This is a genomic window from Kitasatospora sp. NPDC056273 (genome assembly GCF_042268845.1).
Classification (GTDB): domain Bacteria; phylum Actinomycetota; class Actinomycetes; order Streptomycetales; family Streptomycetaceae; genus Kitasatospora.
In genome coordinates, this window is record NZ_JBHJSJ010000028.1 from 1 (window position 1) to 55,739 (window position 55,739).

Genomic DNA, 55,739 nt, shown 5'->3' on the forward strand with positions numbered 1-55,739 from the left:
GCAGGGGGGACCCTGTGGGAGAGTAGGACGCCGCCGAACAATTCTTCAGAAGAACCCCCATCCGGGTCCCGGATGGGGGTTCTTCGCGTTTTCAGGGACTCTTCGCGTTTCCGGGCCGGCTGCGGGGCGGAGCGACGGTCAACGCGCGCGGTAGGCCAGAGCTCCCGGCTGGTTGACTCTCCCATCGTGGGAGAGCCGAGGGTGGGGCACATGCACGTCGACGACAGGGTGCTGTGGAGCATCGGAGAAGTCGCGGGGAAGACCGGGCTGTCGGTGAAGCTCATCCGGCACTGGTCCGATCTGGGCCTCGTGCCACCGGCCCGACGCACGGCCGCCGGGTACCGGGTCTACGACGCGGAGTCCGTGGCCCGCCTGGAGCTGGCACGGACGCTGCGGGACCTCGGGCTCGGCCTGCCGGCTATCCGCGAAGTCCTCGACCGGGAGCACACCTTGGCGGAGGTGGCCGCGGTCCACGTCGACGTGCTGGAGACGAGGATCCGCCTGCTGCGCGCGCAACAGGCGGTCCTGCGCTCCGCCGCCCGTCGCGAAACCACTGCCGAAGGACTCGCCTTCATGAACCGCACCGCCCGACTGTCCGCTGCCGAACGCCGGAAGACCATCCACGAGTTCGTGACCGGGACGCTCGCCGGCCTGGACGTACCGACCTACCGCAGCGGCCTGCTGGCCGCCACCCCGGAGCTGCCCGACGACCCCACGGACGCGCAGGTCGACGCCTGGATCGAACTGGGCGAGCTGGTGGCCGATCCCGAACTGCGGGCCGCGATGCGGCGCATGGCGCAGTACGCGGCCGAACACGCCCCCGGCGAGCACGATGACGCCACACTCCAGGAGGCACGGCGGGTCACCGACTACTGGACTGGGCGGGTGGACGAGGCCGTCCGGGACGGGATCGCGCCGGACTCGCCCGCGGCGGAACCCGTTGTCGCGGCCGTCGTCGAGAAGTGGCTCCCCACCCAGGCGCGGACCGTCGACGGGGTCCGCACCGACGGCGCGCCGGCCCGGAGCCTGCTGCTCGAACAACTCGGCATCGTCTCCGTCCCGTGCGTCGAGCGGTACTGGCAGCTGCTCTGCCTCATCAACGGCCAACCGGCGCGGCCGAGTCTGGAGACGGCGGGCAACTGGCTGAAGACCGCCCTGCGTGCCAACCCCGAACCCGGACGCCGCGCCGCCGATCTCGACGCGCTGTACGACTCCGGAGCCGAGGCCTGGGAGCCGGTGGGTCTGATCGCCGCCTGCGAGCGAGTCCTCCAGGCCGTGGGTGACCTCGTCAGCGCCGTCGACCCGAGCCGCCTCGACGGGCCGACACCGTGCGCCGACTGGGACGTCCGCGCCTTGCTGGACCACCTGGTCTGGGAGAACCTGATGTGGGCCGGCCTGGCGGACGGGAGGCCCCGGTCCGATGCCGCCGCGGATCACCTGGGCGGTGATCATGTCGCGGCGTTCCGGACCGCCGCCCAGCGGACGCTCACGGCCTTTCGCCGGCCCGGCATGCTCGACCGGCGGTACGGGCCGGCGCCGGGTCGACGTCTCGTCGAGCAGCTGGTCATCGAAATGCTGGTCCACGGTTGGGACTTGGCCGAAGCCATCGGACACCCGCGCGACCTGGTCCCGGACATTGCGACGGTGGCCATGCCCGTGGTGCGGGAGATCTACGCGGGCCTGCCGCGGACGGAAGGCGGCTCCTTCGCCCCGCCCCGGCCCGCGCCCCGCGACGCGACCGCCCTGGACCGCCTGGCCGCCCACCTCGGTCGCGCCGTCGCCTGAGCGGCGGCGGGAAGCGGACACGGCCCTGCCCGCTCGTTGGGGGCCAACGAGCGGGCGGGGATCAGCGGCAGGGCTCGTGCTTGCTGGTGGGCTCCGCGAACAGCGCTGCGGGTGCTGCGAGTTCGGTCAGTGCCAGCCGGTCCGGTGCGCGATCCATGTCCGGCCGATGGCGGCCATGGAGGCCTGGTAGCCGCGCAGGTACGGCACCCCCGGCGGGGCCGGGAGCCTGGAGTTCAGCTCCCAGTAGCCGGCCTGGGCCACCGCGAAGGAGGTGATCGCGTCCGGCGGGGCGGCGGCCCACGAGGCCACGGGTGCGAGCAGGGCTTCGGCCTGGGCCGGGGTGTGGCCGGCGCGGATCAGCTGGGTGACGAGGAAGGCCGGGTCGATCCAGGCGGCGCCCTGGTGGAGGTAGGCCCAGTCGATGGCGAGGGCGTCGTCACCGCGCATGAGCATGTTGTCGGCGCGCAGGTCCGCGTGGAGGAGGCAGACCCCGGCGGATGCGGCGTGCCAGTCGTGCTCGACGGCCGCGAGCTGCTCGATGTGCCGGGTGGACCACGGGTCGAGCTCGGCCTGCTGGTCGGCGAGAGCCCGCCAGCTGCGGGAGCCGCCCCCGAGGACGGAGACGATGGACGGGGCGTCGGGGATCGGCGACGGGCTGACCGCCCTGGGGAGTCGGTCGAGCAGCCGGACGACGGCGGGGAGGTCGGCCGACCCGGGGCCGAGGTCGGGGTGGCCGCCGTCGATGTCCTCGAAGGCCATCAGCAGCCATCCGCCGGCCTCCCAGGAGACGAGCATCCTCGGCACGGGGACCTGCCGGGTCAGGCTTCGGTTGATGGCTGCCTCGGCGGCGTACCTCCCGTGGACGGGGTGGTCGGTGGCGGCGCCCTTGAGGAACACGGCCCGGCCGTCGGCGAGGGTCGCGCGGACCGCGAGGCCAGGGCTGAACCCGCCGGCCTGGGTCCGGGCGCCGGTGACCGGTGCGCCGAGGTGGGTCTCGACGGACTCCTGTGCCAGGAGGGGGAGTTCATCCCAGGACGGCCTCACGGAGGTCGGGGAGTAGGGATCGTTCGGGGTCACGGTGACTTCCTGCGGCAGAGACAGGGGGCGGGATGGCGGTATCGCCGTCCCGCCCCCGTCGCGTGGTTCAGATGAGGTGGTCGAACTCGCCGGCCTTGGCGCTGAGAAGGAAAAGCCGGAGCTTGGTGGTCGAGGTGGTGATGATGGTGGAAGGGTCGTCCGACTCCCGGAGGTAACGGAGTTCGTCGGCTCCGACTGCGAGTTGAACGCAGTTGCCGCCCTCGTTCGATCCACTGAACGATGACTTTTGCCAACGGAGTTCGGACATTGGGCGCCTTTCAAGCTTGCAACAAGTAGAGAAGATGTCGAATGAGTCCCCACGAGTCGCGTGAGGAGGGCGTCGTCAGGGACTGGTCGACAGGCGGCAAGGCCAGCTCGCTCAGCTGGTTGAAGGTCCTACGGTAGATCTCGATCGAATGCTGGTCGCCAAGATACTCGGTGTGGCTTGGGTGATCCACGACGACCGTGGAGAGCGCCTGGGCTCCGGGATCGAATAGCACGAACGGGCCGGTGGAGGGCGGCTTCTGCGCGGCGGTGAACGGCAAGACTTGAATGCTGATGTTCGGCAGCTCAGAGATTTCCAGCAGGTGCACAAGCTGCTGCCTCATGACTGCATCGCCAGGGAATCGCATTCGCAACGCTGTCTCATGGATGACGAATCGGAACTCATGGCGTGGCAAGTCTGTGAGAATGCGCTGCCGTTGCTTTCGGAACTCGATCTCGGCTTCGACATCCAACTTGCGATGCTGGTCGGCATCTTCGAAGATCGCTTCGATGTAGGCAGGCACCTGGAGAAGACCAGGGACGTAGAACGTCTCGAAGTTGTCCATCGAGGCTGCGCTGTGATCGGCTTCTGCGAGATCAAGTAGCAGGGTCGGAACCCGGTCGGCGAAGTTGGTCCACCAGCCCTTCCCACTGCTCCGCCCCATATCGGCGAGCTTTGCGCGGTAGGCCGGGTCTGTGCAGCCGTACGCATCGAGCCAGGTCTCAAGGCGTTCGGAGTTGAGGGTGATCCGCCCGGCTTCGGTGTGGCTCACCGCCGGACCCTTCATCCCCACAAGCGCGCCGGCCTCCGGCGCGGACAACCCGGCTGCCGTGCGCAGGCGTTGCAGTTCCTCGCCGAAACGCCGTTGACGCTGGCTGATCGGCCCCTTGTATGCCACTGGCGGTCCCTCCTCGTCGGTGAAGTGTTTCGCATGGGGTGGGTGGCTTGCCAGCGCGATTGTATGCATCGTTGCTAGTTCGATTGCATGGATGGCATCCGATCCCCTACCGTCAGTGTTGCACCGATCACACGGTGAAGCGTCACCTTCGTCGATTCCCCTCTTCCTCCCTTGGGGTCTCTCATGCGTGCCTGCAACCTTCCGGACTGCTCCACCGCTCGTAGCGAGCTCTCCGACCTCCTCGCCTCGGCCGGGTGGCGACCGTCCGTCATCGCCGACGCCGAACTCGCCCTCCACGAAGTCTTCGTCAACGCCTGGCGGCACGGGGGCACCCCTGCGCCCATGGTCGTGCTGGCCCTCACCGGCCCCCGTCTGCGGGTCTCGGTCGCGGACAACAACCCGATCTTCCCCACCGTCCACCTCCCCACGGACCCGCTCGCCCCCTCCGGCCGGGGCCTCTTCCTCGTCCGTGCCCTCACCCACCGCCTCGGCGCCGAACCCCGCAAGACGGGCAAGGTCGTCTGGTTCGAACTGGAGGCCTCCGCGTGAACCGTCGCCGCTTCCCCATGCAGCCCACCGACCCCCGCATCCGGGGCTACACCGAGGACCAGGTCCGCATCCTCCTCGCCGAACTCCAAGAGCGCGGCCGCGCGTTCGGCCTGATCTTCCCCTCCGCCACCACGGACACGACCATGGACGGCCGCGTCCTGGTCGCCTTCAACACGGCGCCGGCCTCGACGCTGATGAACCTCCTCACCCTCCTCTTCGACGCCGACCGCGAGCGCTCGTGCGGTTCCTGATCGCCGCCGCCTTCCTCTCCCTCCTCGCCCTGGCGTTCGCCACCGTCGCCCCGGGCGTCGTCACCACGCTCAAGCTTGCAAGGCCCGACCAAGAGGAGACCTGACGTGCCCGACCCCGTCCTCGACCCGGCCGCCGACCCCGACGTCCTCAACGCCCTCGCCGCCACCCACTACGCCGTGGCCGCGGCCTTCAACGCGCTCTTCGGCGTCGCCGTCGCCCCGCCCGTCCCCGACGACTTCGACTGGCCCAAGCTCGAGACCTTCGTCCACGACCTCGGCTTCGCCGCCGACGACTCCGACACCGCCCTCAACCTCTACCGGCTGCTCTTCGCCGTCCAGCGCGTCGCCTACCGCGAGGCCGCCGGCCGTAACTCGCCCTGGCAGGCGACCCGGTTGCACCCCCGGGTCGTTTACGGAGGAGCGGGGCCGCAGTAGAGGTTCGTACCGGAGCCACCTGGCAGCATGTCCCCATGGACACAGTGGACTTCGGCGACTTCGGCGACTTCGTCGTTCGGCGCGGCACCGACGCGGACGCGGACGGGCTGACCGGTATCGACTCGGTCGCCCTCGAAGGCGACGAGGAGCGGGCGGCGGGCATCCGGCGGTGGTGCCGGCAGGCCCCGGGCCCGGTGCTCGTGGCCGAAGACGCGTCCGGGCTCCTCGGCTACTGCGTCACCGAGTACACGTTCTTCGAGCAGGGCTTCGTCACGATGCTGATGGTCTCGCCCGCCGCGCGCGGCAGGGGCGTCGGCCGCCGGCTGCTGGACGCCGCGGCGGCCTCCTGCGAGACCCCGAAGCTGTTCACCTCGACCAACGTCTCCAACCAGCCGATGCGACGGCTCCTGCACCGGGCCGGTTGGCAGCCGGTCGGCCTCGTCCAGGGCCTCGACGAGGGTGATCCGGAACTGTTCCACCTGTACCGGCCGCAGGCGTCCCGGCCGGGTCCTCCCTCGCGGACAGCGGCCGAGGCCGAGTCCGAGGCGGCGGCCCGCCTCGACAGCGCCTGGGAGTGGTGGAGCGCCGCCATCGAGGACGCCCAGGAGGGCCACTGGATCCGTACCCCCGTCGAGCGCCAGGTGATGGACGACCTCGCCGCCGCGACCGTCGGACTCGGGTACCTGGACCCGTCCGTCGAACTCCCCCTGCGCAACCGCCTCTGCCGCATCGCCACCTGGGCGGGCGCGGTGCGGCTCGCCGCCCGGGTCGGCGGGTGGGAGCTCGCCCCCGTCACCGGAGCGACCCCGCCCCGCCCGGCGGGGATGGCCGAACTGCTCTCCGCCGTCCACGCGGTGGGGGAGCAGGGCGAGGCCTGGCTGCGGCGGCTACCCGCCGACGGGCCGCCACCGCCCCGGGCGCTCGCCGGGTGCGAGACCTTCCTGTTCGGCCCGGGCTCGGCGGAGGACCTCCGCCAGTTCTTCTACGACTGAGGGCCCGGAGCACCCCGGAGCCACCCGGCACGGCCGCACCCGTGCACCGGCGCAGTGGACCCGGGTCCGGCTCCTGGACCGCTGGGACATCATGGGCCGAGCCGCGGCATCGGCGTTCCTCGGCGTGCGCTCGGGCCACCCGGGCTTCGGCATGATGGCCCTGGACGGCAGCGTGTACGTCGGCGCCTCGACGGGCGAGACCGGCATCGACGTGCTCGCGGTGCGCGACCCGGACCGCTCGGAGAATGTCCTGCGACACCTGGCGTGGATCGCGCGTCACGACGGTCGTTTCTCCAACCGCGAGGAACGAGAGCGTGCCGCCGCCTGGCTCGCCGCCCGCGCAGAAGGCCCTCCCGTTCGCTGACGGCGAGGTGACGGACAGCCGGGCTCCCGGGTGCGGACCACGAATTCCGGATGTGAGGCCGTGCGGGCGCGTGGACACCCCTGCGGTCATTGGAACTTCCACAGCTGGCTCGCGAGGTCGTCGGTGCAGGTGGTCATGGTGATGGGCTTGCCCCGCGCGCCGGCGGTCATGCAGTTGGTGCCGTCACGCATGGTGTACCCGCCCGAGGCGGCGGGCTGTACGGTCCACCGGTACGCGAAGTCGAGGCCGTTGCCGAGGGTCACCGCGTTGTTGAAGGGGACGCCCGTGACCAGGCGGTAGCCTGCGGAGTTGCAGGCGTGGTACTCGTTCCAGTTGTCGTAGCTGACGACCCAGCCGTACTGCGTGGCGCCGCCCAGGACGACCGGGTTGCTCGCGTTCAGGTTGTCGTTGGCCAGCCCGATCGGCAGGCCGGACTGGACGCCGATGATGCGCGTCCAGTTGGTTCCGCCGCACTCCGCGGGGCGGGCCGGGGACTCCGGTGGCGGGGCGCTGCCGCCGCCGGGCTGTGCGGTGGTCCCGCCGGGGGAGTTCTGCGGCGGAGGCTGTGGGGCGGGGTTGTTGGTCACCGGGGGTTGCGGGGCGGGGGTGTTGGCCGGTGACTGGCGGGGCTGGGTGCCTCCGTTCTGTCCGGCGGTCGTGCCGCCGCTGTTCGCGCCTCCGCCGTTGCCCGCGTTCGTACCCCCGTTGCCGCCGGAGGAGGCCGGCGGCACGGGCCGTTGCTGCTGCGGCGTCTGCTGGTCGGGGGTGGTCCCCGGCGGCTGGTCGCCCGGCGGGGTGGCGGCCGGGGTGTCGACGGGCGCGGTGCTGTCCGGGACACCGGTGCCCCCGGGCGGCGGGGCGGTCACGGCGGTGGTCGACCGGCTTCCGGGCGCGGCGTCGGCGCTGAACGGGTTGCGGTCGACCAGCAGGGCGCCCGCCGTGCCCAACGAGACGACGACCGGGATGATCACCGGCACCAGCAGGCGGCGCCGCCGCGAGCGGCGGCTCTGCTCGGCCGTTTGCTGAGGGTCCACCTGGACGACCGGGGACACCTTCACGACCAGTTCGGCTGAGGGGACCGGCTCGCTCCGCGGAGCGGGGCCCGCACCGCCCGCCCTCGGGGCGCTCTTCCACAGCCTGACCGGCCGCTGTGCGGCGTCCCCGACCGGCAGCCCGACCGCCGCCCGTGCCGCTGCCGCCATCTCGGCGGCGCTCTCGTACCGGTCCTCCGGCGCCTTCGACAGCGCCTTGGCGACCAGCGCCCGGACGGCCGGCGGGAAGGTGTCCGGCAGCTCCGGCGCCGGCTCGTTGACGTGCTTGTACGCGACCTGCATGGCGCGGCCGCCCTCGAACGGCAGCTTCCCGACCAGCAGTTCGTAACAGACGACCCCCATCGAGTAGAGGTCGGCGGCGGGTGTGACGGGGTTGTCGGGAGAAGGGTCGACCTGTTCGGGGGAGGCGTAGGAGGCGGTGCCGATGAATCCGTTCGACGTGGTGAGTTTGGAGTCGGCGATTGCGAGGGCGAGGCCGAAGTCGGCGACGAGCACGGCGCCGTCCTCGCGCACCAGCAGGTTGGACGGTTTGACGTCGCGGTGGACGATGGCGGACTGGTGGACGGCCTGGAGGGCGTCCAGTGCGGTGGCCACCATGGCCAGGGCCCGCTCGGGCGGCATCGGCCCTTCGTCCTTCTGCACCGCGCTGAGCGGCCGGCCCTCGACCAGGTCCATCACGATGTAGGCGTAGCGCGGGCCGGTGCCGGCGCCCTTCGGGCCGTCGGCGCCGTCCGTACTGTCGGTGCTCTCCGTGCCGTCGGTGCCCTCCGCACCGCTCTCCCCGTAGTCGTGGACGCCCACGACGCCCGGGTGGCCGATTCCGGTGACGGCCTTCGCCTCCCGGCGGAAACGCTCGGTGGCGGTCGGATCCTCCAGCAGGCCCGGGTTGAGCACCTTGACGGCGATGTCCTGTTCCGTGACGGCGTCCCGGGCGCGCCAGACCGTCCCCATCCCGCCACGGCCGAGCTGCTCCAGCAGCCGGTACCGGTGGTTGAGGACGGTGTCCTTGTCGATCATGCCCCTACCCCCTGGTGTGTCATGACCCCGCCCCCGGAAGGGCGTCGGTGCACAGTGTGTGCCAGGCGACGAGGTGGCCTCAATGGTCTTTTTACACACGGGGGTTGAATGTTTCGGAACTGTCGCGCGGGGCGGCTCCGGCCGGGCAGGGAGCCGGATCCCGCAAGGACACCCCGGGGTGCCTGGCTCGTGGCGGAGCAGCGCCGCGCGGCCCCGGCCGGAGGAAAACCGAAGGACAGCCCGGGCCGGTCTCCGGTACGAAGGCCTGGTGAGACTGCGAACGAAGATCCACCGGGTGCGGCTCGGCCGGGACGAGTACCGGGTGGTCACCCCGGCCCGGCCGGCCACCGGGGCCTTCCTCCACGCCGGCCCGGGCAGCACGTACATGCACCTGCACCTCGACCGGCAGGGCGCCGAGGACCTGGCCACCGCCTGGGCCCTGGCGGCCCGCTCCCGGCGCTCCCTGGTGCACCTGCCGCTGCGGGCCAACGCCGGTCCGGCCGGGCTGGGTCACGTCCCGTCCGAGGACCGGCTGGATCTCCTGCTGGTCCACCACAGCCTGGGCTTCCCCGCGTCGCGCTGGAAGGAGGTCCGGGCGCGGCTCGGCGCCGGGACGCCGCACACCGTCGACCTGCCGGTGACGGACTTCCCGTCCGACGAGGAGATCGACTACGAACGCCACCGCTTCGCCGGCTGGCGGGACCGGCTCCGCTTCTCCGGGGCCGCCCACACGCTGGTGGTCACCGGCAGTCCCACGGCCTTCCGCTGGTCGGGCTCCCAGCTCCACGAGTTCACCCGCGAGGCGCCCGGGTGGCGCTTCGGGTGGCGCCCCGACGAGCACTACTGCATCGAGCTCGACCACGAGGGCTGGGGCTCCGGGCGGGCGGCCAAGGGCGTTCCGGCGAGCCTGCACATCGTCTACGCCCACCGCTGGCAAGCCGGGTGAGCAGGAAGTCGGCCCGGCCGACTTCCTGCTCCGCCCCGCCTCACTCCTTGGGCGCGAGCGGGGCCAGCGGCAGGGCGACCCGGCTGTCCCAGGCCTGCTCCAGTGCGCGGGTGAACGTTTCCGCGGGCTGGGCGCCCGAGACGCCGAGGCGCCGGTCCAGGACGAAGAACGGCACGCCCGTCGCCCCCATGGCGCTCGCCGTGGTCTCGTCCTCGCGCACCGCCTCCGCGTAGGCCTCCGGGTCGGCCAGGACGGCCGCGGCCGCCTCGCCGTCCAGTCCGGCCTCGACCGCCAGCTCGACCAGCCGGCCCTCCTCGAAGGCCGACCGCTCCTCGGCGAAGTTCGCCCGGTACAGCGCGTCCAGCAGCTGCCCCTGCCGGCCGTGCTCCTCGGCGAAGTGCAGCAGCCGGTGCATGTCGAAGGAGTTCGCCGCGTCGCGCCCCTCGCGCAGGTACGGCAGGCCCTCGGCGTGCGCGTTCTCGGCGATCCGGGCCTCCGTCGCCTCGGCCTGCTCCAGGCTCATCCCGTACTTGGCGGCGAGCAGCGGTACGACCGGACGGGCCTCGTGCGGCGCCCTCGGGTCCAGCTCGAAGGAGCGGTGGACGACCTCCACCTCCTCGCGGTGCGGGAACGCCGCCAGCGCCTGCTCGAACCGGGCCTTGCCGATGTAGCACCAGGGGCAGTTGATGTCGGTCCAGATCTCCACGCGCACGGCGCCGCACTCCTTCCAGCCTCGCGGGGACCTCCCGCGCCTGCTCCTGCCGGAACGCCTCCGTCCACCTGAATATTTCTCTCACTGAACTATTCGGGCCAGCCGGTCGGCGGCCTCCTGCCTCAGCGCCGGTCCCAGGCCTCGCGCTGGGCGGGCACCGTGGGGATGACGGCGACGGCCTCGGCGTAGTGGCCGTGCCTGGTCAGGATCTGGGCGATCGCCCGGTGGGCCTCGCGCTCGGTGGACGACCGGAGCAGGTCGAGGGCCTCGTCCGGCCGGCCGTCCAGATCCAGCAGCCAGGCCAGCGTGGTGTCCCACTGGCCGGGCTCCCGCTCGCTCAGGGCCCGCGCCCCCGCGATGCCCTCGGCGTAGCGCCCGGCCTTCGCGAGCAGGCGCAGCCGGGTGTAGCCCAGGACGTCGGCATGCGCCTCGACGTACGCGGCGCCGAGGCCGTCCACGAGCTCCAGCGCCCGCTCCGGGCTGCCCGCCCTGATCAGCAGGTCGATCGCCTCGTGGAGGAGGCTCCCTTCGGCGTCCTCGTACGTGGGCCGTCCGACGTCGACGACCTCGTCGAGGCGCCCCTGGCGGGCCAGGAAGGCCATGAGGCGTCGGCGAGTGTACTCGGCGTCTGTTGCCAGGGCCTCGTGCAGGACGGCTTCGGCCTCCCGGAGCTCGCCCTGCTCCTCCAGCGCCTTCGCGTACTGGTTCAGGGCGAGCCCCGCGTGCTCGCCGGTGGCCAGCTCGCGCAGCTGCTCGAACCGGCCCTGGTCGGCGAGGAGTTCCGCGTACCGCCAGGCGACGCCCGGGACGGCGGGCAGGACCGGGCCCAGCCGCCGGATCGCCTCGTCCGCCCGGCCCATGCGCTCCAGGACCCGGCTGTACTTCACCAGCACCTCCGACGGCTGGTGCCGGCACTCGCGCCGACCCCCGGCCGCGGAGCACCGGCAGTCCGCCGCGCCGCCCAGGGCCCGTTCGGCGCACGGGGCGAGCAGCTCCAGGACGCGGGCGTCACGGTTCTCCCCCCTGGTCAGATCGACCAGGGACTCCAGGATCCAGGGCTCCCCGAGGTGGGGCGTGAGCACCTCGATGGCCTCGTCCACCCGCCCGGCCTCCACCAGCGCCCCGGCGAACCAGCGGCAGTCGAACGCCGACTCCAGGCCGGCCGCGTCCGGACGCACCAGCGCCAGCCCCTCCTCGATCCGGCCCTGCCGGACCAGGATCGTGGCGGACTCCCGTACGGCGAACGGCCAGCCGACCGCGACGAATGGCTCCAGGACCGTCAGGGCCCGTTCGAACTCCCCCGCCTCGCACAGCTCACCGACCGCCACGTCGGCGCAGAACCACTCACCGCGGTCCCGTGCGGTCTCGATCAGCAACTCCAACTGCCCCTGTCGGGCCAGGTATTCCGCCATGGCGGGCTCTATCCCGCCGTCGAACTGCCGCTGCCAGGCGAGATCGTCAAGATTCACCGGGCCAGGCTAGGCGACGGGGCGACGTCCTGCCCGGAGATAATCGACGGATGCCCGAAACCTTCGTTGACCTGGGATTCGTCACCGCGCCCTCCGGGGTGGTGGTGCTCGGCATGGCCACCTGGATCGACTACTGGCGGGAGCTGGGGGATCCGTTGCCGGTGCGGGCCGCGGCGGCGGCGAAGACGGGAGGCGGTCACCTGCGGGACGAGGAGTGCGAGGCGGTCGCCGTCCCGGCCGCCGCCGACCGGCCGCTGGCGGTGCGGGCCACCACCGAGCCCTCGGCCTTCGACGAGGAGCCGACGATCGCGACGCTGGAGATCGCCCTCGGCCTGCCCTGGCCGGAGGGTGCGGAGGGCCCGGTGCTGCTCGGGGACCTGCCGGTCGACCGGAGCGGCATGGTGGTCGGCGACGCCGTCGGGCTGGACGCGTGGACGAGCCTGGACGACGAACCGGCCGACGGGCTCGCCGACCTCTCCTACTGGGGCCGGTACGAGCAGGAGGCGCACGAGCGGTTCGGCGGCGCGCGGATGCGCTCGTACGAGGGTGACGGGGGCCGGTACGGGTGGCTCGACCTCCCGGTGGCGGAGGCGGTCGCGCTGGAGGCCGAGATCAGCGCTTGGCGGGGCGGCCTGCCCGGCAGGGGAGTGGCCACCATGGTGGAGAAGCACGTCGACTACTTCACCTTCCGGCGGGTCGGCCTGCACCACCCGCTGCGCGTTGGCGCGATCGAGGTCGGCGGCTGCCAGGTGCTCGGGATCGACTGGTGCCAGGGCGACCACGCCGTCCGGCACCACGGCGGGCGGGACTGGGGCCAGGCCTTCCCGGTCACCCTCGAAGCCGACGGGGCGGGCGGGACGGTCCTGCGCTGGACCATCCCGCCCTACGGCGAGGACGAGGACGAGGGAGACGCCTGAGGGAGGAGGCCCGCCGTGTCCGGCTACGGGGCCGGGACCCAGCCCGGGACGGTGGGCAGCACCGTCTCGGCGAGCCGGGTCAGGGTCGCCTCGTCGGGCGTCAGGCCGTCGTCGCGGAAGACGATGACCTCGAAGGCCCGTCCGCCGGGTGCCGCCGGGTCCTGGGCGACGACGATGTTCCGCGTGGCGGGGCCGAGCTTCCCGCCGGGGATGACCGATGTCGCGTTGGACCAGTAGGTCGCGGCGGGGTGGCCGAGGACGGTGGCCGGCCAGGTGTAGACCCGCCGCATGTCGCGCGTGTCCTCGAGCGAGGTGCTGCTGTCCAGCAGGCTCACGACGGTGTGGGTGAGCCGCACCTCCGCCATGACGTCCGTGCCGAAGGTGATCGGCGCCGGCTGCGCGACGGTGACGCGGTCCTCGGGCGTGCCCAGCAGGGCCGGGAGGTCGGGGCGGTTGAGCGCCGCGCAGAGCGCCGGGTAGCCCGGCTTGTCGGTGGGGCGGGGCGCGGCGCACTCGGCCGGCTTTCCGGGGCCGCCCGGCTCGTGCCCCGGCTTCGGGAGGTGGAGGAACCCCAGCCCCCACAGGCCGCCCAGGAGGGCGACGGCCAGGGCCGCCGCGGCCGCCGTCCGGAGGCCCGGTCGGCCGCCGCGCTTCCGGGCGCCGGCGCCGGTGCCGGTGCCGTCGGTGGTGCCGGTCGTCGCGTCGCCGTCGGTCGTTCCGGCGATGTCGGCGATGTCGGCTGTGGTTGCGGCGTCGGTGGTGTCGGCCGCGTCGGACGCCATTCCTGGATCCCCCCGTTCGAGTGGCCCGCCCCGGGCACCCGAGGGCCCCATGAGCCGGGCCGATGGTAGCGCCGGGCCGTGGTGCCGGGCGGATCAGGCCCGGGCCGACCGGTTCTCCGCCGTCGGGTCCCAGAGCCCGGCGGCCTCGCCGCGCTCCAGGTGGTCGGCGTAGACGGCGGTCTTCCAGGCGATCAGCGAGCGGCACTCCTCCAGCTCCCGGATCCGCTCGTCGACCCGCTGCCGGTGGGCGTCGAGCAGCCGCAGCCGTTCGGCCTCGTTGCCCGGGCCCTGCCGGACCAGTTCGGCGAAGCGGCGCAGGTCGGCGAGCGGCATGCCGGACTCGCGGAGCCTGACGCAGATCTCCAGCCACTGCACGTCCAGCACGGCGTACCGCCGCCGCCCGCCCGCCGTGCGCCGCACCGGGCCGACCAGCAGCCCCTCGCGCTCGTAGAAGCGCAGGGCGTGCACGCTGAGCCCGGTGCGTTCGGCCACCTGGCCGATGCTGAGTTCCGTCATGGCGTCAGAGCATAGGAAGAACACCAGGGCGGGACTTGATCTAGACCGCGCTCCACTTCCTACGGTCAGCGCCATGACCACCACTCAGCTCCCGTCCCAGCAGCAGCCGATCGGCTCGCCCTTCTCCGCCGCCACCACCGCCGAGGAGGTCCTGGCGGGCCTCGACCTCTCCGGCCGTACCGCCGTCGTCACCGGCGGCTACTCCGGCCTCGGCCTGGAGACCACCCGGGCGCTGGCCGCCGCCGGGGCCGAGGTGATCGTCCCGGCCCGCCGCCCGGACACCGCCCGCGCCGCGCTCGCCGGAACCGGGAGCCGGATCGTCCCGATGGACCTCGCCGACCCCGCGAGCGTCCGCGCCGCCGCCGGGCTGGTCCGCGAGACCACGGACCGCCTCGACCTGCTGTTCGCCGTGGCCGGCGTCATGGCCACCCCCGAGCGGCGCGTCGGGCCGGGCTGGGAGGGGCAGTTCGCCGTCAACCACCTCGGGCACTTCCTGCTCGCCTGCGAGCTGTACCCGCTGCTGGCCGCCGCCCCCGACGGTGCCCGCGTCGTCGTCAACAGCTCGGCCGGGCACTTCCTGACGGACATCCGGCGGCACGACCCGCACTTCCGCACCGGCTACGACAAGTGGCTGGCGTACGGCCAGTCCAAGACCGCCAACGCCCTGTTCGCGGTGCACCTCGACGCGCTCGGACGGGCGGACGGCGTCCGGGCGTTCGCGCTCCACCCCGGGAAGATCATCACCGGGCTCCAGCGGGAGATGACCCGGCAGGAGCAGGTCGAGCGCGGCTGGGTGGACGAGCGGGGCACCGTGATCGGCGCGGACTTCAAGTCCCCTTCCCAGGGCGCCGCCACGGGCCTGTGGGCGGCCACCTCGCCGCTGCTCGACGGCCTGGGCGGGCTCTACCTGGAGGACTGCGAGGTCGCGCGCCCCGCCGGCCCGGACACCCCGATGGACGACGGCGGCGTCCGCCCGTACGCCGTCGACCCGGACGGGGCGGCCCGCCTCTGGGAGCTCTCGCTGGCCGCGACCGGCGCCACCCCGGTGCCCCGCTGAGCCGCCGAACACGGAGCGGGAAGTCGGCCCGGCCGACTTCCCGCTCCGCGACGGCCCGGAGGCGTCAGGCGGTCAGCTCGGGGCTCCACGTGACGCCCACGTTCCCGGCGCCCCAGTTGACGATGAGCTGGGTCTGGTAGACGTGGCCCGGGGTGGGGTTGGGGACCTGCGTGCCGACGTAGTGGGACCAGCCGAGCCCGCAGCCCGCCATCGTGTCCCACCGGTAGCCGGTGCTCCGGTCGTACAGGACCAGGTCGACCGTGCAGTTGGAGTTCGCGAAGTTGGTGTACGCGTCGGCGACCAGGGTGCTCCCGTTGACGCTGACGCACGCCTGCTGGGTGCTGCCGTTGCAGCCGCCGCCCGACGCCGCGAACGCGTTGCCCGCGCCGCCGACGGTGAACGTGCCGGCCAGTGCGGCGGTTGCCAGGGCCAGTGTCGACGCCCGTGCGATCCGCTTCGTGATCATTTTCAGCTCCTCGGAGGGGGCCGGCCCCGGTGGCCGGCAGGTGATCACGGTCGGGGTGGGGCGTGGACAAGCGGTCGACGGGCGGTCGACGTTCGATGAACGGGCTGATCGGCCGCACCGGGACCCCGTGCACCGGGCGGCCGAGGCGCCCGTCAGCAGGAGAGGTTGCCGCCGCCCACGTCGGTACCCAGGACGCCGACGAACTGCTTGAAGAGGTTGATCCGGTCGTTGCGCTGGTCCGGGTTCTTGCCGTCGCACTCCAGCGCGCCGTTGATGGTGCGGATGGTCTCGCCGAAGCCCTTGTTGTTGACGATGGCGTCGTGCGCCGTCATCCGTCCGGCGCCGTTCTGGGTGTTCCAGAACCAGAGCGCGGTCTTCCAGGACGTCGCCGGGTTCTTCTCGACCTGGTACGGGTCGTGCAGCAGGTCGATGCCCAGGGCGTCGCCGGCCGCCTTGTAGTTGAAGTTCCAGCTCAGCTGGAGCGGCCCGCGCCCGTAGTACGCGGACTGCCCGGCCGGACAGCCGTACGGCTGCGAAGTGTCGCAGTAGTGCGGGTAGTTGGCAGTGTTCTGCTCGACGATGTACTTCAGCCCGCCGGTCTCGTGGCTGACGTTGGCCAGGATGGCCGCCGCCTCGCGCTTGCGGGTGGCGGTGTCGCCGGTGGTGGTGAACTTCGGGTAGGCGCCCAGGGCGTCGGTCAGGCCCTTGTACGTGTAGAAGGCGTTCCGGTTCGGGAACATCTTGTTGAACTGGGCCTCGCTCACCACGAAGGAGCCGGCGGCGGAGGCCGGGGCGGTCTGGCCGGCGACGGCGAGGGTGCTGAGCACGGCGGCGGAGGCCGCCAGCGACAGGGTGCGGGAAAGCTTCATCGGTTTCCTCGTTCCTCGGGTTTCCTTGGCGGGGGCGGCACTTCGCTCGCGAGGGCTCGCGACGGCTCGGGACGGTTCGCGGGGACGCGCAGATTCGCGCAAAAGGTCGCAAAGATCCGCGAAGAGTCGCGAAGGGTCTCGACAGCTCGCGAAGGTTCGCGAAGGGCCTCCGCCATCCTGGCGGGCGGAAAGCGTCAAATATGTCCAACGGAGGTCTAAACCACTCGTACGGGTCGTATCCGATCCGGTCGTTGGACGCCGGCCGCCCTCGGGGTGATCGTCGGGCTGTCGGTCGTACCGGATAGCCTCCTTCCGAGTGGGACGGCACAACCGGGGGAGCAGGGGCGCATGAGCGGTCACACCGACGACGAGGGCGCCGAGCGCCTGGCCGCCGAGGGGGAGGTCGCGGTCGCCCGGCTGGCGATCGACTCCGGGGACCTGACGCACGCCGCCGAGCACCTCGGCGACGCGATCCTCGCCGCCCCCCAACTGCCCGAACTGCACGAGGCGCTGGCCGAGTTGTGCGCCGCGGCGGGCGGACCGGCGGCGGCCCGCGAGCTGTTCCCGCTGGACGGCCGGGTGTACCTCGGCACGGCGGTCTGCCGGGCCCACGTGGAGGCCGCGGCGGGGGACTGGAACGCCGCGGTCGGACTGCTCGCCTCCGCCATCCAGGCCGAGCCGGCCCGCCCCTGGGCGCACGCCGCCTGGCTCGCCCGCGAGGACCTGCCCGGCCTGGTCGACCCGGACGCCGTCGCCCAGGCGGTGGCCCGCGCGACCGGCGCGCTGCCCGACCCGCTCCCGGCCGAACCGGCCGAAGCCGTACGGCCGTTCCACGACTTCGTGCAGGCCGTGCTGGACCGCCACGGCGACCACGTCCTGCTGCTGGCCATGGCCTCCGGCCTGACCCGCCGGCTCGGCGACACCGCCCGCGCCGTCGAACTCGCCGACCGGGCGCACCGGTCGGCCCCCGGCTACCTGCCCGCCGTGATGCTCGGCAACGCCCTGCGCTCGGCCAGCCGCCCGGAGCAGGCGCTCGCCGTCTGGGAGGCCGAACTGGAGCGGGTCGCACCGGACCTCGACGACTCCAACAGCTACCTCGCCGTCGACGTCGCCGAGTTGTACGGCGCGCTCGGCCGCCCCGCCGAGGGCCTGCCCTGGCTGGACCGGGTGCTCGCCGCCGTGCCCGACCACCCCAAGGCCGGCCCGGCCCGGTACGGGCTGCGCCACGCCCTCGACGGCGACCCTGCCCACCTGCTCGCCCTGGCCGACCACCACCGCGCCCACCCCGAGCACGGGTACGCCCAGGAGCTGCTGGAGCGGCTGAGCCACCGGGAGCCTTGGCTCGGCCTGGTCTCCGGCGCCACCGAGGCCACCGTCAACGTGCTGCACCAGGTGCTCGCCGCCGCCGACACCAGCCGCGACACCGAGATCGAGTGCACGGCCTCCACCGTGGAGCCGCCCAGCTCGGTGCTGGCCGTCCGGCTCGCGCTGCCGCGCTCCACCGTCCGCTACCAGGCCGTCGGCGAGCCCGACCCCCGGCTGCCGCTGACCGAGCCCACCACCCGGATCTGGGCCTGGGACGGCACCGACCCGCGCCCGGCCGTCGACCCGCCCGCGCCGCAGAGCGCCGAACTCGTCCGGGCCACCGCCGAGATCTTCTGGCCGACCGTCCCCGCCGCCTACGACCACGCCGTCCGGCTGGCCGGACTGCCGCTGGACGACCTGCTCGGCGTCCTGGTCCACCCGCCGGTGCCGCGCGAGGACGACCTCGGCCGCGCCCTGCTCGCCCACCAGCCCGAACTCTGGGTGCGGGCTGTCCAGGTCTTTGCCTGCCTCGGCATCGCCCACCACCGGGCCGACCAGCCCTGGGAGGGCTCCGAGCGCCGCCGGGTGCTGCGCGACCTGCTGCTCGGGCCGGAGGACTGGGTGGTCGAGGCGGCCGGCTTCGCGCTGGTCGCGATCGGCTGGACGCAGCCGCGGACCAGGGCCGACATCGCCGAGCTGCTCCGGCAGCGGCTGCACCACGGCGCCCGGGCCCGCCGCACCCGGGCGGTGACGATCCTGCGCTCGCTGTCCGCGCTGGTGCTCGCCGCGCCCTGGACGTCCGCCGAGGACCGCGCGCTCGCCCGCCACCTGACGGCCCGGGAGGACGCCGCCGACGCGGGGGCGGAGCCGGAGCCGCAGGAGTCGGAGCCACAGGCCGCGGAGCCACAGGCCGCGGAGCCGCAGGCCCCGGCAGCGGCGGCCGCGGAGGAGGAGCCCCGGCGCGGCCGGTTGCGCCGCCTCTTCGGCCGGGGCTGAGGCTCAGTGGGGCGCGGCTAACCCACCCCGGGCAGCGGCTCCTGGTCGACGTCGTACCGGGCGACCCGCTCCGCCGGGTCCCGGCACTCCGGGCCCAGCCGCAGCATCCGCGACTCCGGGTCGTGCAGCGGCCGGTGGCAGCGGCGGCAGGTCACCCGCGGGCGGAGGGTCTGCGCGGTGTCCGTCCCGGGGAGCGTCTCGGGCTCGGCCGGTCCGGAAGGGCCGGGACGGCCGGGAGGGGTGGTCGGGCTGGTCATGGTGAGACGGTAGCCGTCCGCGCCGTCAGGGCCCCCGGCCGGTGCGTGAAACGATGGCCCCATGGCCACCGACCGCAGCAGCGCAGGAGACCCGGCCCGCACCCTGGCCCTGCTCTGGGGGCTCACCGCCGAGGAGAAGCCCGGCCGGCGCGGGCCCCGGCAGGCGCGCTCGACCGGCGAGATCGCCGCCGTCGCGATCGCCCTCGCCGACGCCGAGGGCGTGGACGCCGTCACCATGCGCCGGGTCGCGCAGGAGCTGGGCCTCTCCCCGATGGCGCTCTACACCTACGTGCCGGGCAAGGCCGAGCTGCTCGACCTGATGCTGGACACCGTCTACGCCACGATGCCCCGCAGCACCCCGGCCGGGGAGGGCTGGCGCGCCCGGGTCACCGCCGTCGCGGACGACAACCGGGAGCTGCACCGCGCCCACCCGTGGGTCGCCGCCGTCTCCACCAGCCGCCCGCCGCTCGGGCCCGGCCTGATGGCCAAGTACGAGTACGAGCTGCGCGCCTTCGAGGGCACCGGTCTGCCCGACGTCGACCTGGACGCCGCGCTGACCCACCTGCTCGGCTTCGTCCAGACCTGTGCCCGGATGGCCGCCGACGAGCGCGCCGCCCGGCAGGACAGCGCGATGACCGACGAGCAGTGGTGGGCCGCCAACGCCGACCTGCTCGCCCGGGTCTTCGACGCCGAGCGCTACCCGGTCGCCGCCCGGGTCGGGGCCGCGGCCGGCGAGGCGCACGGCGGCGCGTACAGCCCGGACCACGCCTACGCCTTCGGCCTGGCCCGGGTCCTGGACGGGCTCGCCGCCCTCGTCGCGGAGCGGTAGCCGAGGCCGGCGGCCCGCCCGATCACCGCGGGGAGGCGGCCTCACCGCAGGGCGGCGGCCCGTCCGTCGTACCCCTGGCGCGCCGCCTCGACCTCCGGCACCCGCCGCTCCGACCAGTGCGCCAGCGCCGCGACCAGCTCCGCCGCCTCGCGCCCCAGCGGGGTGAGGCTGTAGTCGACCCGCGGCGGGATCACCGGGTGCGCCTCGCGCAGCACGAAGCCGTCCCGCTCCAGCGTCTGGAGGGTCTGGGCGAGCATCTTCTCGCTGACCCCGGTGACCTTGCGGCGCAGCTCGCTGAACCGGTAGCCGCGCTCGTTCAGCGCGCCCAGGACCAGCACGCCCCAGCGGCTGGTGACGTGCTCCAGCACGCCCCGGGACGGGCACATCCGGTCGAAGACGTCGGCGGGTGGCAGCCCGCCGGCCTTCATCTCGCTTACCTTCATGTCAGTACCCTACTTTGAAGTGCGTACTTTCGAAAGGTTAGTGCCACCCCTAGGGTGAGTTCCGAGGCCAGAACCGCAAAACGTAACCCCGAGGAGCTTCACCATGTACGTCGTCACCGGTGCCACCGGCCAGCTCGGCCGTCTCGTCGTCGAGGGCCTGCTGGCCCAGGTCCCCGCGAGCGAGGTGGCCGTCGCCGTCCGCTCCGCCGAGAAGGCCGCCGACCTGGCCGCGCGCGGCGTCGCCGTCCGCGTCGTCGACTACGACAAGCCGGAGACCCTGGCCGGCGCCTTCGCCGAGGGCGACCGGGTGCTGCTGATCTCGGGCAGCGAGGTCGGCCGCCGGATCCCGCAGCACCGGGCCGTGGTGGAGGCCGCCAAGGCCGCCGGGGTCGCGCTGCTCGCCTACACCAGCATCCCCGGCGCGGCCACCTTCCGGCTGGCCGACGAGCACAAGGCGACCGAGGAGCTGATCCTCGCCTCCGGGCTGCCGCACGCGTTCCTGCGCAACGGCTGGTACACCGAGAACTACCTGGGCGACGCGGCCGGCACGGTGGCGCGCGGCGTGGTGCTCGGCAGCGCCGGGGACGGGCGGGTCGCCACCGCCCCGCGCCGGGACTACGCGGACGCGGCGGTCGCCGTCCTGGTCGGCGAGGGCCACGAGGGCCGGGTGTACGAGCTGAGCGGCGACGCCGCGTGGAGCCTGCCCGAGCTGGCCGCCGAGCTGGCGAAGGCCTCCGGCAATCCGGTCGGGCACCGGGACGTCACCCCGGCCGAGCACCTGGACGCGCTGGTCGGCGCGGGCCTGCCGCAGGGCTTCGCCGAGGCCCTGGTGGACGTGGACGCGGGCATCGCGCGCGGCGAGCTGGCCGGCACCCCGGGCGACCTGGCCCGGCTGATCGGCCGCCCGACCGTCCCGCTGGCCGAGTCCGTCCGTACGGCCCTCGACGCCTGAGACGACGGCTCCCGGCCCCCGGGGCACCCGCCCTGAGCTCCCGGAACGCCGGACGGGTCCGGCATGCAGGCAATGTCATGACCAAAATCCGGAAACGGAGATGACAGTCGCCCCTCCCGCCCGCTACCGTCGCCATCGACACACGCGCGCGGGAGGGCACTCGGCCATGGCGGGAACAGACCAGCAGGACAATGGCCGGGGCCTCTGGTACGGCGTCGCCGCGTACGGCATCTGGGGCCTCTTCCCCCTGTTCTGGCCGCTGCTGGAGCCGGGAGCCGCGGACGACATCCTGGCCAACCGGATGGTCTGGTCCCTGGTCGCGGTCGTCCTGCTGCTGGTCGCCCAGCGGCACTGGGGCTGGATACGCCCGCTGCTGCGCCAGCCCCGCCGGCTCGCCATGCTGGCCGGCGCGGCCACCGTGATCTCGGTCAACTGGGGCGTCTACATCTGGGCCGTCAACGCCGGCCACGTGGTCGAGACCAGCCTCGGCTACTTCATCAACCCCCTGGTCACCATCGGCTTCGGCGTCCTGGTGCTCAAGGAGCGGCTGCGCGGCGCCCAGTGGACGGCGGTGGGCATCGGCGCCGCCGCCGTCGCGGTGCTGTCCGTCGCGTACGGGCAGCTGCCCTGGATCGCGCTCACCCTGGCGCTCTCCTTCGCCACCTACGGCCTGCTGAAGAAGCAGGTCGGGCTGAGCGGCCTGGAGAGCCTGGCGGCCGAGAGCGCCTTCATGTTCCCGTTCGCCCTCGGCTACCTGGTCTACCTGGAGGTCAGCGGGCGCGGCACCTTCGGGCACACGGTGGCCGGCTCGTACGGCTGGGGGCACTCCGGGCTGCTGATGCTCAGCGGGGTGATCACCGCGATCCCGCTGCTGTTCTTCGGCGCGGCCGCCGTCCGGGTGCCGCTGACGGTGCTCGGCCTGCTGCAGTACCTGGCGCCGGTGTTCCAGTTCCTGATCGGCGTCGCGGTGTTCCACGAGTCCATGCCGCCCGCCCGCTGGGCCGGCTTCGGCCTGGTCTGGGTCGCGCTCGCGCTGCTCACCTGGGACGCGCTGCGCCAGGTGCGGGCCGACCGCGCGGTGCGGGCCGCCGCGGCGGTGCCGCAGCCCGCCCCCGCTCCCGCGGCCGCCCCGGAGGCCGTCACGCGCTGATGTCCCGGCTGGTGAAGCGGGACCAGGCCGCCGAGCCGAACACGGCGACGTAGGCGGCCTGGAGGCCGAGGTCCTTCAGCACCCCGTCCCAGTACATCGGCGCCCGCAGCAGGTCCGCGAAGCTCAGCCAGTAGTGGGAGAACAGGAACGGGCTGACGGCGTGCAGCTGCGGGAAGACGTCCAGGATCTGGACGGTGACCACCAGCCCGACGGTGGCGGCCATCGCCGCGATGCCGCTGCCGGTGAGCGTGGAGACGAACAGCCCGATCGCCACCAGCCCGGCCAGTGAGGCCGCGACCACCAGCGCCACCAGCAGCGCGCGCAGCAGCGCGTCGCCGAGGCCGATGGTGTCCCCGGAGATCAGCGTGACCCGGCCGAGCGGGAAGAGCAGGGCACCCGCGGCCAGCGCCGTCACCGCGACCGCCGCCGTGGCCGCCAGGCAGAACACCAGCCCGGCGGTGAACTTGGCGGCCAGCAGCCTGGTCCGCCCGGCCGGGGCGACCAGCAGGTAGCGCAGCGTCCCGGCGGCCGACTCGCCCGCCACCGAGTCCCCGGCGACCACACCGACCGTCATCGGCAGGAAGACCGGCAGCGCGACCGCGAGCGCCGTGAAGACCAGGAACAGCCCGTTCTGCGTGGTCTGCGCGATGAAGCTCGGACCGCCGCCGCCCTGGTGCGGACTGTCCGTGTTGAGCTTGACCACCACCCCGATCAGGATCGGCAGCGCCGCCAGGATGCCCAGCAGCACCTTGGTGCGCATCCGGCGGAAGGTCAGGTGCAGTTCGCTGCGGAACAGCGCCAGGAACCCGGCCGCCGTCTGCGGCCGCCGGCCGGTCGTCAACGGCAGCGCCCCGCCCTCGGCCGGTGCCTCAGCCCGCGACATCGAAGCCCTCCCCGGTCAGCGCCACGAAGGCGTCCTCCAACGTGCCCCGCTCCAGCCCGAAGCCGTGCACCCGCACCCCGGCGCCGACCAGCGCCGCGCACAGCCTGGGCAGCGCCTCCTCGTCCAGGACGCCCGGCTCGCCGTCCACCCGGTCCTCGCCGGGCACCAGGGCGGTGACCCGGTGGGCCGCCAGCACCTCCGCGGCCCGCGCCACGTCCGGGGTGCGGACCACCAGCCGGCCCTGCGCCCGGGCGGCCAGCTCGGCGACGGTGCCCTGCACCACCAGCCGGCCCCGGGACATCACCGCGGCATGGGTGCAGACCTGCTCGATCTCGTCCAGCAGGTGCGAGGAGAGGAACACCGTGGTGCCCTCCGCCGCGACCTCCCGGACCAGCGTCCGGATCTCCCGCATGCCCTGCGGGTCCAGCCCGTTGGTCGGCTCGTCCAGCACCAGCAGCTCGCGCGGCTGGAGCAGCGCGGAGGCCAGGCCCAGGCGCTGCTTCATGCCCAGCGAGTACGCGCGGGCCTTCTTGCCCGCCGCGGCGCTCAGACCGACCCGGTCCAGGGCCGTGTCGACGCGCCGGCGGCGGGTGCGCGGGTCGGCGGTCGGGTCGGCGGCGTCGAAGCGCACCAGGTTGTCCCGTCCGGTGAGGAAGCCGTACAGGGCCGGGCCCTCGATCAGCGCGCCCACCCGGGGCAGCACGGTGGCGACGGACTGCGGCATCGACTCGCCGAGGACGGTGGCCGCGCCCGAGGTGGGGGCGATCAGGCCCATCAGCATCCGGATGGTGGTGGTCTTGCCGGAGCCGTTGGGGCCCAGGAAGCCGAAGACGGAGCCGCGCGGCACGGCGAGGTCCAGGCCGTCCACGGCGAGCTGGCCGCCGCGGAAGCGCTTGGTCAGGCCGCGGGTCCGGATGACGTCGTCGGAAGCCGGAGCAGAAGCGGAAGCCGAAGGAGTGGAAGTCGAAGGAGCGGTAGGAGCGGGCACGGGCGCGGGGGCCGGGCGCGACGCGGCGCCCGGACCCCCGGCCGGCTCCGTAACGTCCCCCGTTACGGGAGCCTGGGTCATCCGTCAGTTCACCCCGGCGGCGTGCTGGAGGACCGGCAGGGTCACCGCGCCGGCCAGGACCCGGCCGTCGTCGGTGAGCAGGACGTTGAGCACCTTGGTGCTCACCAGGGTGCCGCCGGCGACCGGCTTGCCGAGCGACTTCACCATCGACTGCGGGTTCAGCGACTGACCGGCCCCCGCCCCGTGGCCGCCGTGCTTGCCGCCCTTGGCGTCGCCCTTCGGCGCGCCGTCCGCGGCCCCGTCCACCGCGGCGGGCAGCCGGGTGGCGAGGACCGTCGTCCAGCCCTCGCCGATCACGTCGAGGCCCGCGGGCGCCCCGGCGTCCAGGTGCTCCCGGGCGTCGCCCGGCGCGCCCTTGGCCGCGTCCTGCGCCTTCTGCTCCGTCACCTTGGCGCCCTTGGGGGCGGTGAAGTCGAAGGTCTTGGCGTCCGGCCGGGCGAAGGACACCTGGGTGAAGCGGACGTTCAGCACGGTGCTGCCGTCGATGGACTTCACCGCCACCGACAGCGGCACCCCGTTGTCGGCGGCCACCGCGATCCGCACCTCGGCGAGGGTCGAACCGGACTGGGTGGGCTTCACGCTCAGCTGGTAGGCGTTCTGCCCGGCCACCTTGGCCGTCCCGGCGACGGTCACCGAGGTGGTGCCGGCGCTCGCGGCCAGGAACTGCTTGGCGGCCTCCTGCGGGGTGGTCGGCAGGTCGGACAGCGGCGTCTTGGCGTGCTCCCGGCCGGCGGCCCGACCGGTCATGTGCACCGCGGAGTTGGACGAGCTGTCCCAGGCCCAGGCCTGGTCGCCGTTGCGGACCATGGAGTAGCCGGCCATCTTCTCCAGCACGTCCACCCGTTGGCGGTCCGGGCCGTCCACCGCGATCCGCAGCGTCTGGTCCCCGCCGAGCAGGCCGAGCAGCTTGGACTGCGGGTCGGCGGTGGAGCCCCCGCCGTCACCGCCGTGCCCGCCGACCGCCCCGCCGAGGCCGGCGGCGCCGCTCAGCAGCTGGCCGGGCACGCCGAGGTCGGTCGAGATGGCGACCGACCCGGACAGCGCCTGGGTCTCGGAGCCGAGCACCTTGGCGACCAGCTGCTCCGCGCTCACCGCCGGCAGGTCGGGCGCGCTGTCGGCGGCCAGTGCCGGGACCAGTCCCACCCCCGCGGCGATCGCGGCGACCACCGCCACCGGCACCCCGGCGCGCATCAGTACGCGCCGTCGGGAGCGGTACGGCGTACCGGCGTCCAGATCGTCCCCCGCCGCCTTCTCATTGGTCATGGCGTCCTCAACTCCTCCGCGAACACGTGTGGTTGGCCTTGCCCTTCCATTAGAGGCCGCCGCGCCGCCGCCGTCATCGCCCTGTGGGGCCAGATCGGGTTGACCTTCGTGGGTACGCCGACCCTGATGCCGCCTCAGGGTTGCATCCACCCGCGGTACCACCCCTGGCGTAGGGTCGCGCCATGGACGGAACCGCCACGGACTCCAGCACCCCGCCGACCGCGAACGCGATGCGCCGCGCCCTGCGCCGCGCCCGGGACGGCGTCGCCCTCGACGTGACCGAGGCCGCCGTGCTGTTGCAGGCCAGAGGCGAGGACCTGCTGGACCTCTGCGCGAGCGCCGCGAGGGTCCGCGACGCCGGACTCGAAGCGGCCGGCCGCCCCGGCGTCATCACCTACTCCAAGAGCGTCTTCATCCCGCTCACCCGGCTCTGCCGCGACAAGTGCCACTACTGCACCTTCGCCACCGTCCCCGGGAAGCTGCGCCGGGACGGGCACGGGATGTTCATGTCCCCGGACGAGGTGCTGGAGGTGGCCCGCCGCGGCGCCGAACTCGGCTGCAAGGAAGCCCTGATCACGCTCGGCGACAAGCCCGAGGACCGCTGGCCCGAGGCCCGCGAGTGGCTGGACGCGCACGGCTACGACGACACCATCGCCTACGTGCGCGCCATGTCGATCCGCATCCTGGAGGAGACCGGCCTGCTGCCGCACCTCAACCCCGGGGTGCTGGGCTGGACGGACTTCCAGCGGCTCAAGCCGGTCTCCGCCTCGATGGGCATGATGCTGGAGACCACCGCCACCCGGCTGTGGAGCGAGCCCGGCGGCCCGCACTTCGGCTCCCCGGACAAGGAGCCCGCCGTCCGGCTGCGGGTGCTGGAGGACGCCGGGCGCAGCTCCGTCCCGTTCACCAGCGGCCTGCTGATCGGCATCGGCGAGACGCACCAGGAGCGCGCCGAGTCGCTGTTCGCGCTGCGCAGGGTCTCCCGCGCCTACCACGGCGTCCAGGAGCTGATCCTGCAGAACTTCCGCGCCAAGCCGGACACCGCGATGCGCGGCATGCCGGACGCCGAACTGGACGAGCTGGTGGCCACGGTGGCCGTCGCCCGGCACCTGATGGGCCCGGCCGCCTGCCTCCAGGCCCCGCCGAACCTGGTGGACGGCGAGTACGAGCGGCTGATCGCGGCCGGCGTCGACGACTGGGGCGGGGTCTCCCCGCTCACCCCCGACCACGTCAACCCCGAGCGCCCCTGGCCGCAGATCGAGCGCCTCGCCGAGCGCTCGGCGGCGGCCGGCTTCGAGCTGCGCGAGCGCCTCGCCGTCTACCCCGAGTACGTGCTGCGCGGCGAGCCCTGGCTGGACCCGCGGGTGCTGCCGCACGTGCGCGCCCTGGCCGACCCGGCCACCGGCCTGGCGAACCCGGACGCCGTCGTCCGCGGCCTGCCCTGGCAGGAGCCCGAGGACCTGCCGGAGTCGTACGGGCGCACCGACCTGCACACCGCCGTCGACACCGAGGGCCGCACCGGCGACCGCCGGGCCGACTTCGAGGACGTGTACGGCGACTGGGAGGTGCTGCGCGAGCAGGTGCTCGCCAAGGGCGCACCCGAGCGCCTCGCCGGGGACCTCCGGGAGGCCCTGGCGGTGGCCGCGGACGACCCGGCGCGGCTGACCGACGACCAGGCGCTGGCCCTGTTCCACGCGGACGGCCCGGCCCTGGACGCGCTCTGCCGGATCGCCGACGACGTCCGCCGGGACGCCGTCGGGGACGACGTCACCTACTGCGTCACCAGGAACATCAACTTCACCAACGTCTGCTACACCGGCTGCCGCTTCTGCGCCTTCGCCCAGCGGCGCACCGACGCGGACGCCTACACCCTCTCCCTGGAGCAGGTCGCCGACCGGGCCGCGCAGGCCTGGGAGGTGGGCGCCACCGAGGTCTGCATGCAGGGCGGCATCCACCCGGACCTGCCCGGCACCGCCTACTTCGACATCGCCCGCGCGGTGAAGGAGCGGGTGCCCGGCATCCACGTGCACGCCTTCTCGCCGATGGAGGTGGTCAACGGCGCGACCCGCACCGGGCTGTCGATCCGGGACTGGCTGCAGCGCGCCAAGGAGTCGGGCCTGGACACCATCCCGGGCACCGCCGCCGAGATCCTCGACGACGAGGTCCGCTGGGTGCTCACCAAGGGCAAGCTGCCGGCCGCCACCTGGGTCGAGGTGGTCACCACCGCGCACGAGCTGGGCATCCGCTCCTCGTCCACGATGATGTACGGGCACGTGGACACCCCGGAGCACTGGCTCGGCCACCTGCGGCTGCTCGCCGGGATCCAGCAACGGACGGGCGGCTTCACCGAGTTCGTGACCCTGCCGTTCATCCACACCAACGCCCCGGTCTACCTGGCCGGCATCGCCCGGCCCGGCCCGAGCGCCCGGGACAACCGCGCGGTGGTCGCGATGGCCCGGCTGCTGCTGCACCCGCACATCCCCAACATCCAGACCAGCTGGGTCAAGCTGGGCGCCGAGGGCGCGGCCGAGATGCTCCGCTCGGGCGCCAACGACCTCGGCGGCACGCTGATGGAGGAGACCATCTCGCGGATGGCCGGCTCGGCGTACGGGAGCTACAAGTCGGTGCGCGACCTCCAGGCGATCGCCGAGGCGGCGGGCCGCCCGCACCGCCAGCGCACCACCACCTACGGCGAGGTGCCGGCCGAACGGCGGGCCGCGGCGCTGGCCTCGGACGGGCACCTGCCGGAGCTGCTGCCGGTGCTGGACTGAGGCCCGCGACGGTTCCGGTCGCCGTCCCGGCCGCCGTACGGGCGGCGGCCGGGACGGGGCGGTGAACTCCCGGGGACGGGTGCGCCGAAGTCCGGGGGACGGGGCCGGTCCGACCGGCTCTTCGAATACAGTGCGAGGGCGCGCGCCCGGCCGAGCGTCGCGCGGACCCCCACACGCCCGAGGAAAGGCGCCCCGTCGTGATGCCACTGTGGTCACGCGCCCAGCAGCAGGACTACCGCAGCCGGGTGCGGGGCTGTCTGCTCGGCGGTGCCATCGGCGACGCGCTCGGAGCCGGCGTCGAGTTCGAGTCGCTGGAGAAGATCCGGGCCCAGCACGGCCCGCAGGGCGTCACCGGCTACGTCCCCGCGTACGGGCGCACCGGCGCCGTCACCGACGACACCCAGCTCAGCCTCTTCACCGTCGACGGACTGATACGCGCCCACATCCGACGGGACACCGGCAGCTGGCACCCGCCCACCGACCTGCACCTGGCCTACCTGCGCTGGGCCGCCACCCAGCGCGACTGGGGCCCGGACGAGCGCCGCCCCGACCTCGGCTGGCTCGGCCGCGAGGAGTGGCTGTACGCCCAGCGCGCCCCCGGCCAGGGCTGCCTGTCCGGCCTCAGCGGGGCCCACGCCGAGCGGCTCGGCACCCTGGAGGCCCCCAAGAACCCGCACTCCAAGGGCTGCGGCACGGTGGTGCGGGCGGCGCCCTTCGGACTGCTCACCACCTGGGAGCCGGGCCTGGTGTTCCAGCTCGCGGTGGAGTGCTCGGTGCTCACCCACGGCCACCCCACCGGCTACCTCGCGGCGGGCGCGCTCGCGGTGATCGTCCAGTCCGTCGCCCGCGGCGGCACCCTGGAGGAGGGCGTCCACCTCGCGCTCGCCCTGCTCTCCGAGCGGTCGGCGCACGAGGAGACCACCGCGGCGCTGCGGGCCGCCCTGGACGCGGTGCGGGCCGGCGAGCCGTCCGCCGAGCGGGTCGAGGCGCTGGGGGAGGGCTGGGTCGCCGAGGAGGCGCTGGCGATCGGGGTCTACTGCGCCCTCGTCGCGCACGACGTCCGCTCGGGCCTGCTGCTCGCCGTCAACCACTCCGGGGACAGCGACTCCACCGGCGCGATCTGCGGCAACCTGCTCGGGGCGCTGCACGGGGACACCGCGCTGCCGCCGGGCCTGCTGGCCGGGCTCGAAGGGCGCGGGGCGATCCTCGAACTCGCCGACGACTTCGTGATGGAGCTGGTGCACGGCACCGAACTGCACGACCGGCGGACCCCGGAGGGCGCCAACTGGACCACCCGCTACCCGGTGGCGGGCTGAACCGGGGCCTTGTGTGCCGGAGTTGCACCGGGACCGGTCCTCGGGACCGGCCCCCGGGACCGGCGCCGGGCCGGGGCGGCCCCCGGAACGGGAGTTGCCCGTAGCGCCGGCCGCCGACGGGCGACGGACACCGCTACGGGCAACTGGTCCGAGTGCGGAACCGGAGGGGGTCAGCCCGGGAGCTCGCCGAAGGCGCCGCCCGCCGCCGCCGAGGCGAAGGTGTTCCACGCCTCGGTCGAGAAGCGCAGTTGGGGGCCCCGGGGGTCCTTGGAGTCCCGGACGGCCACCTCCCCCGCGCCGGGGACGGCGATCTCCACACAGGCGCCTTGGCCCCCGCTGTGACTGCTCTTGTGCCAAGGGGTTCCGTACTCGGACGGGGTGATCATTCGTGGAATTCCTTCTCGATGTCGGCTATCAGCGACCGGCTCTCCGAGACACCGAGTGCGGCCGCTCTCAGGTAGTCGTACAGACCGGTATAGCGGCGCACGTCCGCCTCCTTCTCCAGGTAGAGATCGCTCGTCACACCTTCGAAGTAGACAACTGTGGAATCGGCTGACTCGGGGAACTCCAGCAGCGAGAATGTCCCGGTCATTCCGGGATGGGCGCCGTGCGAGAACGGGATCACCTGGATGGTGATGTTCGGGCGCTGGCTGAGTTCCAGCATCTGCCGCAGCTGCTGGGCCATCACCGCCTTGCTGCCGACCTCGCGGCGCAGCACCGCCTCGTCTATGACGGTCCACAGGCTGCCCAGCTGGTTCTCGCCGTGGACGCGCTCCTGGCGCTTCATCCGGACCTGTACCCGGCGCTGCACGGCGACCGCGTCGGTGTCCGGCTGGGTGCCCTCGACCACGGCCTGGGCGTAGTGCTCGGTCTGCAGCAGGCCGGGGACGAAGGAGGACTCGTACGCGCGGATCGAGGAGGCCTCGGCCTCCAGCCCGATGTAGACGCTGTACGGGGTCGGCATGTCGTTGAAGTCGTGCCACCAGCCGCGCTGGCGGGACTCCTTGGCCATCTCCATCAGGCTGGCGCGCAACTGGTCGTCGGGCACCTTGTAGACGTCGCAGAGGTCGCGCACGTCGCGCTGGCTGATGCTGCGCCGGCCGTTCTCCAACCGGCTGATCTTCGACTGGGAGACCATCAGCCGGCCGGCGACCTCCTCCGCCGTCATGCCGAGGCCCTCACGGAGTTTGCGCAGCTCCGAACCGAGGCGCCGACGGCGCACGGTGGGATTGACGTTGGCGGACACTTCGACCTCCGGCCGGACCTCTGGTGCTCGTTGGAACGGCAGTCCTCGGAACACTTCGGACATTGGGACCAACCCCCCTGACTTGGAGCAGCATGTCACCTTGGGCCAGGTCGGCGCCGGGGAATCACAGCAGCGCGGTAGAACAGATCATCGGAAAAGCACTTCCGCGAGACAGCGAAAGCCCCCAGGTGGTAATGCGGCTCGGACGACTCGGACAGGTACTGCGGAGGCCGTCCCCGGACCGGCCCGCACCTGCCCCGGCGCGTGCGGGGGGCGGGCGGTTGCCGGGCGTCCGGGGACGGCGAAGGGGCGGTCGCCGGGCGACTCGCGTCGCGGGGCGACCGCCCCTCGGTGCTGGTGGTGCCGGTGTTGCGTCCGGTGCGGCCGGTGCGCGTCGTGCTCCTGGCGCCGGTGGTACCGGTCGTGCGTCGGGTCGCTCGGCGCCCTCGGGCGGTGCGAGCGGGGCGGCGTGCGCCGCCGGGTGCGCGGTCGTTGGCGTCGGACGCGCGACCGGCGCCGGCGGGCGTGCGGCCGGTGGTGTCGGGCGCCGTGATGGCTGCCCGCCGGGCCGCGCGGACCGCCGCGGTCAGTGCGCTCCGCCGAGATCAGTGCACGCCGCTGTGATCAGCGCACGCCGACCCGGGAGGCGGGGACCCGCCCGCCCGAACCCCGGCCCGCCGTACGGGCACCAGGACGGCCGGAAGCGGCCCCGGAACCCTGGGAAGAACGGTTCTGCTGAGCCGGTAGGCCGTTCTGCACGTCCATCACGGCGTGCGCGACCATCCCGCCCAGCGGGTCGTACCGGATCAGGTCGCGCAGCCGCGACCGCGAGGACCGGCCCTCGTTGCCCGGGTACAGGTGCTTGCCCAGACCGACCGAGTGGGCCAGCGCCGCGAGCGCCGCCGTCCGCGGATCCGGCGGGACGCCGGTGCGGATCGCGGTGTCCAGCCGCTGCTTGATCGCGGCGTTGGTGCAGTCGTCGGACGCCTGGTACCGGGTCGTCGGCAGCACGCCGCACACCTGGCCCGGTACGGCCGTAACCATGCCGCAGCGCTCCAGGTGCGCCAGATACGTCTGCCGCAGCCCCAGCCGGGGCCCGCCGATCCAGTGCGCCGCGCGGACCGGACTGCCGCGTCGGCGCAGCAGTTCCAGTGCATGGTCGAGGGTCGGGTCGCCGGTCGGCCGTGCGAGCACGACGGCGATCCGGTCTCCCTCCGGTACGATCCGTCCGGCCAGGGACAGCTCGACGAGCTGGGCCCCGGCAAGTCCGAGGTCGAGGGTCTGCGGCTGCGCCGTGGTACCCGTGGTCGGGTCCAAAGCGAGCAGCAAGAGTTCCTCGGGAACAGTTCTGCGGCTCTTGCCCATCCAAGCCTCCCCGCGTGGATGAGAGACAGGGTGACGCCTCTCACACGGGCTTGTCGAGTACGCCTCCGAATCGTGACCTTGCGGTGAAGGCGCGGAACCGGCGGCGGCGGGCCCTGCGTCTGAGCGGTGAACAGACCGCGGCGCGGCCGGGCGACGACAATAAGCGCCGGTCGGGCGGGGTGTGCGCGGCCGGAACGGCCGCCGGTGGCGGAGACTGTACAGGTACACGGGGCGGGGCGTCGGCTTCCCGAAATCGGGTTCGCCGGTGCCCCGCCGGGCGTTGAGGAGGCTGGGATACGTGGGCGAGTCCCCCGACAGGGTGCTGAGGGACGGCGACGAGCGGCAGCGGGACCGCGAACCCGAACGGACCGGTGCGGCGGCCGGCGCCGCCGGGCCGGCCGGGGGCGGCTCCGGTGCGGCGGCCGACCGGGCGTCAGCCGCGGCTGAGACCGGGGCGACCGCGGAGACCTCCGCCGAGGCCACCTCCGACGCCTCCTCGGCCGCCGACTCCGGCACCGCCTCGGACAGCCCCGCGGAGACCTCCGCCGAGGCCGCCCCGGAGGCGTCCGACGACGCCCCGGCGACGGCGCCCAAGGGCGGCTCGACCGTGCAGCTCCGCGTCCGGGATGTGGACAGCCGGACGACGATGCTGCGACTGCCGGTGGACAACCGGACCACCGCGCTGCGGCTGCCCGAGGAGCTGGTGAAGGCCGCCGGCAAGGGGAGTTCCGAAGGTGGGGGCGAGGAGAAGGAGTCCTCGTCGGAGACCGCGGAGGTGACGGAGCCCGCCGGGCGTCCGGTCGCCGCCGACCCGCGTCTCGCCATGCGGACAGGTGCCGCGGTGGCGGGGAAGGCCGGGGAGAAGACGGCCGAGCCGTCGGGGGAGACCGGTTCCGAGGGCGGCTCCGAGCCTGCCGCCGCACCGGTGGAGAAGGCGGCGGAGAAGCTCGACGAGCCGGCCGACGAAGCGGCCGACAAGGCCGACGAAGCCGTCACGGCGGAGCCGGTCGAGAAGGCTGCGAAGGCCGCGAAGACGGAGAAGGCGGAGAAGAGCGAGAAGGCAGGGAAGGCCGAGGAGGCCCCGGAGGAGACCGGCGACACCGGCGACGACGAGGCCGCTCCCGCCATCGGCTCCGTGACCCTCGCACTGACCAAGCCCGCTCAGCCCGGCCAGCCCGGTCAGTCGGGTCAGCGGCCGGGGCAGGCCGAGAAGTTGGAGAAGCCCGCGCCGCTGCGCGCCTCCGCGGCCGCCGCCGTCCCCGGGACCGGCACCGTGCCGGAGCCGAAGCCCGAGCCCAAGCCCGAGCCCAAGCCGCTTCCCGAGCCCGAGCCGACCCCCGGTCCGGCGCCGCTGCCGAAGCCGACCCCCGAGCCCGCCCCCGTACCGGCGCCGAAGCCGCTGCCGGAGCCCGACCCGCGGCCGGTGCCGCCGGTCCCGCCGCTGCCCAAGCCCGAGCCGCTGCCCGCCCCGGAGCCGCTGCCGTCGCCGGAGAACACCGCCGAGGCGATGGAGGTCCTGGCCTCCCTCAACGCCCGCCCGGTCTCGCCGCTGCGGCGCGCCCTCAAGCGGGTGACCATCTGGACGGTCTTCCTCGCCGTGGTGCTCGGCGCGCTCGCGGTGGCCCAGCTGCTGCGCCCGCTGCCGGACCCCAAGCTGAAGATGACCGCCGCGGGCAGCTACAGCTTCTCCGGCGACGTGCTCGACCTCGCCTGGCCGGCCAAGGGCCAGTCCGCCGCCGAGGTGGTCGGCGTCGGCAGCCTCGGCAGCTCGGGCCAGGAGACGCCGTCCTCGATCGCCAGCGTCACCAAGGTGATGAACGCCTACCTGATCCTCCAGAAGTTCCCCCTGAAGAAGGGGGAGAGCGGTCCGAAGATCACCGTCGACAAGCAGGCCGCGCAGGAGTCCGGCAACGTCGACGAGTCCCGGGTGACCCTCACCGAGGGCCAGGTCATCACCGAGTACCAGGCGCTGGAACTGCTGATGCTGCCCTCGGCCAACAACGTGGCCCGGCTGCTCGCCCGCTTCCACTCCGGCTCCGAGGACGCGTTCGTCAAGCTGATGAACGACACCGCGACCAAGTTCGGCATGACCAACACCATCTACGCCGACCCGGCGGGTTTCAGCGCGGACACCAAGTCCACCGCCAAGGACCAGCTGAAGCTGGCCGAGCAGGTCATGCAGGACGAGATCTTCCGGCAGATCGTCTCCACCCCGGAGACCAACTTCAACAACGTGAAGATCTCCAACACCAACAACCTGATCAACCCGAAGACCGGCGTCATCGGCGTCAAGACCGGTTCCAGCACCCCGGCCGGCGGCTGCCTGATGTGGGCCGCCTACAAGGAGATCGGCGGCGTGCAGCGGCTGATCCTCGGCGTCACGCTGGGCCAGCAGGCCACCTCGCCCAACCCGGGCGACGGCATCCTGCCGACCGTGCTGAAGGTCAGCGGCAAGCAGATCCAGGCCGCGCAGAACGGCGTGACCGGCCAGACCGTGGTGAAGAAGGGCGACGTCGTCGGCTCGGTGGACGACGGGATCGGCGGCAAGGTCGCGGTCGTCGCGACCAAGGACCTGGTGGTGGCGGGCTTCCCCGGCATCTCCGGCACGGTCACCCTGGACACCTCGAAGATCGGCCACCGCGCGCTGGCCGGCACGGAGGTCGGCACGCTGCGGGTGGGCGCGGGCGAGGACAAGGCGGAGGTCCCGGTGGCCCTCCAGTCCGACCTGAACCCGCCGTCCATCCAGTCCCGGCTGCTGCGCACGCTGTGAGGCGCCGAGCGGCCGAGGCGTTGAGGCGCTGAGGCATTGAGGTGCTGAGGCGCCGAACGGGGAAAGGGAGAAGGGGAGCCGGTCCGCACCGGCTCCCCTTCTCCCTTCTCTTCTTCGCCCCCTACACGTCCCGGTCGAGCAGTGCGAGCGTGAGGCCGCCGAGCGGCGTCACCCGGTCCGGGGCGCCGTACTGGGTGCGGAGCACCTGCGCCTGGTCGGTCGGCATCGCGCCCAGCGGGTCCTCGGTGTCGCCGAGGACCAGCAGCCATATCCGGGTCACCCCGCCCAGGCAGTCCGCCGGCTGCGGGCAGGGCGTCGGGGAGAGGTCCTCGGCGTCGTCGGCGCTCTGCGCGACGAAGACCGGGAAGGGGACGACGTCCCGGGGCAGGTAGTAGCTGACGCCCGGCCAGGCCATCGCCCAGGACTGGTCGCCCAGCGGGGCCGCCATCCCGTCCCCGGTGCGGTAGCCGGCCGCTATCTCCCGGGCCGCCGCCTTGAACGGCTCCTCCGAGCCGTTGTGCGAGTCCGCGTACCGGATCTCGGGCTGCTTCGGCAGCGCGACCACGGCCGGCGCCGCGAGCAGCCCGACCGTCAGCAGCCCGGCCACCGCGACGGCCCCCCGGGGCGCCCGGCCGCGCCGTCGGGCCAGGGCCGCCACCGCGCCGTACACCGCCCCGGCGCCGCCGCCGGCCAGCACCGCCCAGGCGGGCACCGTGAACAGCAGGTACCGCCCGAGGAAGTACGAGGTGTCGGTCAGCCGGGACACCAGCCAGACGCCCACCACCGGCAGCTCCGCGAGCAGGAGCGCCTGCCAGGCCTGGATCCGCCGGCCGGGCAGTGCCAGTGCCAGCAGCGCCAGCGGGACGAAGGCGTAGAAGACGAGGTCCGAGCCGAAGAGGCGCTCGCCGAAGTAGGCGAGGCCGCGCAGGGAGGGGGTCGGTATCCAGCCCAGCTGCCGGTCCGACTGCCGGCTGCCCAGGAGCACCACCGGCAGCACCGGCAGCGCCGCCACGGCGACCGCCAGCGGGTACTGCCACAGCAGCCGCCGGTCCGCCGCCGGACGGGTGCGCCACAGGTGCAGCGCCAGGAGCCCCAGCTGCCCGGCGACGGTGCTGAAGGAGACGAGGTGCCCGGCGCCGGCCAGCGCCATGGCCACGCAGTACGGCGCCCAGCGCCGCCAGGTCGGCCGCTCCAGGGCCCGCAGCAGGAAGTACGAGGCCGCCGCGATCGCGCAGGTCACCAGCGCGTAGGAGCGCGCCTCCTGGGCGTACCGGGAGATCTCCGGGGGCACCGCGAGCAGCAGCCCGGCGCCGACCGCCGCCACCTTGCTGCCGAACAGCCGCCGGGCGGTGAGCGCCACCAGCGCCGCCGCCCCGGCCATCGCCAGCACGGAGGGTATTCGCAGGGAGAGCGTCGAGTCGCCGAACACCGCCGTCCAGCCGTGCATCAGCAGGTAGTACGCGCCGTTGCTGGCGTCCACGTGCTGGAGCAGTCGCAGCAGGTCGCCCAGCGAGCGGGTGGAGACCGTCCAGGTCGCCATCTCGTCCCGCCACAGGTCCGGCGTTCCCAGCCGGTACCCGCCCACCGCCAGCATGACCAGCGCGGGCCACACCCACACCTGCCCCAACAGCCGGCCCACCGGGCGCACAGCAGGTCTCATCGAGTCCTTCGTCTCCTTCACGCGACGCGCCGGGGCGGATCCCGCCCTGCCCGGCAGGCTACTTGACCCGCCCTGACGCGCCGTCGGCCACCCGCACCCCCTCCGCCGCCGTGCGGCGCCTCCCGCGGATCCCGCCCGGTCCGCGCCGCCGCGACCCGATCCGACAAGATCCACAGGACGCACCCCGAGCCCCAGCCCCGATCCGGTACGCTGTGAACGGCCCGGCAGCACGCGGGCCCCGCCTCAGTAGCTCAGGGGATAGAGCACGGCTCTCCTAAAGCCGGTGTCGCAGGTTCGAATCCTGCCTGGGGCACAACGAACACGCAGGTCACAGGCCCTCCGCCCATGTCGGGCGGGGGGCCTGTGCCGCTTTCCGGGCCGGCCCGGCCGGGTCGGTTCCGCCGGTTCGCCGCACGGTCCGGTGCGGTCGTCCCGTCCGTTCTCCGTGCCGTTCACCGGCCGATGCCGGGAGGTGGCCGGATATTCCGCCGGGTCCGAACCTTTGTTCAGGTAGGCTCCGTTCCAGGCTTTTTTGAACTCGTTCAAGCACTGGGGGGCCGGTGTACCGTCACCGTTTCATGATCTCCACCGCCGTCGTCGCGGCAGTCGTGGGCTTCGTGCCCGCCGTGGCGCAGGCGGCGAGTCCGTCCGCCGCTCCCGGCGGGGCCGCGACCGCCACCGCTCCGGCCGCCGGGGCCGGGGCCGCGAAGGAGGCGGCCGCGCAGCAGGAGGCCGCCGTCGAGGCCGCCGCCGAGCGGTCCGCGAAGGACGCCGCCGCCAAGGCCGAGGTCAAGGCCGAGGCCGAGACCGCGCCGAAGGCCGCGGCCGCCGAGCCGTACTTCAAGGTGTTCACGGGTGCGTCCACCTCCAACGCGCACGGCATGGGCATGGCCGCCGGAGTCTCCACCGACCTGAAGTACGTCGTCGTCAACTACACGGTCGACTGGGGCGACGGCACCCCCGCGGCCTCGGAGCACGGCCTGGGCACGGAGGACGTGTTCCTCAAGCACAAGTACGCCAAGGCCGGTGCCCACCGGATCACGGTCACGGCGACCGAGCCGGTCAGCAAGCTGACCGACACCACCACCTTCGAAGTGGTCCTGGACGGCTCCGAGTTCACCCCGTACGCGCCGACCCGGCTGCTGGACACCCGGGACGGCACCGGGGCCCCGGCCGCCGGCGCGGTCGCCGCGTTCGGCACCACCAAGGTGAAGGTCGTCGGCAACGGCGGCATCCCGGCCGGGGTGACGGCCGTCGCGCTGAACATCACCGCGACCAACGCCGTGGCGGACGGCCACGTGATCGCCTACGCCTCCGGCGCGAAGCAGCCGACCACCTCGAACGTGAACTTCGCGGCGGGGAGGACGGTGCCGACGCTGGCGATCGTGCCGGTCGGCGCGGACGGGTACGTCGAGCTGGCCAACCGCAGCGGTGGCACGGTGGACCTGATCGCCGACGTGACGGGCTACTTCGCCAAGACCGCGGCCAACGGGTACACCTCGATGAACCCGGCGCGGATCGCCGACACCCGCGAGGGCAAGGGCACCGCTCAGGGACAGGCCGCCGGCCAGAGCACCTTCGAGGTGCAGGTCGCGGGTCAGGGCGGCCTGCCGGTCCAGGGGGTGGCGGCCGTGGCGCTCAACGTGACGGTGACGAACCCGCAGGGCTCCGGCCACCTCACCGTTTCCCCGAGCGGTGGACAGCCGTCGGCCACGTCGAACCTGAACTTCGAGCCGGGGCAGACGGTCGCCAACGCGGTGATCGTGCCGGTCGGCCCGGACGGCAAGATCAGCGTCCGCAACGGCTCCTGGTCCGGAACCGACGTGATCGTGGACGTCACCGGCTACTACAGCGCCGACGGCAAGGCCGCCTACATGCCGGAGGAGCCCACGCGGGCGCACGACGACCGGACCTGGGGCTTGGGGCTCGCCGGCCAGGACTACTACCGGCACTACGTGCCGCAGCTCTTCGGCTCGTTCGACTCCGTCGTCATGAACGTGACGGTGACCAACACCCAGGGCGGCGGGCACCTCTCGGTCGCGCCGGACCCGAACACGTCCGACGCCTACGGGACCGGCAAGGCCGTCCGGCCGACGCCGCCGGACTCCTCGGTCCTGAACTGGGAGAAGGGCGCCACCGTGTCGAACCTCGTGCAGGCGAGCCTCAAGAACACCGACACGATCGACGTCTGGAACCGGAGCTGGTCGCCGACCAACCTGATCATCGACGTGTTCGGCCGGTACGAGACCAGCTGACGCGACGTCATGCGTGGTGCGCCGGCCGTCCGCTCCCCGGGAGCGGGCGACCGGCTTCCCGTTTCGGCTCGAACTGCTGGTCAGGTAGGCTCCGGCCCAGGCTTTTTGAACTCGTTCAAGCACTGGGGGGCCGGTGTACCGTCACCGTTTCATCATCTCCACCGCCGTCGTCGCGGCAGTCGTGGGCTTCGTGCCCGCCGTGGCGCAGGCGGCGAGCCCGTCCGCCGCTCCCGGCGGGGCCGCGACCGCCACCGCTCCGGCCGCCGGAGCCCCCGCGGAGCAGGCCGGACAGGCCGCCGCGGAGCAGGACCTCGCGGCCAAGGGGGTCGGGGCCGCACAGCAGAAGACCGCGGCCGCCGCGCCGTCCTCGGCGCCGTCGGCCGCGCCGAAGTTCACCGTGGGAGTGGGCTCCTACAGCACCGACTCGCTCAGCGTGGGGGTCGCCACCGGCGTCACCACCGACCTGCCCAACGGCTCCATCGGCTACCAGCTCGACTGGGGCGACGGCAGCCCGGTCGAAACGGACGCGGCCAACGCCAGTGCGTACGGGCACTTCAAGCACACGTTCAGGAAGGCCGGCACCCACACGATCACGGTCACGGCGACCGACCAGACCAGCAAGCTAACCGCCACCACCACCGCGGAGGTGGTGCTGAACGGCTCCGAGTTCACCCCGTACGCGCCGACCCGGCTGCTGGACACCCGGGACGGCACCGGGGCGCCGTACGTCGGGGCCGTCGGCCCGAACGCCGCGACCAGGGTGAAGGTGGCCGGCCGCGGCGGCATCCCGGCGGGGGTGTCGGCGGTGGCGCTGAACATCACCGCGACCAACGCCGTGGCGGACGGGCACGTGATCGCGTTCGCCTCCGGCACGTCGCAGCCGACCACCTCGAACGTGAACTTCGCGGCGGGGAGGACGGTGCCGACGCTGGCGATCGTGCCGGTCGGCGCGGACGGGTACGTCGAGCTGGCCAACCGCAGCGGTGGCACGGTGGACCTGATCGCCGACGTGACGGGCTACTTCGCCAAGACCGCGGCGAACGGGTACACCTCGGTGAAGCCGGCGCGGATCGCCGACACCCGTGAGGGCAAGGGCACCGCTCAGGGGCAGGTCGCCGGCCAGGGCACCTTCGACCTGCAGGTCGCGGGTCAGGGCGGGCTGCCGGTCCAGGGGGTGGCGGCCGTGGCGCTCAACGTCACGGTGACGAACCCGCAGGGCTCGGGCCACCTGACGGTCTCGCCGGGCGGCGGGCAGCCGTCGGCCACGTCGAACCTGAACTTCGAGCCGGGGCAGACGGTGGCCAACGCGGTGATCGTGCCGGTCGGCGCGGACGGCAAGGTCAGCGTCCGCAACGGCTCCTGGTCCGGGGCCGACGTGATCGTGGACGTCACCGGCTACTACAGCGCCGACGGCAAGTCCGCCTACCGGCCGGTGGAGCCCCGGCGCGTGTGGGACAGCCGGTCGCTGTCCCTGCCGCTCAAGGGGCAGGACTACTACCAGCAGTACGCCGGGGGGATCGTCGGGCGGTCGGCCGAGGCCCTCGTCCTGAACACGACGGTGACCAACACCCAGGGCAGCGGACACCTCTCGGTCGCGCCGGACCCGAACGCGGCCGACGCCTACGGGACCGGCAAGGCCGTCCGGCCGACGCCGCCGGACTCCTCGGTCCTGAACTGGGAGAAGGGCGCCACCGTGTCGAACCTGGTCCAGGCGGACGTCAGCGGTGCCGACACCGTCGACGTCTGGAACCGGGGCTGGGAGTCGACCGACCTGATCATCGACGTGTTCGGTGTGTACGACAAGATCTGACGCCCGAGCGGCACCGCGCACCGGCCGTCCGCCCCTCCGGGGGCGGGCGGCCGTCGGCGTTCCCCGGACCGTCGGCGTTCCATGGGCCCTCGGATTTCCATGGGCCCTCGGCGTTCCCGGGGCTGACGGTGTCAGGGGCGGCGTACCTCTCCGGGAGGAGGAGGGGGCGGGAGACCGTCCGCCCACGGATTGATCATGAAGCAGACCTCGTGCCGATGGCCCGCGCCCGCCCCGCTCCTAGGCTCGTCGAGACCCCTGCCGGAGCACCGTACCGGCCAGGGTGGACGAGCCGGGGAACCATGACGACGTACCGATACACCGTGGCCGAACTGCGCGGCCAGCTGCGCCAACTGCTCCTGAGCGGGGCCGCGATCGCGCTCGGGGTGGCCTTCCTGATCGCCTCCGTCAGCGGCAGCGGGGCACTGGTCGACTCCTTCAGCCAGACCGCGGCCGCCGAGGTCGGGCCCGGTGACATCCAGGTGACCGGGAAGACCGCGGCCGGCGGCCTGGACGCGGCGGCGACGGAGCGGGTGCGGCAGACCGCCGGGGTGGCCGCGGTGGCGCCGAGGCTGACCGGCAAGGGCGGCGTGCTGGCCGCCGACGGGCGGCCGCTCGACCGCACCGCCGCGGTCAGCGCCGTCGCCGAGGACCCGGCGCTGCGCTGGCAGCTGCTCAAGGACGGCCGCTGGCCCGCCGGACCCGGCGAGGTGCTGCTCGACACCGGGACCGCGCACCGGCTGGACGCCGCCGTGGGCGCCGAGGTGCACCTGGCCCGGGCCGACGGCACCACCGCCACCGCCCGGCTGGTGGGCACCCTGGACGAGCGGGGCGCCCCGAGCCTCGCCGGGGTCCCGATCATCGGCGTCCCGGCGGACGCGGTCGCCGGCTACGCGGCCGGCGCCGTCATCGACCGGCTCGACGTCAGGGTCGCCCCCGGCGCCTCCCGGGCAGGGACCGTCGAAGCCCTGCGCGCCGCCCTCGGCGCCGACGTCCAGGTGCACACCCGCGAGGCCTCGGTCAACGAGGCGACCCGGCAGAGCAGCACCCTGTACGGCATGGTGCTGATCGCCTCGCTCTCCTTCGTCCTGATCGCCCTCGCGGTGGCGCGGATGGTGGTCGGCAACACCTTCACCGTGGTGCTCGCCCAGCGGACCCGCCAGCTCGCCCTGCTGCGCTGCGTGGGCGCCGACCGGCAGCAGCTGCGCCGGCTGATCCGCCGCCAGGGGCTGCTGCTCGGGGTGGGCGCCTCGGCGACGGGCGTGCTGCTGGGCGTCGTCCTCGGCGCGGCCGGCACCGCCGTGGTCGGCGGGCTCGACCTCGGCCCGGTGCACCTGTCGCTGCTGCCCTCCCCGCTGACCTGCCTGCTGGCCGGGCTGTTCGGCGTGCTGCTGACCCTGCTGGCCGTCCGCGGCCCGGCGAAGGCCGCCGCGGCCGTGCCGCCGATCGCCGCGCTCGGCGGCGCCCCCGCGCCGGCCGACGGGGCCGCCCGGGTGCGGGCCGCGGTGTGGACCACCGGACTGCTGGTCGCGGGCACCGCGCTGCTGGTGGCCGGGGCGGTGGCCCCGCCGCCGCTGTCGCTGCTCGCCGTCACCGTCGGCGCCATCGCCAACTTCTTCGGGGTGCTGCGGCTCTCCCACCGGGTGCTGCCCGCCGTCGTCGCCGTGCTCGGCCGGCCCGCCCGGAAGCTCGGCGGTACGGCCGGGCGGCTCGCCACCCAGCAGCTGCGGCTCAACCCGGGCCGCACCGGGGCCACCGGCTCGGCGCTGCTGCTCGGCGTCACCGTGATGGTCGGCGCGGTCACCGCGCTGGACATCACCTCGCAGTCGCTGGTGCCCGTGGTGTCCGCGCGCCAGCCGGGGGTCTTCTCGGCGGCCGCCACCGGCGGCGGCGCCCTGCCCGCCGGGGCGCTCGGCGCGCTCGGCGCCGAGCACGGACTGACCGTGACCCCGGTCCGGTCCGCCACCGTCGACCTCGACGGCCGGCCCACCGTGGTCGCCGCCGTCGACGCCACCCGGCTCAACTCCTCGACGGACGACGTGGACCGGGCCCGCGCGCTCACCGAGGGCGGCGCACTGAGCGGGCTCGGCGACACCGGGGTGCGCCGGGTCGGCGGCGTCGAGCTGCGGCTCCAACCCGGCCGCAGCAGCCTGCCGTTCACCCTGCAGAGCGGAGCCACCCTGCTGGTGGCGCCCGCGACCCTGGACCGCCTCGCCCCCGGCGCGCCCGTCACCACGGCCTGGATCAGCCCGGCCGCCGGCGAGGACCGGCCGACCGCCCGCCGCGCCCTGGACCACGCCCTCGCCGACCACCCGCAGGTGACCGTCGCCGACACGGCCGCCCAGGCGGACACCCTGCGCTCCCTGCTGGACCGGCTGAAGACCATCAGCATGGCCCTGCTGTCCTTCTCCGTCGCCATCGCCGGCCTCGGCGTCGCCGCCACCCTGATGCTCAGCATCAGCGAACGCTCCCGCGAGATCGGCATGCTGCGCGCGATCGGGATGTCCCGCGAACAGCTCCGCCGGATGCTCACCCTGGAGGCGCTGCTCCTCTCCCTGGCCGGCGCCCTGGTCGGGACGGGCCTGGGGGCCGCCTACGGCTGGGCGGCCGCCCGCTCGATCACCTCGACGGTGGGAACGGTCGGCACCCCGCCGGTCCTGCCGGTGCTGGCCGCCCTGGGCCTGACCGTCCTGGTCGGCCTGGCCGCCGCGGTGCTCCCGGCCCGCCGGGTCGGGCGGATGAGCGCGGTGGCGGCGATGCGGGCCTCCTGACCGGGCCGGCAGCCGGGTGCCCGGCAACCGGCTGCCGGGGGGGGGTCGGCCCGGCGGGGTGCTCAGGCCAGGGTGAAGCGGGTCCGGGGCGCGGGCGGCCGGCCCGTGGTGAGGGCGAGGTCGGCGAGGAGGGTCTCGGTCTCGCGGGTGGTGCGCAGGACGTCCGGGTCGAGGTCGACGACGATGAGTTCGCGCCGGTCCTCGCCCGCCTCGGCGATCAGCCGGCCGTCCGGGCCCCAGACCGCGCTGCCGCCGCAGGTGTGCCACTCGCCGGTGCGGCCGATGTGGTTGGCGAGCACCGTGTAGAGGGTGTTGTCGAGCGCGCGGGCCGGGAACCAGGTGCGGGACTCGTGGTGGCCGTGGCCCACGCTGAACAGCGCGCCGACCAGGTAGGCGTGGCAGCCGTCGAGCGCTGCGGCGCGGGCGTGCTCGGGGAAGCCGGAGTCGTAGCAGACGCCGAGGCCGAGCCGCCAGCCGTCCAGTTCCAGGGTGCAGCCGGCCGTTCCGGGGCGGTAGTGCTCGCGTTCGCTCTTGAACAGGTGCTGCTTGTCGTAGCGGGTGACGAAGCCGCCGTCCGGGCCGAAGACGAGGGCGGAGACGCGCAGGTCGGCGCCGTCCCGTACGGCGGCGCCGACGACCGCGGCGGTGCCGGTCTCGCGACAGGCCTCGGCGATCGGCGCGAGCCGCGGATCGCCGGGCTGGACCGCGTACCTGACGGGGTCGGCGCTGATCAGCTCGGGCTCGTAGCCGGAGAGGAACTTCTCCGCGAACAGCACCAGCCGGGCGCCGGCCCGGGCGGCCTCGCGGATCAGTCCGGCGGCCTGGGCGGCGTTGGCCGGTATGTCACCGGCCACGGCCTGGGCCTGGACGGTGGCGATCCGCAGCGGGCGCCCGGGGTAACCGGCCGGTGCGGTGGGGGCGTTGGGAGCCGTGGGAGCGGTGGGGGCAGGGGTGTCGGACATGGCCGCCAACCTAGCGCGACGGCTCTCGGCCGGGGTCGGAGTACCGGGGCGGCGAGGGCGGGTCAGCGGGGTGACGGCGCCTCAGCGCACGGCCTCGTCCGGCCGGTCGACGGGGTCGACGGGGTCGGCCGGGTCCACCGGTTCGCCCGGGGCGCCTTCCCGCGCGCCGTGCGGTCCGTCCTCGTCCAGCGGGGCGGCGGTGCCCGAGGGGTGCCCGGCCGACACGAGGACCCGCTGTACCCGGGGCCTGGTACGCCAGTTGACCCGCCGTACGTCCTGGGCCAGCGCGCCGGGGCGCCACACCTGGATCACGGCGGTCACGGTGCCCAGCACGATCCCGGCGGCCAGCCAGCCGGCCAGCACGTCGCTGGGCCAGTGCACGCCGAGCGCGACCCGGGTCCAGCCGATGGTCAGCACCGTCGCCGCGGCCACCAGGCAGGCGGCGGTCCGGCCGCGCCGGCGGACCCGGTACCAGAGCAGGCCGACCAGGACGGCGCAGGTGATCGCCGAGGCCATGGCGTGCCCGGAGGGGAAGGACGGCCCGCCGGCGTGCGAGACCGGATCGGTGAAGGAGGGGCGGGCGCGGTCGAAGGACAGCTTCAGCGCCCACAGGACGCCCCAGCCGACGAGGGCCTGGGCGGCCACCCAGCCGGCCAGCACCCGGGCGCCGATCAACCAGAGCCACCCGGCGGCGATTCCGAGAAGCGTACGCATCGTGACGGTGCCGCCGATGTCGGAGAGCGTCTGCACCGAGGCGGTCCAGATCCGGTGCTCCCGGGCGTAGGTGTGCAGTTCGCCGATCCACTCCTGGTCGAAGCGGGCGAGCGGGCGCCATTGGCCGGTGACCAGGGCCGCCAGCAGGCCGAACAGCGCGGCACAGCCCAGCGCGAGCGCGGCGTCCCGAAGGAGACTGCGATTACGCGCAGTGAGGATGGTCGTGCTGTTGGTCAGGTGCATGGCTGACACCTTCCCAGTGTCCCGTGCCGAGCAAGGGCCGGAGTGATAGCGATTCGGCATCGTTTGTGCGGAGGACCTGCGTGCGCCGGGGTGTGGGCTGGGACGGACTGCCGGGTGCGCGGGGAACGTCGGCGGCCGTTCGCGGGTTCAACGGGTGGGCGGTGGCCGCGTGAGGGTCGAGTGAAGAAAACACTCCCGGAGCGGTCACCCGATGACACGGGAAGTGCCCGACCGGTCACCCAGTGTCCAGAACCGGGGTGAAAACCGGCAGCATACTGCATCGCCGGGAAGAATCTGAGTGACTTGGGAATGTTGTCCGGAATCTGTTCGTTGGATCGTTACGTGTGAGGCCCCGAGGGGCCCGCATTTCTTGCCCTCACGAGGCAGGCAGGCAGACCTCGGCAACAGCAGCAAAGGGAGCAAGCATGGCCACCCGTGCCGTCGTTCGCGACAGGGCCGACCGGAGTCGCGCGGCCCGCCCGACCAACCTCGAGGCCGACCGCGACCTGGTCGGCATGTACCTCGACGAGATCGCCAGGACACCCCTGCTCGATGCCGCCGAGGAGGTCGAGCTCTCGCTGCGGATCGAGGCCGGCGTGTACGCCCAGCACATGCTGGACGAGGGCGAACTCCCCGACGGCGTCACGCGCGAGGAGCTGGAGGCGATAGCCGCCGACGCCGAGCGCGCCAAGGACGTCTTCATCCGCTCCAACCTCCGGCTCGTGGTCGCCGTCGCCCGCCGCTACCCGCGCAGCGGCCTGCCGCTGCTGGACCTCATCCAGGAGGGCAACGCGGGCCTGGTGCGCGCCGTCGAGAAGTTCGACTACGCCAAGGGCTTCAAGTTCTCCACGTACGCGACGTGGTGGATCCGGCAGGCGATCACCCGGTCCATCGCCGACCAGTCCCGCACCATCCGGCTGCCCGTGCACCTGGTGGAGGAGCTCGGGCGGATCCGGCGGGTGCAGCGGGAGAAGTCCAAGGAGCTGGGCCGCGAGGCGGAGCCGGCCGAGATCGCGGCCGAGCTGGACACCACCGAGGCCCGGATCAAGGACGTGCTGGACTGGGCGCGCGACCCGGTCAGCCTCAACATGTCGGTCGACGACGAGGGCGAGACCCAGTTCGGCGACCTCGTCGAGGACACCGGGGCCACGTCCCCCGAGGACGCCGTGATGGTCATGCTCCGCAGGGAGGAACTGGACGGCCTGATCGGGCGGTTGGACGACCGCACCGCCTCGATCATCCGCTCCCGCTATGGGATGGAGGACGGCCGCGAGCGCACCCTCACCGAGGTGGGCAAGCAGCACGGCCTCACCCGCGAGCGGATCCGCCAGATCGAGAAGCACGCGCTGGCCGAGCTGAAGAAGATCGCGGACCACGCGGGCTTCGAAGCCGCCTGAGAGGCCGCCGGGAAAGCAGCCTGAGGAAGCCGCCTGAGAGGCCGCCGGGGAAGCCTCCCGGCCGGCTGCCTGGACCCGCCCTCATCGGGCCCTGGTGCGGAGCGCCCCGCACCGGGGCCCGAGGCGTGCCACGGGGCTCTTAGGCTGGAGGAAAGGGACGAGCGGACGGAGTGGACGGCGTGAGCGAGCAGGGGCAGGAAAAGGACCGGGAGCAGGGCGGGGAACAGGAGCAGGAGCTCCGGAAGGCCGCGGCCGCGAAGGCCCGGCTGGTCTTCCGGGACCCGTTGGACCAGCAGTCCGGGGACGACACCGACGCAGGCTGGGGCGGCCGCCCCGGGGCGGGGGAGAGCGGTGGACGGGGGCTGGACTGGTACCTGAGCCAGCGCCCGCCGCACCACGGGGACTGAGGAACGGGGACGGGGGAACGGGGACGGGAACGGCGCCCGCCGGTCAGCGCAGCGGCGCGACCAGCGCGTCGCGGATCTCGGTCAGCAGTTGGACCTCCTTGGCCTCGGCCTCCGCCGCCTCCTCGGCGAGGCTCTTGCGGTGGGCCGCCAGCCTGTTCATGGGCACGATCAGGGCGAAGTAGACGACCGCCGCGGTGATCAGGAACTGGAGCACGGCGCTGAGCACCGATCCCCACAGGATGAGGATCCCGGACGTGACCTCACCGGTCGGGCTCACCTCGCAGGGCCCCTTGAGGCAGGAACTGTAGGACGCGAGGTCCTTGGTCCCGAAGACTCCGACGATCGGATTGATCACGCCTTTGACGAAGGCGTTGACGATGTTGGTGAAAGCCGCGCCGATGACCACGGCGACGGCGAGTTCGACGACATTTCCACGCAGCAGGAATTCCTTGAAGCCTTTCATGCCGCCTCGAACGACGAAGTCGCCTCCCGGTTACGGGTGATCTTCCGCAGCCCCGGACTGACAACCCGTCCGGCCCAGTGCGCCTCCCTGGGGCGGCGGCAGCCCGGCCCGCGCGGGCCCCAGTGCCAGCGCCGACGCCACCGCGAGCAGCACCAGGACGGGCACGGCGGCCCGCCGCCGCACCGCACTGCGCCAGCGGTGCCACCCGCCGCACCCGCGCCGGATCGGCGGGAAGCTCGGCAGCTCCTGCCGGGGCGGCACGGCGGGCGCGGGCAGTGGCAGCGGCAGCGGCAGGGGGAGGGAGAAGCTCGCGGTCGTCATCGACGCACCTCCGGGGTGTCGGCGGGCCGGCCCCTCGCGGACCGACCGGATGCCCACACGATGGGCGTTTCCGGCGAACTCGGAAAGCCCTTTCCCCAGGCCTGTGGACAACTCGCCCCTGTGGACAACTTCGTTCACTCGCCGGAGTGAGGTCGACCCCTCCGGGGTGACAGGGCGCCCGGGCGGGCATGCGAAAAGGCCCGCCGCCCCGCGTGGAAGCGGGGTCGACGGGCCTTTCCCTGGTCTACGGGCCGTCCGGGCCGATGGTGCCCGGCGCCGGGATCAGCTCGCGGCCGGAGCCGGGCTGGACGAGGTCGAGGAGCCGGAGCCCGACGACGTCGACGAGGAGGACGTGGACGCGGTGGACGACGTCGAGGGGGTCGACGACGACCCGGCGCCCACCGAGCTGCTGGAGGACGAACGGCTGTCGGTCCGGTAGAAGCCGGAGCCCTTGAACACGACGCCCACGGCCGAGAAGACCTTGCGGAGCCGTCCCTGGCAGTCGGGGCACGTGGTCAGCGCCTCGTCGGTGAACTTCTGCACCGCCTCCAGGCCGTTGCCGCACTCGGTGCACTGGTACTGGTACGTGGGCACTTGTCTTCCTCCTGGCACTCTCGCCTGATGAGTGCTAACGATGGTCAATGATGCGGCATTCCGCGGGATCAGTCCAGCGACCCCGGTGTGAGATCGGCCCCGCAGCACCCGTCGGCCGCCGTCGGCCCGGTTCCCGGACGACACCCGCGCAGCCTCCGGCCGCCGTCGGCTCGGCCCCGGGCGACCGGAGGCCCGGCCCCCGGCCGCCGCCCCGCTCAGCCCTCGGCGACACCCGCCAGCTGCATCGGACGCCCGCCCTCCGCGGTCCCCGCACCGGCGGTCTCCTCGCCCCGCGGCGCCACCAGCAGGTGTCGCAGCGAGGCCAGCACGACCAGTCCGAGCCCGGCCCCGACCACCGGCACCAGGAACCCGGTGGAGGGCCCGTGCCCGTCGATCAGCCGGCCGGCCGCCATCGAGCCGACCGCCAGCCCCAGCCCGATGGCGCCGGTCAGCCAGGTGAAGGCCTCGGTCTTGGCCCCGTCCGCGACCAGCGTCTCGACCAGGGTGTAGCCGCTGATCAGGGTCGGCGCGATGGCCAGCCCGCAGACCAGCCCGGCGACGGTCAGCGCGACCAGGTTGGGCATCGCCCACAGCACCGAGCAGCCCAGCACCAGCAGCGCGTAGCTGAACAGCATCCGCTGCTGCACCGGCCGCCGCCAGGCGATCACGCCGTACAGCACGCCGGCCAGCATGGAGCCGCCGGCGAAGATCCCGTACACGGTGCCGCCGGCGTCGTGCTGCCCGACCGAGTCGGCGAAGGCGTTCACCGAGACCTGCATGCCGCCGAACACCGCGCCGACCCCGAGGAAGGTCCCGGCCAGCAGCCGGACGCCGGGGGAGGCGAGCGCCGAGGCGCGCCTGGTGCCGGGCTGCGGCACGATCCGGGCCGGGGCGGTGCCCCGCTGGGCGGCGAAGGCCAGGCCGCCGACGAGGGTCAGCGCGGCCTCGGCGACCAGGGCGGTGGCCGGGTTGGCGAGGGCGGCGATGCCGGAGGCCAGGATCGGGCCGATCACGAAGGTGAACTCGTCCGTCACGGACTCGAAGGCGAAGGCGGTGCTCACCCGGGCCGCGGAGGCGTCGGAGGCGCCGTCGGCGGTGAACCTGGCGACCCAGCGGGCCCGGACCATCGCGCCGACCTGCGGCACGCTCGCACCGGCCGGCACGGCGGCCAGGAACAGGCTCCAGGCGGGCGCGTGGCCGAGCGCGAGGGCGATCAGCACGCCGACCGAGACGGCGTGCACCAGCACGGTCGGGACGAGCACCGAGGCCTGGCCGTAGCGGTCGGCGAGCCGCCCGGTCTGCGGCCCGATCAGGGCCTGGGCGACGGCGGCGACCGCGGTGACCGTACCGGCGGTGCCGTACGAGCCGTGGGTCTGCGTGACGAGCAGCAGGATGCCCATGCTGAGCATCGCGTACGGCAGTCGCGCGACGAGGGCGGGGGACAGGAACGTCCAGGCCCCGGGCGTGCGCAGCAGCTCGCCGTACCCGACGCGGGCGGGGGCGGGAGCTGCGGGGGTGGCCGCGGGGTGCGCGGCGGTGTCGACCGTTCGGCGCGCCGTCACGGTCGGTCCTTCCTGCTGCCTGGTAGCGCGGCAGGGCATGGTGTGGCCCCGACGGCGCCGAGAGTCGTCCTCTCGCGCGTCGACCGGGGTAGATACCGGGTCGGTCCGGCGTGGTGGCCGGGGGCCGGACCGCGGCCGCCGAGCGGTCGCGCCAACTCTGCGTCAGGCAGATGCTGGGGTGGTCTAGCGGTGGTTATACGGCGTGGTCGAACCAGCATACAGTTACGCGCGTAGACACCGCCAGCCCACCCCAGCCCGCAGGCCCGTCAGGGCCCCCGGACCAAGGCGGACCGAGGAGAGCCGGGACGGACCGGGGCGGGCCCGCAGGCCCGTCAGGGGACCCTGAGCCGGGGCGGGCCCGGCGCCCGTCACCGCCCGTTCAGCCACCCCGCGAGCTTGCCGCCCTTGTCCACGGCCCGCAGCCGCCGCTCGGCGGCCTCGCCGACCTCGTCCGTGGTGACCACCAGCAGTTCGTCGCCGGCCCGCAGCACCGTCGCCTTGTCCGGCACGAAGGAGTTCCCCTCGCGCACGACCAGGGTGACCGCGGCCCCCTTGGGCAGCCGCAGTTCGCTGATCTCCACGCCGGACATCTTCGAGGTGGGGGAGAGCGCGACCGACAGCAGGTGTCCGTGCAGCTTCTCCAGCGGGGCGGACTCGATGCCCAGGTCCTGGCCCATGTCGCCCTCGTCGATCCGCAGCCGCTTGGCCACCCAGGGCAGGGTCGGCCCCTGGAGCAGGGTGAAGACGACGACCAGGATGAAGACGATGTTGAAGACGTCCTCGGCCCGGTGCGCGCCGGACACCACCGGGATGGTGGCCAGCACGATGGGCACCGCCCCGCGCAGCCCGGCCCAGCTCAGCAGCGCCTGCTCGCGGGCCGGCACCTTGAAGGGGGTCAGCGAGACCATCACCGACAGCGGCCGGGCCAGGAACACCAGCACCCCGCCGATCACCAGCGCGGGCACCACCGCGTCGCCCATGGTCTCGGGCGTGACGAGCAGCCCGAGCAGCACGAACATGCCGATCTGCCCGATCCACGCGAGCCCGTCGGCGAAGCCGCGGACGGCCGGGCCGTGCGGCAGCTTGGAGTTCCCGAGGATCACCGCGCTGATGTAGACGGCGAGGAAGCCGGAGCCGTGCAGCAGCGCGCCGCCGGCGTACGCGAGCACGGTGAGCGCCATCACGGCGATCGGGTAGAGGCCCGAGGAGGGCAGTGCGACGTGCTTGAGCCCGTAGGCCCCTATCTTTCCGACGGCCAGGCCTATGACGGCGCCGATGGCCAGCTCGGCGACGATCGTGCCGATCAGGACGTACCAGGAGTCCAGTTCCCCGGTGGTGGCGAAGGCGACGACCAGGATGACCACGGGCGCGTCGTTGAAGCCGGACTCGGCCTCCAGCAGGCCGGTGAGCCGGTGCGGCAGCGGGACCATCCGCAGTACGGAGAAGACGGCGGCCGCGTCGGTCGAGGAGACGATGGCGCCCAGCAGCAGCGAGGTGCGCCAGTCCAGGCCGACCAGCCAGTGGGCGCCGGCCGCGGTGGCGAACACGCTGACGCCGACGCCGAGGGTGGCGAGCACGGTCGCGGCGGGCATCACGGGCTTGATCTCGCGCCAGCTGGTCTTGAGGCCGCCCTCGGCCAGGATCACCACGAGCGCCGCGTAGCCGAGCACCTGGGTGAGCTCCGCGTTGTTGAACGTGACACCGATCCCGTTCTGGCCCAGCGCCACGCCGATCCCCAGATAGATCAGCAGGCTGGGCAGCCCTGATCGGGTGGAGAGGCGTACGGCGCCCACCGCGAACAGCAGGATCACGGAGGACTCGAGCAGGAGCTGGTTCAGATGGGAGATGTTCACGCAGGGGCACCTCGGGCAGGCAGGGGCGGACGGGGTGTCTGGTGGTGCTGTGGGGTGACCCGTTAAGAAGTCGTCAATGCTCCCCTTGCGGATCGTTACGCAGTCTAACATTTTGCCATATCTTTAGCTTGGTCCCCCGTTCACGGTGCCCGGCCGACTCGGCCTAATGTGGTGCCCTGTCACGGCCGCAGGCCCTGGACACGCCCGCCCGCCCCGAAGTCAGGACCGCAAGGACCCAGATGCCCCGCTCGAAGAAGTTCCGGCGCGCCCGTCTGATCGTGATCGTGCTGGTCGTGCTGTTGGTGGCCGGTGCCGGCTACGGCGGCTACCGCGGGGTCTCCGCGGTTCGCGCCTCCTTCCCGGAGGTCGACGGCAGCGTGAAGGTCGCGGGCCTGAGCGCGCCCGTCGACGTCAAGCGGGACGCGAACGGCATCCCGCAGCTGTACGCCGACACCGACGAGGACCTGTTCCGCGCCCAGGGCTACGTCCAGGCGCAGGACCGTTTCTGGGAGATGGACGTCCGCCGACACATCACCGCCGGCCGGCTCTCCGAGATGTTCGGCGACAGCCAGGTCGACACCGACACCTTCATCCGCACCATGGGCTGGCGGCAGGTGGCGCAGAAGGAGTTCGACACCAAGCTCTCGCCGGAGACCAAGAAGTACCTCCAGGCCTACTCGGACGGCGTGAACGCCTGGCTCTCCGAGCATCCCGGCGGCGCGAAGGCCTCGCTGGAGTACGGCCTGCTCGGCGTCGTCAACGGCGGCTACCGGCCCGAGCAGTGGTCCCCGGTCGACTCGGTGGCCTGGCTCAAGGCGATGGCCTGGAACCTCTCCGGGAACCTCCAGGAGGAGATCGACCGCTCGCTGCTGGCCCAGGACTTCGGCCCGGACAAGATCGCCGAGCTGTACCCGGACTACCCGTACGCCCGCAACGGCACCATCGTGAAGACCGGCGCGGTGACCGGCGACAACTACCGCCCCGCAGACGGCTCCCCGCAGTCCGGCACGCCCGCCGGAACGGCCGCCACCGCCCAGGGCGCGGCCACCACCAAGGCGATGCTGCAGAGCCTGACGGACCGGGTCGACGCGATGCCGCAGCTGCTCGGCCGCCCCGGCCAGGGCATCGGTTCCAACTCCTGGGTGGTCGCGGGCTCGCACACCACCACCGGCAAGCCGTTGCTGGCCAACGACCCGCACCTGGGCCCCGGCCTGCCCTCGGTCTGGTACCAGATGGGCCTGCACTGCCGGACCAGCTCCCCGGCCTGCCAGTTCGACGTCTCCGGCTTCACCTTCGCGGGCATGCCCGGCGTGGTCATCGGTCACAACAAGGACATCGCCTGGGGCTTCACCAACCTCGGCGCCGACGTCACCGACCTCTTCCTGGAGAAGGTCACCGGCCCGGAGACCTACCAGGTGGACGGCAAGGACGTGAAGTTCGACCTCCGCAAGGAGACCATCAAGGTCGCCGGCGGGGAGGACCGCACCATCACCGTCCGCACCACCCAGACCGGCGCCCCGCTCATCTCCGACCAGAGCACCGAGCAGCAGAACGTCGGCAAGTACGCCCCCAACGGCCCCTCCGCCCCGGACCGCGGCACCAGCGGCTACGGCGTCGCCCTGCAGTGGACGGCGCTCAGCCCCGGCAAGACCATGGACGCCGTCTTCGAGCTGGACAAGGCGAAGAACTGGGACGAGTTCCGCGCCGCCGCCAAGGACTTCACCGTCCCCGCGCAGAACCTGATCTACGCCGACGCCAAGAACATCGGCTACCAGGCCCCGGGCACCATCCCGGTCCGCGGCAAGGGCGACGGCACCCTCCCGGCGCTGGGCTGGGACTCCGCGTACCAGTGGAAGGACCCGATCCCCTTCAACGCGCTGCCGTGGAGCCTCAACCCCTCGGCCGGCTACATCGTCACCGCCAACCAGGCCGTGGTGGACCCGAGCTACAAGTACAACCTCACCAAGGACTGGGAGTACGGCACCCGCGCCAAGGAGATCACCGACCAGATCGAGGGCCTGCTCAAGAACAACGGCAAGATCTCGCCGGACGACATGCAGACCCTCCAGCTGGACAACACCAGCGTGATGGCCAAGACGCTGGTCCCGCTGCTGCTCAAGCAGCCGGTCAGCGACCCGTACGTGCGCGAGGCCCAGGACCTGCTGAAGGACTGGAACTTCCACCAGGACGCCGACTCGGCCGCCGCCGCCTACTACAACGGCGTCTGGCGCCAGCTGCTGATCCTCGCCTTCGGCCAGAAGTTCCCGGCCGACCTGCGGGCCAAGGACAACTGCCTGCTGGTCCGCCAGCAGGACGACCCCACCAAGCCGGACAGCGCCACCAAGATCGTCACCGAGTGCGGCACCCGCGAACCGGGCAAGGCCCAGCCGGACGGCGGCGACCGCTGGACCGAGGTCGTGCGCCAGCAGCTGGAGAAGCCCGACAGCTCGTGGTGGACGTACATCGACGACCAGCACAAGGAGCAGAAGGGCCTGGACAACCTGCTCCAGGAGGCGATGAAGAACGCCCGCCAGGAGCTGACCTCGCTGCTCAGCAAGGACGTCTCCACCTGGAGCTGGGGCCGCCTGCACAAGCTGGAGCTGCGCGAGCAGACCCTTGGCACCGACGACTCCTCGATCGCCTCCGGCGCGGTGCACAAGCTGCTCAACCGCGGCCCGTACCGGCTCTCCGGCGGCTCGGCGGCGGTCGACGCGGCCGGCTGGAACGCGGCGGCCGGCTACCAGGTGGACTGGATCCCGTCGATGCGCATGGTGGTCGACCTGAACGACCTCGACTCCTCGCGCTGGGTCAACGTCGGCGGCGCCTCCGGCCACGCCTTCCACGACAACTACAACGACCAGACCGACCTCTGGCTCAAGGGCAAGCTGCTGACCTGGGCCTACACGCCGGACGCGGTCGAGAAGGCCACCAAGCACAAGCTGGTGCTCACCACCGGCTGACGCCCGTACGGCCCGGACACCGGCGGCCCCGTTCCCCCCGAGGGAGCGGGGCCGCCGCCGTCTCACCCGAGCCTGCGCACCCCCGAGGGCAGCACCGCCAGGTCCACCGGCCGGTCGTGCGGCTCGGCCGGCACCCGCTCCAGCAGCTCGTGCTCGTACAGCAGCACCGCCAGCACCGGCCGCGCCCCCGCCCGCGCCAGCCGGGCCAGCACCCGGTCGTAGCTGCCGCCGCCCCGGCCCAGCCGCAGCCCGGAGCGGTCCACCGCCAGGCCCGGCAGCAGCACCACCGCCGCCCGCGCGACCGCCTCCGGGCCGAGCCGCGGACCGACCGGCTCCAGCAGCCCGCGCCCGGCCGGGGCCAGCGCGTCCGGCCCCGCGTACGCGGCCCAGTCCAGGTCGTTGTCCGGCAGCAGCACCGGCAGCAGCACCCGGACCCCGCGCGCCCGCAGCGCGTCCAGCAGCGGCCTGGTCCCGGGCTCGGCGCCCACCGAGACGTACGCGGCCACCGTGGCGCCGGGGGCGGCCAGCTCCCCGGCGTGCCCGGCCAGCGCGTCGGCCGCCGCCGCCCGCTCCTCGACGGCCAGTTCGCGCCGCCGCGACAACAGCCGTGTCCTCAGGCCGCTCTTCTCGTTGGGCATCCGATCCTCGTTCATCCGATCCTCCTGGCCTCCGCACCGCCGACGCGCAGAGCCTGACACGCGAAGGGGCACCCCCCATTGACCACCCCGCTGCTGGT

Annotated in this window: 50 protein-coding genes and 1 tRNA gene (1 of these 51 running past the window's edge); 24 read left to right on the forward strand and 27 right to left on the reverse strand. The window is 73.4% G+C overall.

Annotated features, from left to right (window positions below):
* Positions 1-210: 210 nt before the first annotated feature.
* A complete protein-coding gene (locus ACFCY1_RS23685) occupies positions 211-1,785 on the forward strand; it encodes a TIGR03086 family metal-binding protein (RefSeq protein WP_375875971.1) in 1,575 nt (524 codons plus the stop codon).
* Positions 1,786-1,911: 126 nt separating this feature from the next.
* On the opposite strand, the gene ACFCY1_RS23690 is transcribed toward ACFCY1_RS23685, so the two are convergent.
* From ACFCY1_RS23690 to ACFCY1_RS23700, 3 genes are all read right to left on the reverse strand, one after another.
* Positions 1,912-2,862, reverse strand: a complete 951-nt coding sequence (locus ACFCY1_RS23690) for a phosphotransferase family protein (protein WP_375875972.1) — start codon at positions 2,860-2,862, stop codon at positions 1,912-1,914.
* 67 nt (positions 2,863-2,929) lie between these two features.
* Complete coding sequence (locus ACFCY1_RS23695) at positions 2,930-3,130, reverse strand: DUF397 domain-containing protein (protein WP_375875973.1); 201 nt, start codon at positions 3,128-3,130, stop codon at positions 2,930-2,932.
* 10 nt (positions 3,131-3,140) lie between these two features.
* Positions 3,141-4,025 carry a helix-turn-helix domain-containing protein gene (locus ACFCY1_RS23700; RefSeq protein WP_375875974.1) on the reverse strand — a complete coding sequence of 295 codons (885 nt, stop codon included), beginning with the start codon at positions 4,023-4,025 and terminating at the stop codon, positions 3,141-3,143.
* A 183-nt stretch (positions 4,026-4,208) separates the two neighbouring features.
* Between ACFCY1_RS23700 and ACFCY1_RS23705 the strand changes: the two genes are divergently transcribed.
* The 5 genes from ACFCY1_RS23705 (at position 4,209) to ACFCY1_RS23725 (ending at position 6,616) form a co-directional block, all read left to right on the forward strand.
* Positions 4,209-4,574 carry an ATP-binding protein gene (locus ACFCY1_RS23705; protein WP_375875975.1) on the forward strand — a complete coding sequence of 122 codons (366 nt, stop codon included), beginning with the start codon at positions 4,209-4,211 and terminating at the stop codon, positions 4,572-4,574.
* Positions 4,571-4,825, forward strand: coding sequence for a hypothetical protein (locus ACFCY1_RS23710; RefSeq protein WP_049653135.1), 255 nt, complete (start codon positions 4,571-4,573; stop codon positions 4,823-4,825). The genes ACFCY1_RS23705 and ACFCY1_RS23710 overlap by 4 nt, the downstream gene beginning before the upstream one ends.
* A 105-nt stretch (positions 4,826-4,930) precedes the next feature.
* On the forward strand, positions 4,931-5,260 hold the full coding sequence (locus ACFCY1_RS23715) for a hypothetical protein (RefSeq protein ID WP_375875976.1): 330 nt from the start codon (positions 4,931-4,933) through the stop codon (positions 5,258-5,260).
* 35 nt (positions 5,261-5,295) lie between these two features.
* On the forward strand, positions 5,296-6,252 hold the full coding sequence (locus ACFCY1_RS23720) for a GNAT family N-acetyltransferase (protein ID WP_375875977.1): 957 nt from the start codon (positions 5,296-5,298) through the stop codon (positions 6,250-6,252).
* A gap of 91 nt (positions 6,253-6,343) precedes the next feature.
* Positions 6,344-6,616, forward strand: a complete 273-nt coding sequence (locus ACFCY1_RS23725; protein ID WP_375875978.1) for a hypothetical protein — start codon at positions 6,344-6,346, stop codon at positions 6,614-6,616.
* 86 nt (positions 6,617-6,702) lie between these two features.
* On the opposite strand, the gene ACFCY1_RS23730 is transcribed toward ACFCY1_RS23725, so the two are convergent.
* On the reverse strand, positions 6,703-8,685 hold the full coding sequence (locus tag ACFCY1_RS23730) for a protein kinase (RefSeq protein WP_375875979.1): 1,983 nt from the start codon (positions 8,683-8,685) through the stop codon (positions 6,703-6,705).
* A 268-nt stretch (positions 8,686-8,953) separates the two neighbouring features.
* On the opposite strand from ACFCY1_RS23730, the gene ACFCY1_RS23735 reads away from it, so the two are divergent.
* The gene (locus tag ACFCY1_RS23735) at positions 8,954-9,631 is read left to right on the forward strand and encodes a hypothetical protein (RefSeq protein ID WP_375875980.1); all 678 of its coding nucleotides are present in this window, start codon (positions 8,954-8,956) and stop codon (positions 9,629-9,631) included.
* Positions 9,632-9,671: 40 nt separating this feature from the next.
* On the opposite strand, the gene ACFCY1_RS23740 is transcribed toward ACFCY1_RS23735, so the two are convergent.
* Positions 9,672-10,343 (reverse strand): DsbA family oxidoreductase, encoded by a 672-nt coding sequence (locus ACFCY1_RS23740; protein WP_375875981.1) that lies wholly within the window; start codon positions 10,341-10,343, stop codon positions 9,672-9,674.
* Between the two features lie 122 nt (positions 10,344-10,465).
* Positions 10,466-11,812: a hypothetical protein gene (locus ACFCY1_RS23745; protein ID WP_375875982.1), complete on the reverse strand. Its 1,347-nt coding sequence runs from the start codon at positions 11,810-11,812 to the stop codon at positions 10,466-10,468.
* Between the two features lie 50 nt (positions 11,813-11,862).
* On the opposite strand from ACFCY1_RS23745, the gene ACFCY1_RS23750 reads away from it, so the two are divergent.
* The gene (locus ACFCY1_RS23750) at positions 11,863-12,729 is read left to right on the forward strand and encodes a hypothetical protein (RefSeq protein ID WP_375875983.1); all 867 of its coding nucleotides are present in this window, start codon (positions 11,863-11,865) and stop codon (positions 12,727-12,729) included.
* Positions 12,730-12,752: 23 nt separating this feature from the next.
* On the opposite strand, the gene ACFCY1_RS23755 is transcribed toward ACFCY1_RS23750, so the two are convergent.
* Together ACFCY1_RS23755 and ACFCY1_RS23760 are read right to left on the reverse strand one after the other, a co-directional pair.
* Positions 12,753-13,511 carry a DUF6215 domain-containing protein gene (locus tag ACFCY1_RS23755; protein ID WP_375875984.1) on the reverse strand — a complete coding sequence of 253 codons (759 nt, stop codon included), beginning with the start codon at positions 13,509-13,511 and terminating at the stop codon, positions 12,753-12,755.
* A 93-nt stretch (positions 13,512-13,604) separates the two neighbouring features.
* On the reverse strand, positions 13,605-14,027 hold the full coding sequence (locus ACFCY1_RS23760) for a MerR family transcriptional regulator (RefSeq protein ID WP_375875985.1): 423 nt from the start codon (positions 14,025-14,027) through the stop codon (positions 13,605-13,607).
* A 73-nt stretch (positions 14,028-14,100) separates the two neighbouring features.
* Here ACFCY1_RS23760 and ACFCY1_RS23765 point away from each other — a divergent pair, with 73 nt between their 5' ends.
* Positions 14,101-15,084: an oxidoreductase gene (locus tag ACFCY1_RS23765; RefSeq protein ID WP_375875986.1), complete on the forward strand. Its 984-nt coding sequence runs from the start codon at positions 14,101-14,103 to the stop codon at positions 15,082-15,084.
* Between the two features lie 64 nt (positions 15,085-15,148).
* On the opposite strand, the gene ACFCY1_RS23770 is transcribed toward ACFCY1_RS23765, so the two are convergent.
* Both ACFCY1_RS23770 and ACFCY1_RS23775 read right to left on the reverse strand, forming a co-directional pair.
* Positions 15,149-15,550 (reverse strand): hypothetical protein, encoded by a 402-nt coding sequence (locus tag ACFCY1_RS23770; RefSeq protein WP_049658920.1) that lies wholly within the window; start codon positions 15,548-15,550, stop codon positions 15,149-15,151.
* 152 nt (positions 15,551-15,702) lie between these two features.
* Positions 15,703-16,419 (reverse strand): chitinase, encoded by a 717-nt coding sequence (locus tag ACFCY1_RS23775; protein ID WP_049658918.1) that lies wholly within the window; start codon positions 16,417-16,419, stop codon positions 15,703-15,705.
* A 348-nt stretch (positions 16,420-16,767) separates the two neighbouring features.
* On the opposite strand from ACFCY1_RS23775, the gene ACFCY1_RS23780 reads away from it, so the two are divergent.
* Positions 16,768-18,720, forward strand: coding sequence for a hypothetical protein (locus ACFCY1_RS23780; RefSeq protein ID WP_375875987.1), 1,953 nt, complete (start codon positions 16,768-16,770; stop codon positions 18,718-18,720).
* Between the two features lie 17 nt (positions 18,721-18,737).
* Here the strand turns inward: ACFCY1_RS23780 and ACFCY1_RS23785 are convergent, their stop codons facing one another.
* Positions 18,738-18,977, reverse strand: a complete 240-nt coding sequence (locus tag ACFCY1_RS23785; RefSeq protein WP_049659733.1) for a DUF6011 domain-containing protein — start codon at positions 18,975-18,977, stop codon at positions 18,738-18,740.
* 61 nt (positions 18,978-19,038) lie between these two features.
* Between ACFCY1_RS23785 and ACFCY1_RS23790 the strand changes: the two genes are divergently transcribed.
* Positions 19,039-19,806 carry a TetR/AcrR family transcriptional regulator gene (locus tag ACFCY1_RS23790; RefSeq protein ID WP_049659734.1) on the forward strand — a complete coding sequence of 256 codons (768 nt, stop codon included), beginning with the start codon at positions 19,039-19,041 and terminating at the stop codon, positions 19,804-19,806.
* 41 nt (positions 19,807-19,847) lie between these two features.
* On the opposite strand, the gene ACFCY1_RS23795 is transcribed toward ACFCY1_RS23790, so the two are convergent.
* The gene (locus ACFCY1_RS23795) at positions 19,848-20,249 is read right to left on the reverse strand and encodes a helix-turn-helix domain-containing protein (RefSeq protein WP_074001251.1); all 402 of its coding nucleotides are present in this window, start codon (positions 20,247-20,249) and stop codon (positions 19,848-19,850) included.
* 103 nt (positions 20,250-20,352) lie between these two features.
* On the opposite strand from ACFCY1_RS23795, the gene ACFCY1_RS23800 reads away from it, so the two are divergent.
* Both ACFCY1_RS23800 and rarD read left to right on the forward strand, forming a co-directional pair.
* Positions 20,353-21,201 carry an SDR family oxidoreductase gene (locus ACFCY1_RS23800; protein WP_375875988.1) on the forward strand — a complete coding sequence of 283 codons (849 nt, stop codon included), beginning with the start codon at positions 20,353-20,355 and terminating at the stop codon, positions 21,199-21,201.
* Between the two features lie 166 nt (positions 21,202-21,367).
* Positions 21,368-22,351 (forward strand): EamA family transporter RarD, encoded by a 984-nt coding sequence (gene rarD / locus ACFCY1_RS23805; RefSeq protein WP_375875989.1) that lies wholly within the window; start codon positions 21,368-21,370, stop codon positions 22,349-22,351.
* Here the strand turns inward: rarD and ACFCY1_RS23810 are convergent.
* From ACFCY1_RS23810 to ACFCY1_RS23820, 3 genes are read right to left on the reverse strand one after another with little or no spacing between them, the layout of a single operon-like run.
* A complete protein-coding gene (locus ACFCY1_RS23810) occupies positions 22,341-23,234 on the reverse strand; it encodes an ABC transporter permease (RefSeq protein ID WP_375875990.1) in 894 nt (297 codons plus the stop codon). The two genes, rarD and ACFCY1_RS23810, sit on opposite strands and share 11 nt — an antisense overlap.
* Positions 23,221-24,303, reverse strand: a complete 1,083-nt coding sequence (locus tag ACFCY1_RS23815) for an ABC transporter ATP-binding protein (protein WP_117489242.1) — start codon at positions 24,301-24,303, stop codon at positions 23,221-23,223. The genes ACFCY1_RS23810 and ACFCY1_RS23815 overlap by 14 nt, the downstream gene beginning before the upstream one ends.
* A gap of 3 nt (positions 24,304-24,306) precedes the next feature.
* Entirely contained in the window at positions 24,307-25,566 is a 1,260-nt protein-coding gene (locus tag ACFCY1_RS23820; RefSeq protein WP_375875991.1) for an outer membrane lipoprotein carrier protein LolA, read from the reverse strand.
* Positions 25,567-25,748: 182 nt separating this feature from the next.
* Between ACFCY1_RS23820 and ACFCY1_RS23825 the strand changes: the two genes are divergently transcribed.
* Positions 25,749-28,337 (forward strand): bifunctional FO biosynthesis protein CofGH, encoded by a 2,589-nt coding sequence (locus ACFCY1_RS23825; RefSeq protein WP_375875992.1) that lies wholly within the window; start codon positions 25,749-25,751, stop codon positions 28,335-28,337.
* A 200-nt stretch (positions 28,338-28,537) separates the two neighbouring features.
* Entirely contained in the window at positions 28,538-29,653 is a 1,116-nt protein-coding gene (locus tag ACFCY1_RS23830; protein WP_049656224.1) for an ADP-ribosylglycohydrolase family protein, read from the forward strand.
* Positions 29,654-29,823: 170 nt separating this feature from the next.
* Here ACFCY1_RS23830 and ACFCY1_RS23835 read toward each other — a convergent pair whose 3' ends face one another.
* The 3 genes from ACFCY1_RS23835 to ACFCY1_RS23845 form a co-directional block, all read right to left on the reverse strand.
* Complete coding sequence (locus tag ACFCY1_RS23835) at positions 29,824-30,039, reverse strand: DUF397 domain-containing protein (RefSeq protein WP_049656225.1); 216 nt, start codon at positions 30,037-30,039, stop codon at positions 29,824-29,826.
* A complete protein-coding gene (locus ACFCY1_RS23840; RefSeq protein ID WP_049656226.1) occupies positions 30,036-30,899 on the reverse strand; it encodes a helix-turn-helix transcriptional regulator in 864 nt (287 codons plus the stop codon). Before ACFCY1_RS23840 ends, ACFCY1_RS23835 begins: the two co-directional genes overlap by 4 nt.
* A gap of 624 nt (positions 30,900-31,523) precedes the next feature.
* Positions 31,524-32,264 carry a GPP34 family phosphoprotein gene (locus ACFCY1_RS23845; protein ID WP_049656970.1) on the reverse strand — a complete coding sequence of 247 codons (741 nt, stop codon included), beginning with the start codon at positions 32,262-32,264 and terminating at the stop codon, positions 31,524-31,526.
* A 298-nt stretch (positions 32,265-32,562) separates the two neighbouring features.
* Between ACFCY1_RS23845 and ACFCY1_RS23850 the strand changes: the two genes are divergently transcribed.
* Positions 32,563-35,034 (forward strand): hypothetical protein, encoded by a 2,472-nt coding sequence (locus ACFCY1_RS23850; RefSeq protein ID WP_375875994.1) that lies wholly within the window; start codon positions 32,563-32,565, stop codon positions 35,032-35,034.
* Positions 35,035-35,155: 121 nt separating this feature from the next.
* Here ACFCY1_RS23850 and ACFCY1_RS23855 read toward each other — a convergent pair whose 3' ends face one another.
* A complete protein-coding gene (locus tag ACFCY1_RS23855; protein ID WP_375875995.1) occupies positions 35,156-36,694 on the reverse strand; it encodes a glycosyltransferase family 39 protein in 1,539 nt (512 codons plus the stop codon).
* Positions 36,695-36,934: 240 nt separating this feature from the next.
* Here ACFCY1_RS23855 and ACFCY1_RS23860 point away from each other — a divergent pair.
* From ACFCY1_RS23860 to ACFCY1_RS23875, 4 genes are all read left to right on the forward strand, one after another.
* Positions 36,935-37,007, forward strand: a tRNA-Arg gene (locus ACFCY1_RS23860).
* Between the two features lie 265 nt (positions 37,008-37,272).
* Positions 37,273-38,949, forward strand: coding sequence for a PKD domain-containing protein (locus ACFCY1_RS23865; RefSeq protein WP_375875996.1), 1,677 nt, complete (start codon positions 37,273-37,275; stop codon positions 38,947-38,949).
* Between the two features lie 133 nt (positions 38,950-39,082).
* On the forward strand, positions 39,083-40,759 hold the full coding sequence (locus ACFCY1_RS23870; protein WP_375875997.1) for a PKD domain-containing protein: 1,677 nt from the start codon (positions 39,083-39,085) through the stop codon (positions 40,757-40,759).
* A gap of 299 nt (positions 40,760-41,058) precedes the next feature.
* Positions 41,059-43,527, forward strand: coding sequence for an FtsX-like permease family protein (locus tag ACFCY1_RS23875; protein WP_375875998.1), 2,469 nt, complete (start codon positions 41,059-41,061; stop codon positions 43,525-43,527).
* A gap of 62 nt (positions 43,528-43,589) precedes the next feature.
* Here ACFCY1_RS23875 and ACFCY1_RS23880 read toward each other — a convergent pair whose 3' ends face one another.
* Together ACFCY1_RS23880 and ACFCY1_RS23885 are read right to left on the reverse strand one after the other, a co-directional pair.
* Positions 43,590-44,489 carry a carbon-nitrogen hydrolase family protein gene (locus ACFCY1_RS23880; RefSeq protein ID WP_375875999.1) on the reverse strand — a complete coding sequence of 300 codons (900 nt, stop codon included), beginning with the start codon at positions 44,487-44,489 and terminating at the stop codon, positions 43,590-43,592.
* 81 nt (positions 44,490-44,570) lie between these two features.
* Positions 44,571-45,446 carry a phosphatase PAP2 family protein gene (locus ACFCY1_RS23885; RefSeq protein ID WP_181970658.1) on the reverse strand — a complete coding sequence of 292 codons (876 nt, stop codon included), beginning with the start codon at positions 45,444-45,446 and terminating at the stop codon, positions 44,571-44,573.
* A 425-nt stretch (positions 45,447-45,871) separates the two neighbouring features.
* Between ACFCY1_RS23885 and ACFCY1_RS23890 the strand changes: the two genes are divergently transcribed.
* The gene (locus ACFCY1_RS23890; RefSeq protein WP_049654530.1) at positions 45,872-46,843 is read left to right on the forward strand and encodes a sigma-70 family RNA polymerase sigma factor; all 972 of its coding nucleotides are present in this window, start codon (positions 45,872-45,874) and stop codon (positions 46,841-46,843) included.
* 179 nt (positions 46,844-47,022) lie between these two features.
* Entirely contained in the window at positions 47,023-47,250 is a 228-nt protein-coding gene (locus ACFCY1_RS23895; protein ID WP_375876001.1) for a hypothetical protein, read from the forward strand.
* Positions 47,251-47,293: 43 nt separating this feature from the next.
* On the opposite strand, the gene mscL is transcribed toward ACFCY1_RS23895, so the two are convergent.
* The 5 genes from mscL to ACFCY1_RS23920 all read right to left on the reverse strand — a co-directional run bounded on the left by mscL (position 47,294) and on the right by ACFCY1_RS23920 (position 52,043).
* Positions 47,294-47,713 carry a large conductance mechanosensitive channel protein MscL gene (gene mscL, locus ACFCY1_RS23900; protein ID WP_049654529.1) on the reverse strand — a complete coding sequence of 140 codons (420 nt, stop codon included), beginning with the start codon at positions 47,711-47,713 and terminating at the stop codon, positions 47,294-47,296.
* Positions 47,714-47,743: 30 nt separating this feature from the next.
* Entirely contained in the window at positions 47,744-48,034 is a 291-nt protein-coding gene (locus tag ACFCY1_RS23905) for a hypothetical protein (RefSeq protein WP_375876002.1), read from the reverse strand.
* A gap of 282 nt (positions 48,035-48,316) precedes the next feature.
* Positions 48,317-48,628 (reverse strand): FmdB family zinc ribbon protein, encoded by a 312-nt coding sequence (locus ACFCY1_RS23910; RefSeq protein WP_049654525.1) that lies wholly within the window; start codon positions 48,626-48,628, stop codon positions 48,317-48,319.
* 215 nt (positions 48,629-48,843) lie between these two features.
* A complete protein-coding gene (locus ACFCY1_RS23915; RefSeq protein ID WP_375876003.1) occupies positions 48,844-50,190 on the reverse strand; it encodes an MFS transporter in 1,347 nt (448 codons plus the stop codon).
* Positions 50,191-50,558: 368 nt separating this feature from the next.
* Entirely contained in the window at positions 50,559-52,043 is a 1,485-nt protein-coding gene (locus ACFCY1_RS23920; protein WP_049654523.1) for a potassium/proton antiporter, read from the reverse strand.
* A 239-nt stretch (positions 52,044-52,282) separates the two neighbouring features.
* Between ACFCY1_RS23920 and ACFCY1_RS23925 the strand changes: the two genes are divergently transcribed.
* Positions 52,283-55,003: a penicillin acylase family protein gene (locus ACFCY1_RS23925; RefSeq protein ID WP_049654521.1), complete on the forward strand. Its 2,721-nt coding sequence runs from the start codon at positions 52,283-52,285 to the stop codon at positions 55,001-55,003.
* A gap of 62 nt (positions 55,004-55,065) precedes the next feature.
* Here the strand turns inward: ACFCY1_RS23925 and ACFCY1_RS23930 are convergent, their stop codons facing one another.
* On the reverse strand, positions 55,066-55,656 hold the full coding sequence (locus tag ACFCY1_RS23930) for a 5-formyltetrahydrofolate cyclo-ligase (protein ID WP_375876004.1): 591 nt from the start codon (positions 55,654-55,656) through the stop codon (positions 55,066-55,068).
* Positions 55,657-55,719: 63 nt separating this feature from the next.
* Between ACFCY1_RS23930 and ACFCY1_RS23935 the strand changes: the two genes are divergently transcribed.
* On the forward strand, positions 55,720-55,739 hold the beginning of the coding sequence (locus ACFCY1_RS23935; protein ID WP_375876005.1) for a GGDEF domain-containing protein. The gene runs 901 nt beyond the window's last position; only the first 20 of its 921 coding nucleotides appear in the window; it begins with the start codon at positions 55,720-55,722; its stop codon lies beyond the right edge, outside the window.

Excerpts from the sequence above, each read along its gene's own strand:
- ACFCY1_RS23685 (WP_375875971.1), top strand. The coding sequence starts at position 211 with ATGCACGTCGACGACAGGGTGCTGTGGAGCATCGGAGAAGTCGCGGGG.
- ACFCY1_RS23695 (WP_375875973.1), bottom strand. The coding sequence starts at position 3,130 with ATGTCCGAACTCCGTTGGCAAAAGTCATCGTTCAGTGGATCGAACGAG.
- ACFCY1_RS23705 (WP_375875975.1), top strand. The coding sequence starts at position 4,209 with ATGCGTGCCTGCAACCTTCCGGACTGCTCCACCGCTCGTAGCGAGCTC.
- ACFCY1_RS23720 (WP_375875977.1), top strand. The coding sequence starts at position 5,296 with ATGGACACAGTGGACTTCGGCGACTTCGGCGACTTCGTCGTTCGGCGC.
- ACFCY1_RS23725 (WP_375875978.1), top strand. The coding sequence starts at position 6,344 with ATGGGCCGAGCCGCGGCATCGGCGTTCCTCGGCGTGCGCTCGGGCCAC.
- ACFCY1_RS23730 (WP_375875979.1), bottom strand. The coding sequence starts at position 8,685 with ATGATCGACAAGGACACCGTCCTCAACCACCGGTACCGGCTGCTGGAG.
- ACFCY1_RS23750 (WP_375875983.1), top strand. The coding sequence starts at position 11,863 with ATGCCCGAAACCTTCGTTGACCTGGGATTCGTCACCGCGCCCTCCGGG.
- ACFCY1_RS23755 (WP_375875984.1), bottom strand. The coding sequence starts at position 13,511 with ATGGCGTCCGACGCGGCCGACACCACCGACGCCGCAACCACAGCCGAC.
- ACFCY1_RS23760 (WP_375875985.1), bottom strand. The coding sequence starts at position 14,027 with ATGACGGAACTCAGCATCGGCCAGGTGGCCGAACGCACCGGGCTCAGC.
- ACFCY1_RS23765 (WP_375875986.1), top strand. The coding sequence starts at position 14,101 with ATGACCACCACTCAGCTCCCGTCCCAGCAGCAGCCGATCGGCTCGCCC.
- ACFCY1_RS23770 (WP_049658920.1), bottom strand. The coding sequence starts at position 15,550 with ATGATCACGAAGCGGATCGCACGGGCGTCGACACTGGCCCTGGCAACC.
- ACFCY1_RS23775 (WP_049658918.1), bottom strand. The coding sequence starts at position 16,419 with ATGAAGCTTTCCCGCACCCTGTCGCTGGCGGCCTCCGCCGCCGTGCTC.
- ACFCY1_RS23780 (WP_375875987.1), top strand. The coding sequence starts at position 16,768 with ATGAGCGGTCACACCGACGACGAGGGCGCCGAGCGCCTGGCCGCCGAG.
- ACFCY1_RS23785 (WP_049659733.1), bottom strand. The coding sequence starts at position 18,977 with ATGACCAGCCCGACCACCCCTCCCGGCCGTCCCGGCCCTTCCGGACCG.
- ACFCY1_RS23790 (WP_049659734.1), top strand. The coding sequence starts at position 19,039 with ATGGCCACCGACCGCAGCAGCGCAGGAGACCCGGCCCGCACCCTGGCC.
- ACFCY1_RS23795 (WP_074001251.1), bottom strand. The coding sequence starts at position 20,249 with ATGAAGGTAAGCGAGATGAAGGCCGGCGGGCTGCCACCCGCCGACGTC.
- ACFCY1_RS23800 (WP_375875988.1), top strand. The coding sequence starts at position 20,353 with ATGTACGTCGTCACCGGTGCCACCGGCCAGCTCGGCCGTCTCGTCGTC.
- rarD (WP_375875989.1), top strand. The coding sequence starts at position 21,368 with ATGGCGGGAACAGACCAGCAGGACAATGGCCGGGGCCTCTGGTACGGC.
- ACFCY1_RS23810 (WP_375875990.1), bottom strand. The coding sequence starts at position 23,234 with ATGTCGCGGGCTGAGGCACCGGCCGAGGGCGGGGCGCTGCCGTTGACG.
- ACFCY1_RS23815 (WP_117489242.1), bottom strand. The coding sequence starts at position 24,303 with ATGACCCAGGCTCCCGTAACGGGGGACGTTACGGAGCCGGCCGGGGGT.
- ACFCY1_RS23820 (WP_375875991.1), bottom strand. The coding sequence starts at position 25,566 with ATGACCAATGAGAAGGCGGCGGGGGACGATCTGGACGCCGGTACGCCG.
- ACFCY1_RS23825 (WP_375875992.1), top strand. The coding sequence starts at position 25,749 with ATGGACGGAACCGCCACGGACTCCAGCACCCCGCCGACCGCGAACGCG.
- ACFCY1_RS23830 (WP_049656224.1), top strand. The coding sequence starts at position 28,538 with ATGCCACTGTGGTCACGCGCCCAGCAGCAGGACTACCGCAGCCGGGTG.
- ACFCY1_RS23835 (WP_049656225.1), bottom strand. The coding sequence starts at position 30,039 with ATGATCACCCCGTCCGAGTACGGAACCCCTTGGCACAAGAGCAGTCAC.
- ACFCY1_RS23845 (WP_049656970.1), bottom strand. The coding sequence starts at position 32,264 with ATGGGCAAGAGCCGCAGAACTGTTCCCGAGGAACTCTTGCTGCTCGCT.
- ACFCY1_RS23855 (WP_375875995.1), bottom strand. The coding sequence starts at position 36,694 with ATGAGACCTGCTGTGCGCCCGGTGGGCCGGCTGTTGGGGCAGGTGTGG.
- ACFCY1_RS23865 (WP_375875996.1), top strand. The coding sequence starts at position 37,273 with ATGATCTCCACCGCCGTCGTCGCGGCAGTCGTGGGCTTCGTGCCCGCC.
- ACFCY1_RS23875 (WP_375875998.1), top strand. The coding sequence starts at position 41,059 with ATGACGACGTACCGATACACCGTGGCCGAACTGCGCGGCCAGCTGCGC.
- ACFCY1_RS23880 (WP_375875999.1), bottom strand. The coding sequence starts at position 44,489 with ATGTCCGACACCCCTGCCCCCACCGCTCCCACGGCTCCCAACGCCCCC.
- ACFCY1_RS23885 (WP_181970658.1), bottom strand. The coding sequence starts at position 45,446 with ATGCACCTGACCAACAGCACGACCATCCTCACTGCGCGTAATCGCAGT.
- ACFCY1_RS23890 (WP_049654530.1), top strand. The coding sequence starts at position 45,872 with ATGGCCACCCGTGCCGTCGTTCGCGACAGGGCCGACCGGAGTCGCGCG.
- mscL (WP_049654529.1), bottom strand. The coding sequence starts at position 47,713 with ATGAAAGGCTTCAAGGAATTCCTGCTGCGTGGAAATGTCGTCGAACTC.
- ACFCY1_RS23905 (WP_375876002.1), bottom strand. The coding sequence starts at position 48,034 with ATGACGACCGCGAGCTTCTCCCTCCCCCTGCCGCTGCCGCTGCCACTG.
- ACFCY1_RS23925 (WP_049654521.1), top strand. The coding sequence starts at position 52,283 with ATGCCCCGCTCGAAGAAGTTCCGGCGCGCCCGTCTGATCGTGATCGTG.
- ACFCY1_RS23930 (WP_375876004.1), bottom strand. The coding sequence starts at position 55,656 with ATGAACGAGGATCGGATGCCCAACGAGAAGAGCGGCCTGAGGACACGG.